The 52,613-nt window shown below is 68.9% G+C and carries 54 protein-coding genes and 2 pseudogenes; 25 read left to right on the forward strand and 31 right to left on the reverse strand.

Annotated elements, in window-relative coordinates:
- Together WA967_RS03925 and hemE are read right to left on the reverse strand one after the other, a co-directional pair.
- On the reverse strand, positions 1-1,321 hold a 1,321-nt coding region (locus WA967_RS03925; RefSeq protein ID WP_424419588.1), incomplete at its 3' end, for a protoporphyrinogen/coproporphyrinogen oxidase.
- A gap of 38 nt (positions 1,322-1,359) precedes the next feature.
- The gene (hemE, locus tag WA967_RS03930) at positions 1,360-2,373 is read right to left on the reverse strand and encodes a uroporphyrinogen decarboxylase (RefSeq protein ID WP_424419589.1); all 1,014 of its coding nucleotides are present in this window, start codon (positions 2,371-2,373) and stop codon (positions 1,360-1,362) included.
- A 102-nt stretch (positions 2,374-2,475) separates the two neighbouring features.
- On the opposite strand from hemE, the gene WA967_RS03935 reads away from it, so the two are divergent.
- The 3 genes from WA967_RS03935 to WA967_RS03945 all read left to right on the forward strand — a co-directional run bounded on the left by WA967_RS03935 (position 2,476) and on the right by WA967_RS03945 (position 5,268).
- Positions 2,476-3,771 carry a glutamyl-tRNA reductase gene (locus tag WA967_RS03935; RefSeq protein ID WP_424419590.1) on the forward strand — a complete coding sequence of 432 codons (1,296 nt, stop codon included), beginning with the start codon at positions 2,476-2,478 and terminating at the stop codon, positions 3,769-3,771.
- A 144-nt stretch (positions 3,772-3,915) separates the two neighbouring features.
- Positions 3,916-4,323, forward strand: a complete 408-nt coding sequence (gene arr, locus WA967_RS03940; RefSeq protein ID WP_424419591.1) for an NAD(+)--rifampin ADP-ribosyltransferase — start codon at positions 3,916-3,918, stop codon at positions 4,321-4,323.
- Positions 4,324-4,479: 156 nt separating this feature from the next.
- Positions 4,480-5,268: a CFI-box-CTERM domain-containing protein gene (locus WA967_RS03945; protein ID WP_424419592.1), complete on the forward strand. Its 789-nt coding sequence runs from the start codon at positions 4,480-4,482 to the stop codon at positions 5,266-5,268.
- A 163-nt stretch (positions 5,269-5,431) separates the two neighbouring features.
- Here the strand turns inward: WA967_RS03945 and WA967_RS03950 are convergent, their stop codons facing one another.
- Both WA967_RS03950 and WA967_RS03955 read right to left on the reverse strand, forming a co-directional pair.
- Positions 5,432-5,815, reverse strand: a complete 384-nt coding sequence (locus WA967_RS03950; protein WP_424419593.1) for a type II toxin-antitoxin system VapC family toxin — start codon at positions 5,813-5,815, stop codon at positions 5,432-5,434.
- Positions 5,812-6,036 (reverse strand): FitA-like ribbon-helix-helix domain-containing protein, encoded by a 225-nt coding sequence (locus WA967_RS03955; protein WP_417555181.1) that lies wholly within the window; start codon positions 6,034-6,036, stop codon positions 5,812-5,814. Before WA967_RS03955 ends, WA967_RS03950 begins: the two co-directional genes overlap by 4 nt.
- Before the next feature lie 85 nt (positions 6,037-6,121).
- Here WA967_RS03955 and WA967_RS03960 point away from each other — a divergent pair.
- From WA967_RS03960 to WA967_RS03970, 3 genes and pseudogenes are all read left to right on the forward strand, one after another.
- A pseudogene (locus WA967_RS03960) lies at positions 6,122-6,217 on the forward strand (HhH-GPD-type base excision DNA repair protein); the annotation flags it as partial.
- Between the two features lie 69 nt (positions 6,218-6,286).
- Complete coding sequence (locus WA967_RS03965; RefSeq protein ID WP_424419594.1) at positions 6,287-7,072, forward strand: class I SAM-dependent DNA methyltransferase; 786 nt, start codon at positions 6,287-6,289, stop codon at positions 7,070-7,072.
- Positions 7,073-7,077: 5 nt separating this feature from the next.
- Positions 7,078-7,173: pseudogene (locus tag WA967_RS03970) on the forward strand (HhH-GPD-type base excision DNA repair protein); the annotation flags it as partial.
- An 81-nt stretch (positions 7,174-7,254) separates the two neighbouring features.
- On the opposite strand, the gene WA967_RS03975 reads toward WA967_RS03970, so the two are convergent.
- On the reverse strand, positions 7,255-7,575 hold the full coding sequence (locus WA967_RS03975; RefSeq protein ID WP_424419595.1) for a hypothetical protein: 321 nt from the start codon (positions 7,573-7,575) through the stop codon (positions 7,255-7,257).
- A 14-nt stretch (positions 7,576-7,589) separates the two neighbouring features.
- Positions 7,590-8,102: a hypothetical protein gene (locus tag WA967_RS03980; protein WP_424419596.1), complete on the reverse strand. Its 513-nt coding sequence runs from the start codon at positions 8,100-8,102 to the stop codon at positions 7,590-7,592.
- A 147-nt stretch (positions 8,103-8,249) separates the two neighbouring features.
- Here WA967_RS03980 and WA967_RS03985 point away from each other — a divergent pair, with 147 nt between their 5' ends.
- The 3 genes from WA967_RS03985 to WA967_RS03995 all read left to right on the forward strand — a co-directional run bounded on the left by WA967_RS03985 (position 8,250) and on the right by WA967_RS03995 (position 9,185).
- Positions 8,250-8,537: a hypothetical protein gene (locus WA967_RS03985; RefSeq protein WP_424419597.1), complete on the forward strand. Its 288-nt coding sequence runs from the start codon at positions 8,250-8,252 to the stop codon at positions 8,535-8,537.
- Between the two features lie 97 nt (positions 8,538-8,634).
- On the forward strand, positions 8,635-8,958 hold the full coding sequence (locus WA967_RS03990) for a DUF1801 domain-containing protein (protein ID WP_424419598.1): 324 nt from the start codon (positions 8,635-8,637) through the stop codon (positions 8,956-8,958).
- A gap of 53 nt (positions 8,959-9,011) precedes the next feature.
- The gene (locus WA967_RS03995; RefSeq protein WP_424419599.1) at positions 9,012-9,185 is read left to right on the forward strand and encodes a hypothetical protein; all 174 of its coding nucleotides are present in this window, start codon (positions 9,012-9,014) and stop codon (positions 9,183-9,185) included.
- A 3-nt stretch (positions 9,186-9,188) separates the two neighbouring features.
- Here WA967_RS03995 and WA967_RS04000 read toward each other — a convergent pair whose 3' ends face one another.
- Together WA967_RS04000 and WA967_RS04005 are read right to left on the reverse strand one after the other, a co-directional pair.
- A complete protein-coding gene (locus WA967_RS04000) occupies positions 9,189-9,869 on the reverse strand; it encodes a hypothetical protein (RefSeq protein ID WP_424419600.1) in 681 nt (226 codons plus the stop codon).
- 34 nt (positions 9,870-9,903) lie between these two features.
- The gene (locus WA967_RS04005; RefSeq protein WP_424419601.1) at positions 9,904-10,380 is read right to left on the reverse strand and encodes an adenylyltransferase/cytidyltransferase family protein; all 477 of its coding nucleotides are present in this window, start codon (positions 10,378-10,380) and stop codon (positions 9,904-9,906) included.
- A gap of 104 nt (positions 10,381-10,484) precedes the next feature.
- Between WA967_RS04005 and WA967_RS04010 the strand changes: the two genes are divergently transcribed.
- The 4 genes from WA967_RS04010 (at position 10,485) to WA967_RS04025 (ending at position 16,434) form a co-directional block, all read left to right on the forward strand.
- A complete protein-coding gene (locus WA967_RS04010; protein ID WP_424419602.1) occupies positions 10,485-11,804 on the forward strand; it encodes a glycoside hydrolase 5 family protein in 1,320 nt (439 codons plus the stop codon).
- Between the two features lie 17 nt (positions 11,805-11,821).
- Complete coding sequence (locus WA967_RS04015) at positions 11,822-14,830, forward strand: alpha-mannosidase (protein WP_424419603.1); 3,009 nt, start codon at positions 11,822-11,824, stop codon at positions 14,828-14,830.
- A 117-nt stretch (positions 14,831-14,947) separates the two neighbouring features.
- Positions 14,948-15,541: a carboxymuconolactone decarboxylase family protein gene (locus WA967_RS04020; protein ID WP_424419604.1), complete on the forward strand. Its 594-nt coding sequence runs from the start codon at positions 14,948-14,950 to the stop codon at positions 15,539-15,541.
- Positions 15,538-16,434 (forward strand): RNA polymerase sigma-70 factor, encoded by an 897-nt coding sequence (locus tag WA967_RS04025; protein ID WP_424419605.1) that lies wholly within the window; start codon positions 15,538-15,540, stop codon positions 16,432-16,434. Before WA967_RS04020 ends, WA967_RS04025 begins: the two co-directional genes overlap by 4 nt.
- 358 nt (positions 16,435-16,792) lie before the next feature.
- Here WA967_RS04025 and WA967_RS04030 read toward each other — a convergent pair whose 3' ends face one another.
- Positions 16,793-18,178 (reverse strand): glycine--tRNA ligase, encoded by a 1,386-nt coding sequence (locus WA967_RS04030; RefSeq protein ID WP_424419606.1) that lies wholly within the window; start codon positions 18,176-18,178, stop codon positions 16,793-16,795.
- A gap of 125 nt (positions 18,179-18,303) precedes the next feature.
- Here WA967_RS04030 and WA967_RS04035 point away from each other — a divergent pair, with 125 nt between their 5' ends.
- Complete coding sequence (locus WA967_RS04035; RefSeq protein ID WP_424419607.1) at positions 18,304-18,708, forward strand: VOC family protein; 405 nt, start codon at positions 18,304-18,306, stop codon at positions 18,706-18,708.
- Position 18,709: 1 nt separating this feature from the next.
- On the opposite strand, the gene WA967_RS04040 is transcribed toward WA967_RS04035, so the two are convergent.
- On the reverse strand, positions 18,710-19,399 hold the full coding sequence (locus tag WA967_RS04040) for a GNAT family N-acetyltransferase (RefSeq protein WP_424419608.1): 690 nt from the start codon (positions 19,397-19,399) through the stop codon (positions 18,710-18,712).
- A gap of 129 nt (positions 19,400-19,528) precedes the next feature.
- On the opposite strand from WA967_RS04040, the gene WA967_RS04045 reads away from it, so the two are divergent.
- Positions 19,529-20,998 (forward strand): peptide MFS transporter, encoded by a 1,470-nt coding sequence (locus WA967_RS04045; protein WP_424419609.1) that lies wholly within the window; start codon positions 19,529-19,531, stop codon positions 20,996-20,998.
- A gap of 75 nt (positions 20,999-21,073) precedes the next feature.
- Here WA967_RS04045 and WA967_RS04050 read toward each other — a convergent pair whose 3' ends face one another.
- The 3 genes from WA967_RS04050 to WA967_RS04060 all read right to left on the reverse strand — a co-directional run bounded on the left by WA967_RS04050 (position 21,074) and on the right by WA967_RS04060 (position 24,649).
- A complete protein-coding gene (locus WA967_RS04050) occupies positions 21,074-21,532 on the reverse strand; it encodes a hypothetical protein (RefSeq protein WP_424419610.1) in 459 nt (152 codons plus the stop codon).
- A gap of 75 nt (positions 21,533-21,607) precedes the next feature.
- Positions 21,608-22,567 (reverse strand): serine hydrolase, encoded by a 960-nt coding sequence (locus tag WA967_RS04055; protein ID WP_424419611.1) that lies wholly within the window; start codon positions 22,565-22,567, stop codon positions 21,608-21,610.
- A 117-nt stretch (positions 22,568-22,684) separates the two neighbouring features.
- The gene (locus tag WA967_RS04060; RefSeq protein WP_424419612.1) at positions 22,685-24,649 is read right to left on the reverse strand and encodes a M13 family metallopeptidase; all 1,965 of its coding nucleotides are present in this window, start codon (positions 24,647-24,649) and stop codon (positions 22,685-22,687) included.
- Positions 24,650-24,828: 179 nt separating this feature from the next.
- Between WA967_RS04060 and WA967_RS04065 the strand changes: the two genes are divergently transcribed.
- Positions 24,829-26,496, forward strand: a complete 1,668-nt coding sequence (locus tag WA967_RS04065; protein ID WP_424419637.1) for a GspE/PulE family protein — start codon at positions 24,829-24,831, stop codon at positions 26,494-26,496.
- Between the two features lie 121 nt (positions 26,497-26,617).
- Here WA967_RS04065 and WA967_RS04070 read toward each other — a convergent pair whose 3' ends face one another.
- The 11 genes from WA967_RS04070 to WA967_RS04120 form a co-directional block, all read right to left on the reverse strand.
- Positions 26,618-27,856 carry a type II secretion system F family protein gene (locus WA967_RS04070; RefSeq protein ID WP_424419613.1) on the reverse strand — a complete coding sequence of 413 codons (1,239 nt, stop codon included), beginning with the start codon at positions 27,854-27,856 and terminating at the stop codon, positions 26,618-26,620.
- Entirely contained in the window at positions 27,856-28,995 is a 1,140-nt protein-coding gene (locus WA967_RS04075; protein ID WP_424419614.1) for a type IV pilus twitching motility protein PilT, read from the reverse strand. The genes WA967_RS04070 and WA967_RS04075 overlap by 1 nt, the downstream gene beginning before the upstream one ends.
- Positions 28,992-29,756 carry a hypothetical protein gene (locus tag WA967_RS04080; protein ID WP_424419615.1) on the reverse strand — a complete coding sequence of 255 codons (765 nt, stop codon included), beginning with the start codon at positions 29,754-29,756 and terminating at the stop codon, positions 28,992-28,994. Before WA967_RS04080 ends, WA967_RS04075 begins: the two co-directional genes overlap by 4 nt.
- The gene (locus tag WA967_RS04085; protein WP_424419616.1) at positions 29,753-30,433 is read right to left on the reverse strand and encodes a hypothetical protein; all 681 of its coding nucleotides are present in this window, start codon (positions 30,431-30,433) and stop codon (positions 29,753-29,755) included. The genes WA967_RS04080 and WA967_RS04085 overlap by 4 nt, the downstream gene beginning before the upstream one ends.
- Positions 30,433-31,515, reverse strand: coding sequence for a type IV pilus biogenesis protein PilM (gene pilM / locus WA967_RS04090; RefSeq protein ID WP_424419617.1), 1,083 nt, complete (start codon positions 31,513-31,515; stop codon positions 30,433-30,435). Before pilM ends, WA967_RS04085 begins: the two co-directional genes overlap by 1 nt.
- A gap of 29 nt (positions 31,516-31,544) precedes the next feature.
- Positions 31,545-32,363, reverse strand: coding sequence for a prepilin peptidase (locus WA967_RS04095; protein WP_424419618.1), 819 nt, complete (start codon positions 32,361-32,363; stop codon positions 31,545-31,547).
- The gene (locus WA967_RS04100) at positions 32,360-33,994 is read right to left on the reverse strand and encodes a hypothetical protein (protein ID WP_424419619.1); all 1,635 of its coding nucleotides are present in this window, start codon (positions 33,992-33,994) and stop codon (positions 32,360-32,362) included. Before WA967_RS04100 ends, WA967_RS04095 begins: the two co-directional genes overlap by 4 nt.
- Complete coding sequence (locus WA967_RS04105) at positions 33,991-34,599, reverse strand: PilW family protein (protein WP_424419620.1); 609 nt, start codon at positions 34,597-34,599, stop codon at positions 33,991-33,993. Before WA967_RS04105 ends, WA967_RS04100 begins: the two co-directional genes overlap by 4 nt.
- Positions 34,596-35,021, reverse strand: coding sequence for a prepilin-type N-terminal cleavage/methylation domain-containing protein (locus WA967_RS04110; protein ID WP_424419621.1), 426 nt, complete (start codon positions 35,019-35,021; stop codon positions 34,596-34,598). The genes WA967_RS04105 and WA967_RS04110 overlap by 4 nt, the downstream gene beginning before the upstream one ends.
- Before the next feature lie 90 nt (positions 35,022-35,111).
- Positions 35,112-35,495, reverse strand: a complete 384-nt coding sequence (locus WA967_RS04115; protein ID WP_424419622.1) for a type II secretion system protein — start codon at positions 35,493-35,495, stop codon at positions 35,112-35,114.
- Positions 35,496-35,674: 179 nt separating this feature from the next.
- The gene (locus WA967_RS04120; RefSeq protein ID WP_424419623.1) at positions 35,675-36,286 is read right to left on the reverse strand and encodes a DUF1992 domain-containing protein; all 612 of its coding nucleotides are present in this window, start codon (positions 36,284-36,286) and stop codon (positions 35,675-35,677) included.
- Positions 36,287-36,468: 182 nt separating this feature from the next.
- Here WA967_RS04120 and WA967_RS04125 point away from each other — a divergent pair, with 182 nt between their 5' ends.
- From WA967_RS04125 to WA967_RS04135, 3 genes are all read left to right on the forward strand, one after another.
- Positions 36,469-37,938, forward strand: coding sequence for a DUF222 domain-containing protein (locus WA967_RS04125; protein ID WP_424419624.1), 1,470 nt, complete (start codon positions 36,469-36,471; stop codon positions 37,936-37,938).
- Positions 37,939-37,982: 44 nt separating this feature from the next.
- On the forward strand, positions 37,983-39,317 hold the full coding sequence (locus WA967_RS04130) for an MATE family efflux transporter (RefSeq protein ID WP_424419625.1): 1,335 nt from the start codon (positions 37,983-37,985) through the stop codon (positions 39,315-39,317).
- 67 nt (positions 39,318-39,384) lie between these two features.
- Positions 39,385-39,780 carry a hypothetical protein gene (locus WA967_RS04135; RefSeq protein ID WP_424419626.1) on the forward strand — a complete coding sequence of 132 codons (396 nt, stop codon included), beginning with the start codon at positions 39,385-39,387 and terminating at the stop codon, positions 39,778-39,780.
- 3 nt (positions 39,781-39,783) lie between these two features.
- Here WA967_RS04135 and WA967_RS04140 read toward each other — a convergent pair whose 3' ends face one another.
- Together WA967_RS04140 and WA967_RS04145 are read right to left on the reverse strand one after the other, a co-directional pair.
- The gene (locus WA967_RS04140; RefSeq protein WP_424419627.1) at positions 39,784-41,499 is read right to left on the reverse strand and encodes an acyl-CoA dehydrogenase; all 1,716 of its coding nucleotides are present in this window, start codon (positions 41,497-41,499) and stop codon (positions 39,784-39,786) included.
- A gap of 97 nt (positions 41,500-41,596) precedes the next feature.
- Positions 41,597-42,214 (reverse strand): TrmH family RNA methyltransferase, encoded by a 618-nt coding sequence (locus WA967_RS04145; protein ID WP_424419628.1) that lies wholly within the window; start codon positions 42,212-42,214, stop codon positions 41,597-41,599.
- A gap of 308 nt (positions 42,215-42,522) precedes the next feature.
- Here WA967_RS04145 and WA967_RS04150 point away from each other — a divergent pair, with 308 nt between their 5' ends.
- From WA967_RS04150 to WA967_RS04165, 4 genes are read left to right on the forward strand one after another with little or no spacing between them, the layout of a single operon-like run.
- Positions 42,523-43,800 (forward strand): Nramp family divalent metal transporter, encoded by a 1,278-nt coding sequence (locus tag WA967_RS04150; RefSeq protein WP_424419629.1) that lies wholly within the window; start codon positions 42,523-42,525, stop codon positions 43,798-43,800.
- Between the two features lie 42 nt (positions 43,801-43,842).
- Complete coding sequence (locus tag WA967_RS04155) at positions 43,843-44,670, forward strand: methyltransferase domain-containing protein (protein ID WP_424419630.1); 828 nt, start codon at positions 43,843-43,845, stop codon at positions 44,668-44,670.
- A gap of 54 nt (positions 44,671-44,724) precedes the next feature.
- Positions 44,725-45,051 (forward strand): hypothetical protein, encoded by a 327-nt coding sequence (locus WA967_RS04160; protein WP_424419631.1) that lies wholly within the window; start codon positions 44,725-44,727, stop codon positions 45,049-45,051.
- Between the two features lie 3 nt (positions 45,052-45,054).
- On the forward strand, positions 45,055-45,687 hold the full coding sequence (locus WA967_RS04165; protein WP_424419632.1) for a metal-dependent transcriptional regulator: 633 nt from the start codon (positions 45,055-45,057) through the stop codon (positions 45,685-45,687).
- Positions 45,688-45,694: 7 nt separating this feature from the next.
- Here WA967_RS04165 and WA967_RS04170 read toward each other — a convergent pair whose 3' ends face one another.
- Complete coding sequence (locus WA967_RS04170) at positions 45,695-47,080, reverse strand: FAD-binding oxidoreductase (RefSeq protein ID WP_424419633.1); 1,386 nt, start codon at positions 47,078-47,080, stop codon at positions 45,695-45,697.
- Positions 47,081-47,181: 101 nt separating this feature from the next.
- Here WA967_RS04170 and WA967_RS04175 point away from each other — a divergent pair, with 101 nt between their 5' ends.
- Positions 47,182-47,346, forward strand: coding sequence for a hypothetical protein (locus tag WA967_RS04175; protein WP_424419634.1), 165 nt, complete (start codon positions 47,182-47,184; stop codon positions 47,344-47,346).
- A 9-nt stretch (positions 47,347-47,355) separates the two neighbouring features.
- Here WA967_RS04175 and WA967_RS04180 read toward each other — a convergent pair whose 3' ends face one another.
- The 4 genes from WA967_RS04180 to WA967_RS04195 form a co-directional block, all read right to left on the reverse strand.
- On the reverse strand, positions 47,356-48,195 hold the full coding sequence (locus tag WA967_RS04180; protein WP_298861646.1) for a carbohydrate ABC transporter permease: 840 nt from the start codon (positions 48,193-48,195) through the stop codon (positions 47,356-47,358).
- 74 nt (positions 48,196-48,269) lie between these two features.
- On the reverse strand, positions 48,270-49,160 hold the full coding sequence (locus WA967_RS04185) for a carbohydrate ABC transporter permease (RefSeq protein WP_424419635.1): 891 nt from the start codon (positions 49,158-49,160) through the stop codon (positions 48,270-48,272).
- A 70-nt stretch (positions 49,161-49,230) separates the two neighbouring features.
- Positions 49,231-50,526 carry an ABC transporter substrate-binding protein gene (locus WA967_RS04190; protein ID WP_424419636.1) on the reverse strand — a complete coding sequence of 432 codons (1,296 nt, stop codon included), beginning with the start codon at positions 50,524-50,526 and terminating at the stop codon, positions 49,231-49,233.
- A gap of 137 nt (positions 50,527-50,663) precedes the next feature.
- A complete protein-coding gene (locus WA967_RS04195; protein WP_424419638.1) occupies positions 50,664-51,692 on the reverse strand; it encodes a LacI family DNA-binding transcriptional regulator in 1,029 nt (342 codons plus the stop codon).
- 401 nt (positions 51,693-52,093) lie between these two features.
- Here WA967_RS04195 and WA967_RS04200 point away from each other — a divergent pair.
- The coding region (locus WA967_RS04200) for a YdeI/OmpD-associated family protein (RefSeq protein ID WP_424419639.1) at positions 52,094-52,613 on the forward strand (520 nt) is incomplete at its 3' end.

Raw genomic sequence — 52,613 nt, forward strand, 5'->3', positions numbered from 1 at the left:
CCGCCGCGCCGATGAGGGAGGTGGGCTGGGACTGCACGAAGCGCGCACGGTGCGCCGCGCGCAGCTGCGCGGGTTCCAGAGGGACGCCCAGCAGAGCGGATGCCTCGGCGAGCGCCAGCCGAGCGGCGGCATCGTCATCGAGGGAGGCCGTCGCCGCAGGCTCCCCCTGCGCGCCGAAGGAGACGCGCACGATGTGATTGCCGTCGGCGGCGCGACGCAACCAGCCCCACTTCGCCGTGGAGTGCGTGAGCGCCTTGGCCGTGTGGCTGCCGGGAACCGTGAGCACGCCGCTGCCGCGCGGGTTCGCGTCGAGCTCGGGGGCGTCCAGCAGCAGCGAGACGATCTCGATCTCGGGTGCGGCCCCGGGGTCGCTCAGCCCGGTGACGTGCGGGGCGAGCAGGGCGCGAGCCGCGGGCTCGGAGGTCGCGACGATGACGGCGGAGGCGGTCACGATGCCAGGATCGCGCGGCTCGTCGGCATCCGGCTCCTCGGTCTGCTCGAGCTCGACCGTCCAGCCCTCGCCGTCGCGGGTCAGTGCGGTCACGCGGGCGTCGGTGCGCACGTCGGCGCCGTAGGTCTCGAGGTTCGCGCGCAGCGCGTCGACGAGCCGGCCCATCCCGCCGTCGATGCCCAGCACGGCCGCTCCCGGAGCCTTGCCCGCGCGCTCGCCCTGCAGGCTCAGCACGGCTCCGCTGAGCGATCCCACACGGGTGAGCGCGGCGTTGAGCCCGGGAGCGGCGGCGTCGACGTCGACGTCCTCGGGGAGCGCGGAGTACACCCCGGCGGTGATCGGGGCGACCAGCCGGTCGCGCACGCGCGCGCCCATGCGAGTGGTGACGAGCCTGCCCAGGCTCTTCTCGTGCCCGATGGTCAGCGGCGGGCGCAGCCGGTCGACGTAGGCGCGCCAGACGCCCCGCCAGCCGATGACGGCGCGCACGTCCTCCTGGAACGGGTTGGCGGGGATGCCCAGCAGCCCGCCCACAGGGAGGGGCGCGTCCGGGGCATCCGGGATGCCGCTGAGCCAGGCGCCGCCGCCCTCGGGAGCGACCACCGCATCCGACAGCCCCAGCTCGTCCACCAGAGCCCGCACATGCCCGCCGCGGGTGGCGAAGCTCTCGGCGCCGGCGTCGATGACGATCCCGTCCAGCTCGGCACGGCGGATGCTGCCGCCCAGCTGCGAGGCCGCCTCGAGCACGGTGACGCGGATGCCGACCTTGGCGCATTCCCGGGCCGCGACGAGCCCTCCGATGCCGCCGCCGATGACGACGACGTGCTGGTCAGCCGCCCGTGCGGCGAGGTCGGCCGGGTGCTCGGAGCTCATGGCTCGATTCTCCCATCCGGCGCCACGGGCGCGCCGGGTCAGAGCTCGCCGTGCGCGAGGCGCACGATGCGGGTGAGCTGGTCGGGGTCGGTCTCGGGCGGCACGCCGTGACCGAGGTTGAGGATGTGGCCCTTGGCACCCGCGCCGCGGGCGATCACATCGCGCACGTGCGCCTCGAGCACCGGCCACGGAGCCTGCAGCAGCGCGGAGTCGATGTTGCCCTGCACGACCGCGTCGGGGCCGAGGAGGCGGATGGCGTCGTCGAGCGGCATCCGCCAGTCCACTCCCACCGCGGATGCCGCGCCGTCCAGTTTCATGTCGGCCAGGAACGGGCCGGTGCCCACGCCGAAGTGGATGGTCGGCACGCCGATGCCGTCCAGCGCGGCCCTCGAGTGCGGGGCGACGTGGTCGCGGTAGTCGGCGGGGCTGAGGGATCCGGCCCAGGAGTCGAACAGCTGCACGACCTGCGCCCCGGCATCCCGCTGGATCTCGAGGAACCGCCGCGAGATGCCCGCCAGCCAGCCCGCCAGCTTCTCCCACGACTCGGGATCGGCGTGCATCATGGCGCGGGCGCGCAGGTGATCCTTGGAGGGCCCGCCCTCGATCAGGTAGGCGGCCAGGGTGAACGGGGCGCCGGCGAAGCCGATCAGCGGGGTCTCGCCGAGCTCGGCCGTGACGATGCGGACGGCCTCGGCGATGGCGGTGCCGTCCACGTTCGCGGGGTCGATGGTGGTGATGCGCGTCACATCCTCCGCGGTGCGCACCGGGCTCCCGAACACCGGGCCGCGGCCGGGCACGATCTCCACGTCGACGCCCGCCAGGCGCAACGGGATGACGATGTCGCTGAAGAACACCGCGGCGTCCACGCCGTGCCGGCGAACGGGCTGCAGGGTGATCTCGGCGGCCAGGTCGGGGGTGAGGCAGGCGTCCAGCATCCGCGTGCCGACCCGCAGCTCGCGGTACTCGGGCAGAGACCGTCCGGCCTGACGCATGAACCAGACGGGGGTGCGCTCGGGCTTCTCACCTGAAAGCGCGCGCAGCAGATCACTCATGCCTCTGATCCTTTCATCGGCGGCTATGCGTTCGATATGCGCGGGGCATAGGTAAGGCATCCCTGGGATGCCTCTCATAGAGACTCGGCGTACCGTGGAGGGGTGCTGTTCTGCGTCACCGCGAGTCACAAGACCGCTTCCTTCGAACTGCTCGAACGTCTCAGCCGCAATCCCCAGACCGTCGCCCCGACCCTCATCGAAGCCGGCGCGCAGGGAGCCGTCGTGCTCGCCACCTGCAACCGCTTCGAGGCCTACGTCGAGGCCGATGGCCTCGGTTCGGATGCCGTGATGGATGCCGTCGAGCAGGCCACCGGCGTCCCCTCCGTCGACCTCGACGGCTCGTATCGCGTGATCGAGGACGGGCGTGTGGCCGAGCACTTGTTCGCCGTGGCATCCGGCCTGGAATCCGTCGTCTCCGGCGAGGGTGAGATCGCCGGCCAGGTGCGCCGGGCGCTGACCGGCGCGCGCAAGCAGGGCACCACCTCCCCCGCCCTCGAGCGCCTGTTCCAGCGTGCCAGCCAGGCGCAGCGCCGAGTGAAGAACGTCACCGCGCTGCAGCGCGCGGGCCGGTCGCTGGTGCGACTGGCGCTGGAGCTGGCAGACAGCCGCATCGCCGACTGGTCCGCCGAGCGCGTGCTGCTGGTGGGCACCGGCGCATATGCCGCCGTCACCCTGGCCACGCTGCGCGAGCGCGGCGCCGCCGACATCCGGGTGTACTCCCCCTCGGGCCGGGCCGAGCTGTTCGCCAAGAAACACGGCATCCGGGCGGTTCTCGCCGATGAGTACGCGTCCGCGGCCCGCGAGTCGTCGCTGCTGATCACCTGCACCTCGGTCACCGAGCCGGTGCTGGGACCGGAGCAGTTGCAGCGCCCGGCGGGAGACGCCGTGTCGACGGGCTCGGCGACCCAGGTCACCTGCCCCGTCTCGCACTCCTCGTCGCAGCTGGTCATCGACCTGGGGATGCCGCGCAACGTCGACCCCGCCGTCGCCCAGCTCGAGGGCGTGGCCCTGCTGGATCTGGAGACCGTCCGCCTGCACGCGCCGCTGGAGGAGCTGCAGGCCACGGAGGCCGCGCGCGCCGTGGTGCGCGAGGCCGCCGAGGACTTCCGCGCCGTGCGCTCGCGTGCCGTCGTGACTCCGGCCGTGGTGGCGCTGCGCACCCACATCTTCACGCTGCTGGAGGCCGAGATCCAGCGCGCGCGCAACCGCGGCGACGACGACGGCCTGGTGGAGCAGGCCATGCGGCACCTCGCCGGCGTGCTGCTGCACACGCCCACCACACGCGCCCACGAGCTGGCCGTGCAGGGCCGCGGCGACGAGTTCCTCACCGCGCTGGAGACGCTGTACGGCCTGACGCCGGAGGCGCCCGCGGCATCCGCAGCATCCGAGATCGCCTGATCCCCGGCATCCGCCTGCTCTTCTGAGCCGAGCGCTTCGCCCGGACTTGTGCGCTTGACGCGGACGGATTCCGGGAATCTCTCCGCGCGAGGCGCACATCTCCGCGTCAGGCGCACGTCGTCTCGCGCCTGCCACACTGTCATGATGAGCGACGCGCTGGACGACGGCCCCTTCTTCCACGGCACGGCAGCCGCGCTGCAGCCCGGCGACCTGCTGACGGCCGGATTCCCGTCGAACTACCGGCCCGAGATCCTGATGAACCACGTGTACTTCACGGCACTGCGCGACGGCGCGGGCCTGGCAGCCGAGATCGCCGCCGTCGATGGCGAGCCTCACGTCTACCTGGTCGAGCCGACCGGCGCGTTCGAGAACGACCCGAACGTGACCGACAAGAAGTTCCCCGGCAACCCGACCCGCTCCTACCGCACCAGCGCACCGCTGCGCGTGATCGAGGAGGTGCACGACTGGACGCGCCTGGAGCCCGAGGTCCTGCAGGGGTGGCGCGACCGCATCGCCGCCATCATCGAGACCCGCGGCGAGATCATCAACTGAGGAAGCCCACTGCACCGGATGCCCCAGCAGCTATGCTGGCGCGAACGCTGAAGCCGCACGCCGCGGTCTGCTCGCGCCGAAGCCGATGCCGAGCGCGGAGAGGATCGACACCACATGGTATGGACACCTGACGGCAAGTTCGAAGAGCTGAGGGACTTGATTCACGCGTTCGTGGCCGAGCTTGATACGCCGATGATGCCTTATGTGAACGAGGGGCTCCTCGGCCGTGTCGAACTCAAGCGGATGTCTGACGAGGACAAGGCCAGCGGGCGCACCGGCATCGGCGTCGGCTGGCGAACCGGCGGAGGAGAATTCGTCGAGTCTGATCGGTTCGAAGCCTCCCGCTCGGCTGAGCTCAGGTGGGAGGCGACCGATCTGAAGCGAAGAGGCCAGTTCTTCGCATCAGCAGAGAAGACGATCGAGTCGTTCCGCATCGACGGACACTACGACCTCGGCAACCTGCGCAATCTCTGGAAGACGGCGCTCGTGGGCGGCGATGCGGCGGGAGCGGTCGCCATCATCCGAAAGGCGATCGACACCTATGAGCGATATCCGATCGCTCGCCAGTTCGAGCAGCTGCCGTACCCGCCTCACGACGACCTGGGCGACGTCCTCGAAGCGATGCAGGCCGAGCAGTCCTGCCGGGACAGGCTTCAGGCGTTCGCCGGGAATCCCGAGTACGTCCTCCCGAGGACGTACTCGTCGATGAAGGCTGAACTCGAAGGCCCTCGCCCGCAGCATCGTCAGCCGTCCTCGCAGTCCGCTGTCGCGAAGAAGTCCGGCGGATGCTATGTGGCGACTGCGGTTTATGGAAGCTACGAAGCGCCTGAGGTCATGGTGCTCCGCAAGTTCCGCGACGAGCGCCTTCAGCCCACGTTCCTCGGACGCGGCTTCATCGCCTTCTACTACGCCGTGAGCCCGAGTCTTGCTCGCCATCTCCCGTAGCACCGGCTTCTGAGCGCTTGGATTCGAGGCCGCCTCGACGGCCTTGTGCAGCATCTGCAGTCGCGGACGTAGCCCAGCGCGCCGCGACGGAATCGAGAGATCTGAACCCGCCCGCGCGACGCCGATGAGATGACTCGACCGGCAAGGAACAGGCGGCAACGGATCACGGGAGCAGCGCGCAATCAGGGGCAGCCGCAGCGAGACGAGCATCGAGGGTCAGCAGTGAGCACTGCGCCGCGCGCGCGAGCACGACGTACATGGCGTCGTAGGAGCTCACATTGTGCCGCAGGGCGTACACGGCAGGCAGCATCGACATCATGGGCACCAGCTCGACGCCGAGAGCGTCGAACTCGCCGAGCGCTCGCAGGGCCTGCTCGTCGGTGATCTGCCGACTGAGCGACCATCCACGGATGACGGAGGCGACCTCAGCCGTGAGGTGCTGTGGCGCCAGCAGCTCATGCCCGCCTATCAGTGCGGCCGCCCTTTGCCCTGCCTCGGTTCCGAACAGGATCTCGGCGACCGCAGATGCATCGACGACGAACGTCATCGACCAGGCCGCTGCTCGGCGAGCACCTGTGCTGCCGGTTCCAGCGTGGCGACACCACGGCTCGCGATCCGCTCCAGCAGCTCGGCTCGACTCGGGCGTGTGGCGATGCGATCGAGTTCACGCAGCAGATAGTCGCTCAGCGAGCGCCCCTCGAGCGCAGCCTTGGCCTTGAGCGCGCGGCTCGTCTCCTCGGAGACGTTGCGAACCTGGATCGTCGTCATGCAATAAGCATACCTCACATGCAGATTACATGCCTATCACGTAGACCTGCTTCTCCCTACGCCTCCGCGATGCCAGACTGTCGGCATGGCCCTTCACGTCACCGGAGACACCGCCGCCGACGACCTGCTCACGAACAACCCACTGGCGCTGCTGGTGCGGATGCTGCTGGGCCAGCAGGTGCGCTAACCATGCGGTGAGCGTGACTCCCCCGAACCGCGTCAGCGCACACTCTGACACAGTCGTGAGAGCATGGGCACCCAGGAGGCCCGAATGACACAGGAGTTGTACTCGGACGCGAGATTGTACGATCTGTTGTTTCCGGCCGACGAAGCGGCAGTCAATTTCTACCGCGCCGAAGCCGACGGCAAGCGAGGGCGCGTGCTCGAACTCGGATGCGGCACGGGGCACAAGCTGATCCCGATCGCGGCCGATGGGAACCCGAGCGTCGGACTCGACCTGTCGCCGGACATGCTGGCCGAGGCGCGCCGGAAGGCCGATGAGCGAGGCGTGTCAGTCGAGTGGCTGCAAGGCGACATGCGTGACTTCGACCTGGGCGGCGAGTTCGACCTCATCTTCATCGCGGCCAACGCCCTGCTGCACCTGCACGACGCCGACGCCATCGTGCAGTGCTTTCGCGCAGTCAGACGGCACCTCGCACCGGGCGGGCGATTCGCATTCGACGTCTTCAATCCGAACGTGCGGCTTCTGGCTGGCGCCGACGGGATGTGGCGTCCGCGCACCTCTTTTACCGATCCCGACCGCGGCGACGTCCAGGTCGACGTCGACGACGCCTACGATGCCGCCGCGCAAGTGACTCGCGGAACGTGGTACTTCTCGACAGACTCGGAACCCGACTTCCAGAAGGTGTCGCTCGAGGTGCGGAGCATCTTCCCCCAGGAGCTGCCATTACTTCTCGAAAACGCCGGACTCCGGCTGGTCGAGCGCTTCGGCGGCTGGGATGGCGCCCCCTTCGCAGCGGACTCGCCAATCCAACTCTGCGTCTGCGCACCGACATCCGGTCGTGAGAGAGGATAGAGCCCATGGCCCTTCACATCACCGGAGACACCGCCGCCGACGATCTGCTCACGAACAATCCGCTCGCACTTCTCACAGGGATGCTGCTCGACCAGCAGGTGTGCTAACCATGCGGTGATGCGGGTCGGCGCGGCCGGTTTTGCGCTAGAGGTCGCCGTGAGCAGCCGCCCGAGCCCACCAGGTCATCGAATCTTGTTCTCCGGGTGCGTTATGCCCCAGTTCCGACGAGTCTTAGATGTCGGCCACCGGTGGACGTCGCCGACGACCTCAAGGATCTCTTCCTCAGATTTGAATCCCGTTGTGAAACCGTAGTAAATCTTGAGCGGCCTCCGCCCATCGCGACGAATTGCCACGACGTGGTCCCTCCCTGGCGTCCACTCAAAGCGATCGATGGAGATTGCCTCGGTCACACGACGCAGAAGGGGAAGATTGGCATCGGGAAGCCCCCGGCCCAGCCACGCCGATCCGATCGAGTACCAAGTCTTGACGTTGTTGTTGGCCATCTGCTCTACTCTTCCTAACCTTGCGCGACTACTCGCGCCTTTCTGAGGATGGCTGCATACTCACTTGCAGCCAAGCCCGGATCATGGTCTTTCTGGTCCATGTCTCGGAGGCCGTACATCCTGCTCCCAGTCATTGGGTCGATAACGTGACTCTGCCATCCCACCGGAAAGCCCGCCGCGCTGCCCTTGCCGGCAAGCCGATTGATCTTTCCGCGAATGCTGCCCGCATCACGAAGGTTGAGCTGCTTGACAATCTCACTGTCGGGAACAAGGCCGGGGGCGGCATCAATCCACATATTCCAGATGGCGCGCTCCGACAGAGTCAGAAGTCGCCACCATCGGGCACCAGCCTGGACGAGATCGTCATTTTCATCTATCACGCTGCCCTCGTTCGACGTAGTCGTCTCTCGAACCGCGGCAATCGAAACCTGACCTTCCGCGCCTTCGCACCAGTCGGCGAACCATCTATAGAACTCGCTCACACGCTCCGCTGGGACGGGCACTGTGATCTGCTGCACGGCGTCCATGTCCACTCCTTTCAAGCGACGAATCTATCGTATATATGGAACAGATGTCAATATGTGATCGATGCCTTGACGGACTCTGCCCACACCCACACCCAGTGCGCACAACAAGGCACCAAGGACAGCTGCAACGAATGGCAGACTTGCACGATGTCCCTTCACATCACCGGAGACACCGCCGCCGACGAACTGCTGACCGAGAACCCGCTCGCGCTGCTGGTCGGGATGCTCCTGGACCAGCAGGTGCCGATGGAGACCGCGTTCGCAGGCCCCCTGAAGATCCAGCAGCGCACCGAGGCGACGGATGCCGCGACCGTCGCCGCCACCGCCCAGGACCGCAGCGTCGCCGACATCGTCTCGCCCGAATCGCTGGCTAAGGTGCGCGAGCACAAGAAGGCGATGAAGGCCGCCGCCAAGGCGGCGAAGGCCGCGGAGTGAGGCCGACCGGCGGCAGCGTCGCCGCCTTCCTCGCCGGAGTCACCCCCGCCAAGCGCCGTCGTGACGCCGAGACCCTGACTGCGCTACTGCACAGGCGGTGTCCGGCCGCGAACCCGAGCTGTGGGGCACGATCGTCGGCTTCGGCAACTGCCACTACCGCTACCCCACCGGCACCGAGGGCGACATGCCGCTGCTGGCGTTCGCGCCGCGCAAGGCGGCTTCGACGCTGTACCTGGAGTCGACGGCCGCGCACGCCCACGATCTCGCCCGTCTCGGTCCGCACACCACCGGCGTCGGATGCCTGTACATCAAGGATCTGGAGGAGATCGACCTCGAGGTGCTGCGCGGCATCCTGACCGCCTCTCTGCGCTGGGCGGAGGACGGCGGCGACGAGCACGCCGTGCTCACCGTCACCGGCTGACGCGGACGCCCTCCGGACGGTTGACCGGCGAATCGGTCGCGCCGTCTCCCGCAGTGTCAAGGGCTTCTTCTTCGTCGTCGGCCGGAGCGCTGTCCGTACTCGAGGAGTTGCGGTCGCTCCCGCAGGTGGGAGCATTGGAGAGCTCCGCGCACCTCGACATCGTGAAGGAGGACTACGCCCGCTCCCTCGGATTCGTCGTGCGATCCGGCCCCGTCGATGGTGAGTGACGCTCACTCCCCCGAGCTGTAGATCATCGTCGAGCCCGACGACGGGCGTGCGGCGAGGACCATCGCCAATACACCGAGGAACCCGACCGCGACGGCCTCGAGGAGCGCGCCCGTACCGTCCAACACGACGAGAGCCTCCTGCCCCAGGCCCTGCTGGCCGAACAGGAACCCTGATCGCAGGACGCGCACTGCGACGACTGCGAGCAGCGCCCACAGCGGCGCCCACTGCCACGGCTGCGGAACGACGCCTCCCCGGCCGATCTGCATGACGCCGACGATCGCGAGGGCCAGCGCGATCACCTCGCCCGTGATGCTCAGCATCGCCGAGAGCACCAGAAGATCGGTCCGCTCCGCAGCATCCGCCCCCATCGAGATCTCCGGCTGAAGCACACTCAACAGCGGTGGTGCCAGCAGCAGCCACACCGCCAGACCTACGACGGCCGATGTCCCCAGCGGACGGCGCCCGGTGACGCTGCCCGAGCGCCCCAGACCAACGGCGAAGACCACCGCGCCCGCGGCGAACAGCACATCCGGCGGCGAGACGAACGGCACTGTCGGGAGGAAGAACGAACCGCGCATCGCGAGACTCAGCAGAGCCGACGCCGCGAGCAGCCCGCCGCCCAGCATCCAGGTCCGTCGACGCTCCCGCGCCGCGTGTGCACTGCCTGCAGCCACCTCGATCATGCCGTCAGGTTATCCCTGCGGCACGCTCTCCGAGTCAGCCGCGCGCGACGCGCTCGGCCTCCTTGGCCGCGACGATCCTGCGCAGACCCGAGCTGGAGAAGCGGTGGTCGCGGCTGTTGAAGTACAGCTCGATGCCGGCCTCCTCGCAGTACGCGCGACCCGTGAAATCGCGGTCGATGTACTCGTCGCCGACGATGCGCACGTCGAGCTTGAAGGAGCGCAGGATGTCCTCGAGGTCCTGCTCGGTGGAGTACGGCACGATCTCGTCGACATACTCGCAGCCGCGCAGCTGGATGTAGCGCTCGACGACCGTCTGGGTCGGAGCGTTCTTCTCGGGGCGGTCCAGCGTCGGGTCCATCTGCAGGCCGCAGATCAAGTAGTCACACTGCCGCTTGGCCTCGGCGAGCATCATGATGTGCCCGGCGTGCAGCAGGTCGAAGGTTGAGAACGTGATGCCCACCCGGGGGCCCGGGTTGTAGTCCTGGTGCTTCTTCACAGTGGTCTCCGTCATCCTGCATCCCTTCGCAGCGCCCCCACAGCGCGATCAGAGGGATTCTACCGGGCGGGGATACACACTCGCCTCCCCGCCTACGCGCCCGCGGGTACGATTCGAGGATGCCGACCACGCTCGACCCCAGTGCACCGGTGCGCTTCGGCGCCAATTACACGCCGTCGAAGGACTGGATGCACTCGTGGCTGTCTCTGAACCTGGACGACGTCCGCCGCGACTTCGCCGGTCTGGCGGAGCTGGGTCTGGATCATGTGCGCATCTTCCCGCTGTGGCCAGTGCTGCAGCCCAACCGCACGCTGATCCGCGAGCAGGCCGTCGCCGATGTGCGCGCCGTGGTGGATGCCGCGGCCGAGTTCGACCTGGACGCCAGCGTGGACGTGATCCAGGGGCACCTGTCGAGTTTCGACTTCATCCCGTCCTGGCTGTACACCTGGCACGACAAGAACATGTTCACGCACCCCGAGGCGCTCAGCGGTCAGGCCGCTCTGGTCGAGCGGCTGGGTGCGGCACTGGCGGGTGCCGACAGCTTCCTGGGCTTCACGACCGGCAATGAGACCAACCAGTTCTCGGCCTCGGTGCACCCGTCACCGTGGCCGCTGACCACCGCCGAGGCCGAGAACTGGATCACGACGCTGCTGGATGCCGCAGAGCGCGGCGCCCCCGATCGGCAGCACGTGCACAGCGAGTACGACGTGGCCTGGTACCTGGACGGCCATGCGTTCACGCCAGCGCTCGCCGCACGGCTGGGGGCGATGACGACCGTGCATTCCTGGATCTTCAACGGCACCGCACAGCGCTACGGAGGGCGCTCCACGGCATCCGATCGTCACGCCGAGTACCTGATCGAGCTCTCTCGCGCGTTCACGACCGATCCCGGACGCGTCACCTGGCTGCAGGAAGTGGGGGCGCCGTCGAACTGTCTTGCGGATGCCGAGACTCCGGACTTCCTGGAGGCGACGGTGCGCAGCGCCGTGCGCACCGAGAACCTGTGGGGCATCACCTGGTGGTGCTCCCACGACGTGAGCAGGGCGCTGGCCGACTTCCCCGAGCTCGAGTACTCGCTGGGGCTGATCGAGAACGGCGGCGCCGCGAAACCCATCGGCCGTCGCTTCGCCGAGATCATCCCCGAGCTGCGCGAGCGCCGTCCCGCTCCGACGCGCACGCTGGGCATCGTCATCGAGGTGGACGAGACGGATCTCCCCCTCAGCCGTGCCGCGATGAGTCCCGGCGGCGCGATCTTCCAGAGCTGGGTGGACGCGTGCGAGGCGGGTGCTGATCCGGCTTTCATCACCTCGACGGATGCCGCGGATGCAGCCATCCTCGCGAACCGGGGCATCACCGAGCTGGTACGCCCCGGCCTGGCCACCGGATCGCGCACCTACGCGTCGAGCAACACCGTCATCGACCCCGCCGCCTCCGCCTGAATCGCAAGGAGCCCGCCGTGCACGAAGAGACCTCCCTCACCGTCGGCCGTGTGAATCGCGTGCTCACCGAGCGCGTGCGCCCGGCCATCCACTCCACCCGGGTGCCGCTGGAGATCGCCTCGAACGCGCTGCCCGGCGAGCCCGTCTCCCCCGCCGAGGGGATCGCGCTGGACTACCAGCCCTTCGAGGCAGGCAGCATGTGGGGGCCGGCCTGGGGCACCACGTGGTTCCGCCTGCGCGGCGAGGTACCCGCGGATTGGGCCGGCAAGAAGGTCGAGGCGCTCATCGACCTGGGCTTCGACATCAACATGCCGGGCTTCCAGTGCGAGGCCCTGGCGTACCGCCCCGACGGCACGCCGCTGAAGAGCATCAACCCCCGCAATCAGTGGCTGGCCATCGACGCGGCGCCGGGCTCCGCCGTGGAGTTCTACCTGGAGGGCGCCTCCAACCCGGTGCTCCTGGACTACCACCCCTTCCTGCCCACGCAGGAGGGCGACATCCGCACCTCCTCCCCCGAGCCGCTGTATCGCGTGCGGCACATGGACCTGGCGGTGTTCGAGGAGTCGGTGTTCGAGCTGGCCCTCGACCTGGAGGTGCTCATCGAGCTGCAGGCGGAGCTGCCCGAGACCGGGCCGCGCCGCATGCGCATCCTGCAGGCCCTCGACGACGCGCTCGACGTGCTGGACCTGCAGCACATCGTCGAGACCGCACCGCTCGCCAGACAGCAGCTCGCCGGCGTGCTGGCCTCGCCCGCGGATGCCAGCGCGCACCGCATCGCCGCCATCGGCCACGCCCACATCGACTCCGCCTGGCTGTGGCCGGTGCGCGAGACCATCCGCAAGGTCGCCCGCACGACCTCGTCGATGACCACGCTCATCGACGAGCAGCCCGATTTCCTGTACGGCATGTCCAGCGCCCAGCAGTACGCCTGGCTCAAGGAGCACCGCCCCGAGGTGTACGCCCGGGTGAAGGATGCCGTGAAGGCCGGCCGCTTCCTGCCGCTGGGCGGCATGTGGGTGGAGTCCGACACGGTCATGCCCACCGGCGAGTCGCTGGTGCGCCAGTTCTCGCACGGCCAGCGCTTCTTCGAGCGCGAGTTCGGCATCCGCTCCAAGGGTGTGTGGCTGCCGGACAGCTTCGGCTACTCCCCCGCCCTGCCGCAGCTGATGCGCCGTGCCGGATTCGAGTGGTTCTTCACCCAGAAGATCTCGTGGAACCAGCGCAACAGGTTCCCGCACCACTCCTTCCTGTGGGAGGGCATCGACGGCTCGCGCATGTTCACGCACTTCCCGCCGATGGACACCTACAACTCGCAGCTGAGCGGATCCGAGGTCGCCAAGGCGTCGCGCCAGTTCCAGGAGAACCGAGTCGCCACCATGTCCATCGCGCCGGTCGGCTGGGGCGACGGCGGCGGCGGCACGACTCGCGAGATGACCGGCAAGGCCGCGCGTATGGCGTCGCTGGAGGGCGCCGCGCAGGTCGAGTGGAAGCATCCGGATGCCTTCTTCGACGACGCTCGCGCGGAACTCACGGATCCTGCCGTCTGGGTCGGCGAACTGTACCTGGAACTGCACCGCGGCACGCTCACCAGCCAGCACGCCACCAAAGCGCTGCACCGCTGGGCCGAGCAGGCGCTGATCGAGGCCGAGCTGTGGGCGACGACCGCCGCCGTGCAGCGGGGCGCCGAGTACCCGTACGAGGAGCTGGACCGGCTGTGGGAGCTCGTGCTGCTGCACGAGTTCCACGACATCCTGCCCGGAACGTCGATCGCGTGGGTGCATCGCGAGGCCGTCGAGGTGCTCACCGGAGTGCTGCTGGATGCCCATGTCGTGCGGGATGCCGCCACGCAGGCCCTCGTCGGCGAGGGCGACCGCGAGCTGGTGCTCACGCCGACGTCGGTCGGCTCGGGACGGGCGCTGGGCGCCGAGTTCACCCATGACGCGGCCGTCGGGGCCGCCGAGAGCCCGGGGGCACTCTCGAAGGGTGCCGACGGATCGCACGTCCTCTCCAACGCCCTCATCACGGTGACGGTCTCGCCGGAGGGACTGATCACCTCGGCCATCGACAATGCCAGTGGGCGCGAGGCCATTGCCGCGGGCAAGCCCGCGAACCTGTTCCAACTCCACCAGGACTTCCCGAACATGTGGGACGCGTGGGACATCGACCGGTACTACCGGAACCGGGTCGACGACCTCATCGAGGTCACCTCGATCACCGCATCCGTCGAGGGATGCGCGCCGACGATCACCGTCGAGCGGGCCTTCTCGGAGTCGACGCTGAAGCAGACCATCTCGCTGGCCCCGGGCTCGCGCACGGTGATGCTGCGCACGGAGATCGACTGGCACGAGACCGAGAAGCTGCTCAAGCTCGCGTTCCCGCTCGACGTCTTCGCCCGCGAGACGCTGGCCGAGACGCAGTTCGGATTCCAACGTCGCGTCACGTACGTGAACACCAGCTGGGAGGCGGCGAAGTTCGAGACCTCGATGCACCGCTTCGTGCTGGCTCAGGAGGACGACGGCTTCGGCGTCGCGCTCGTGAACGACTCCCTCTACGGCTACGACACCACCCGGGAAGTGGATGACGACGACGTGACGACCACCATCCGGCTGTCGCTGCTGCGCGCGCCGCGCTTCCCCGACCCGGAGACCGACCACGGTCACCACGAGATCGTCGTCGGGCTGGTGATCGGAGCGGATGCGGAGCTCGCGACCGCCGAGGGGATCGCGCTGAACGCGCCCGCGCGAGTGGTACGAGGCGCGCACGAGGTCGAGCCGCTGGTGTCGGTGACCGGCAGGGGCATCGTGATCTCGTCGGTGAAGCTGGCCGATGACCGCTCGGGGGATGCGATCGTGCGCGTCTACGAGTCGCTGGGTCGTCGCACGACGGGTTCGCTGAGCGTGGGCTTCGAGCACGCCGGCATCCGCGAGATCTCTCTCATCGAGGATGAGCTGGACGATCCCCGCACCGGTGGCGACCTGTCGCTGCACCCCTTCGAGGTGCGGACGCTGCGCATCGCGCGGGCCTGAGGGCGGGCGCTTCCGCTGCCGGCTGCCGGCTGCCGGCTGCCGGCTGTCACACTTCCGGGCCGGACGGTGTCTTCATGCCCGAAGGCATGACGGACGTGCCGTGAAGGAGAAGTGATCATGGAGAGCACACGCATCCCCGCCATCCCGGTGACCGGTCTGTACGGCGCGGTGGTGAAGACCCTGGCGAAGAGGATGCTCGGCAAGGTGCCGGACTCCCTCGGCGTGATGTGGCACCACCGGCCGGTGATGATGGACATGATGAAGTTCGGCGGCCGCACCGAGAAGTGGCACGAACTGGACCCGAGCCTCGGCACCCTGGCCACCATGGCGTGCGCGGCGACCGTCGGCTGCAGCTTCTGCCTGGACATGCACTACTACATGTCCCGCGACCACGGGCTCGCCGAGGAGAAGGCCCGCGAGGTGCCGATCTGGCGCGATTCCACCCGGTTCAGCCCGCTCGAGCGGCGCGTGATGGAGTACGCCGAGGCGATGAGCCAGACCCCGCCCGCCGTCACCGACGAGCTCTCCGCCCAGCTGCTGTCCGAGCTCGGTGCCCCGGCGTTGCTGGAGCTGGCTGCGAAGGTCGGCTACCTGAACGCCACTGCCCGCATGAACGTCGCCGTCGGCATCCCCTCGGACGGACTGGCGGATGCCTGCGGGCTGGCGCCCCTGGCCACACGGGCGGCGAGCGGCGTAGCGTCGCAGTCATGACCAGTGTCGGCGACGCGTCATCCCAGGACCCCTTCGTCACGCACCGCGGCCTGTTGTTCACGGTCGCGTACGAGATGCTCGGCTCGGCGGCCGATGCCGAGGACGTGCTGCAGGAGTCCTGGCTGCGGTGGGCGGCCGCCGACCGCAGCCAGGTGCGCGATCCGCGCGCCTACCTCGTGCGGATCGTCACCAGGCAATCGCTGAACCTGCTGCGCACCGTCTCGCGACGAAGGGAGGACTACGTCGGCGACTGGCTGCCCGAGCCACTGCTGACCACCCACGACGTGGCCGATGACGCGGTGCTCGCCGAGAGCCTGTCGCTGGCGGTGCTGACCGTGCTCGAGACGCTGGCGCCCACCGAGCGCGCCGTGTTCGTGCTGCACGAGGTCTTCGACATCCCTTTCGACGAGATCGCGGATGCCGTCAGCAAGACGCCGCAGGCCGTGCGGCAGATCGCGCATCGCGCCCGAGACCACGTCGCCGCGCGCCGCCCGAGGGTGGAAGTGGAGGCCGCGGAGCACGACCGCGTGGTGCGTCGTTTCATCGCTACCCTCGCCTCGGGTGACGTGCAGGGGCTGATGGACGTGCTCGCGCCGGATGTGGTGTCGGTGACCGACAGCGGCGGTCTGGTGCGCCACGCGGCACGGCGCCCGCTGCACGGGGCGGAGCGCGTGGTGGCGTTCCTGCGCGGCAGCATCGCGAAGCTCGACGCACCGTACTCCGTCACGCCGATCCTGGTCAACGGCCGGCTCGCCGCGCGCATCGAGGTCGGCGGCGCACTGATGGCGGCCGTGAGCTTCGCCGTCGAGAACGGCCGCATCGCCCGGGTGTTCTCGATGGCCAACCCGCGAAAGCTCGAGGCGCTGGGATCGGAGATCCCGCTGGCCCGGTGACCCGTCGCCGGTGGGCCGTTCGCGCTGAGCCCGGCGAATCTTTGCCTTTCGAGAAGGAAGTGCAGTTCTTTCCCGGGTATCCGCCTCTAAAAGCAATGAATCGTACGCGATGCTGGGTGGAGACCACCCACAAGGAGCTTTCGTGAACGACACCTCTGACCTCATCGACACCGACGCGCTGCTGTTCATCGGCCGCCCCCTCTGGTTCGACAAGCACCCCTCGCAGGCCGAGGGCGAGGACTTCTGAGCCCCACCGCCTGATCCCGCGACCGCGATCACCGCAGCCGCGGACGCGGCCTGCAGCAGCAGAACGCCCCGATCCAGACGGACCGGGGCGTTCTCGCGGATGTGCGGAACGTCAGGCGCCTCGCAGCCGCTCCGCCAGGTAGACCTGCAGGCCCTCGAGCGGCACGCGCTCCTGGGCCATGCTGTCGCGGTCGCGCACCGTCACGGCGTTGTCGTCGAGCGAGTCGAAGTCGACCGTGACGCAGAACGGGGTTCCGATCTCGTCCTGGCGGCGGTAGCGGCGGCCGATGGCGCCGGCGTCGTCGAAGTCGATGGTCCAGTGCCCGCGCAGCGTGTCAGCCACCTCGCGCGCCAGCGGCGAGAGCCGCTCATTGCGCGAGAGCGGCAGCACGGCCACCTTGACCGGGGCCAGGCGCGGGTCGAGCCTGAGTACCGTGCGGGTATCGGTGCCGCCCTTCGCGTTGGGCACCTGCTCCTCGACGTACGCGTCCACCAGGAACGCCATCATCGCCCGGGTCAGACCGAACGACGGCTCGATCACATACGGGGTGTACCGCTCGCCGGATGCCTGGTCGAAGTACGTCAGCGACGAACCGGATGCTTCGGAATGCGAAGACAGGTCGTAGTCGGTGCGGTTCGCGACGCCCATCAGCTCACCCCACTCGTGACCGGCGAAGCCGAAGCGGTACTCCACGTCGATGGTGCCGGCGGAGTAGTGCGCGCGGTCGTCCTCGGGCACGTCGAACTGACGCATGTTCTCCGGGTCGAGCCCCAAGTCGATGAACCAGTCCCAGCACGCCTGCACCCAGTGCTCGAACCACTGCTGCGCCTCGGCCGGCGGCACGAAGAACTCGATCTCCATCTGCTCGAACTCGCGGGTCCGGAAGATGAAGTTGCCGGGGGTGATCTCGTTGCGGAACGCCTTGCCGACCTGCCCGATGCCGAACGGCGGCTTCTTGCGGCTGGCGGTGAGCACGTTCGAGAAGTTCACGAAGATGCCCTGCGCGGTCTCGGGGCGCATGTAGTGCAGACCCGACTCGTCATCGACGACGCCGAGGTAGGTCTTCACCAGGCCCGAGAACGCCTTGGGCTCGGTGTACTGGCCCTTGTTGCCGCAGTTCGGGCACGGGATGTCGGCCAGGCCGTTCTCGGCCTTGCGGCCCTTGCGCGCCTCGAAGTCCTCGATGAGGTTGTCGGCGCGGAAGCGCTTGTGGCAGTTCAGGCACTCCACCAGCGGGTCGGTGAAGGTGGCGACGTGGCCGGATGCCTCCCACACGCGCTTGGGCAGGATGATCGAGGAGTCCAGGCCGACCATGTCACCGCGGCCGCGCACGAACGTCTGCCACCACTGCCGTCGGATGTTCTCCTTCAGCTCGGTGCCGAGGGGGCCGTAGTCCCACGCCGAACGGGAACCGCCATAGATCTCACCCGCTTGGAACACGAACCCGCGGTGGCGGGCGAGGGCGATGACCTTGTCAAGACGGGACTGTTCGGCCACGGTGGCTCCAATGGTCGGATGCTACGGGGAATGGCCCGTGATCACGGGCATGTCAATCCTACCCGTGGGTCCGGTGGGTTCCAGATGTCGGATGCCGGTGGCAGGGTGGGGGCATGGATCAGCGCGTGAGCTTCATCACCCTCGCCGTGGCAGACGTGGCCCGCAGCCGGGCGTTCTACGTGGACGGGCTGGGCTGGCATCCGCTCTTCGAGGCGGACGAGGTGCTGATGCTGCCGGTCGCAGAGCGAGTGATCCTCTCGCTCTGGAGCGTGGCAGGCTTCGCCGCCGAGATCGGCGAAGCACCGGCATCCGGAATCGCGCCGATCACCCTCTCGCACAACCTCGCGACCGAGGCGGAGGTGGATGCCGTGCTCGCCGAGGCCGAGCGGCTCGGCGCACGCGTATCGCAGGCCGCCCGCCGCGAGTGGGGCGGGTACTCCGGCTACTTCGCCGACCCCGACGGCTTCCGCTGGGAGATCGCGGTCAACCCCGGCGACACCGGGGCGTTCGTGCTCCCACCCCGGCGGTGACTCAGGCGGTGAACAGGTAGCCGCGCTCGGTGTCGAAGCCGGCGATGCGCAGGCCCTTGCCGAGCGTCTCCTCGATCTCGGCGCGCAGGCGCAGGCGCCATTGGTGCGCGGCGTCCGGATCCGAGACGCGCATGGACTCGACATCCGTCGGGATCTGCACGGTCGCGAGCACGGCCTCGGATGCCGGTGGCCTGGCGATGTCGGCCAGCGACCACTCCACGTCCAGCCGGTCGCTCTCGTCGCCGGCATCCCCGCCCCCGAAGATGCCGTAGCGGTTGACGGTGTACGACGTCACGCGGGCGCCGAGCACAGTGAGGAAGAAGTGCGCGTTGCGGGCGACCAGCGGATCATACGTCCACGTCACACGGCCGACCTCGCGGGAGAACGCCCACTGGCGCTGGTGCTCCTTGAGCTCTCGTCCCCAGCCGCGACCGCGGTACTCCGGCAGCAGCGCGGTGATGTGCGAGTGCATGGTGCGCTTGCCCGGCTCGCCGAAGAACGCGATCGAGGCCCCGACCATGCGCTCGGAGCCGTCGTCGCCGTCGAACAGGCCCACGACGTAGTTGCCGGACTGCTGCAGCGCGCGCAGCGTACCCGCGTCGATCACGCGCTCGGGTCCGCGGATGCTGTCCAGCAGCCCCTGCGCGTCGATGATGAGTTCTACGGTGTCGAGATCACGGATGGTTCGCACAGTCACAGTCTGCCCCTCGCGGCCCGTGGAACGAAACGCGGGGCGGGTCGGGCATCCGATCAGCGGTTCGGGAATGCCTCGACCGGGTCCGACATCGGCCCCAGAATGCCCGCCGGTTAAGCTGAAGCAATGCCTTCTTCACCCGCAGCGCCCGAGACCACCACTTCGGGCGCCACCTTCTTCGGGCAGCCACGAGCTCTCGCGAATCTGTTCGGCGTCGAGATGTGGGAGCGCTTCAGCTTCTACGGCATGCAGGGCATCCTGCTCATCTACCTGTACTTCAGCGTCAAGGACGGCGGCCTCGGGATGCCGGAGGCGCTGGCCGGTGGCATCGTCGGCGCGTACGGCGGTTCGGTCTACCTGTCCACGATCCTGGGCGCCTGGCTGGCCGACCGGCTGTTCGGCTCGGAGCGCGTGCTGTTCTTCAGCGCGATGGTGATCGTGGCGGGACACGCCTCCCTCGCACTGCTGCCGGGCTTCTGGGGCGTGGGCATCGGCCTGGTGCTCATCGCGCTGGGCTCGGGCGGGCTGAAGGCCAATGCGACCTCGGTGGTCGGCACGCTGTACAGCGAGGAGGACACCCGCCGGGATGCCGGATTCTCGCTGTTCTACCTGGGCATCAACCTCGGCTCGTTCTTCGGGCCGGTGCTGACCGGCCTGCTGCAGGACACCGTCGGCTTCCACTGGGGCTTCGGCCTGGCCGCGGTCGGGATGGTCGCGGGCCTGGTCCAGTACAGCTTCGGACGTCGCGCACTGCCCGCCGCGGCATCCGCTGTGCCGAACCCACTGCCCGCCCGACGCTACCCGCTGGTGATCGGCATCGCAGTCGTCGCAATCGCGCTGATCGTGGTGCTGACGCTGGTCGGCGCGGTCCGCGCCGACAACCTCGCGAGCATCGTCATCATCGGCGCTCTGGTGGCCACGCTGGCGTACTTCTCGATCATCCTGTCCAGCCGCCACGTCGACGCCACCGAGCGCTCGCGGGTGTGGGCGTTCGTACCGCTGTTCATCACGAGCGTGGCGTTCTGGTCGCTGTACCAGCAGCAGTTCACCGTGCTGACGGTGTACAGCGACAAGCGACTGGACCGCATGATCTTCGGCCTGGAGATGCCGCTGGTGTGGGTGCAGTCCATCAACCCGGTGTTCATCATCGTGCTCTCCGGGGTGTTCGCCGCACTCTGGACCAAGCTCGGCCGGCGCCAGCCCACCACCCCGGTGAAGTTCGCGCTGGGCACGATGGTCATGGGCGGTGCGTTCCTGCTGTTCCTGCCGTTCGCGAATGGAGGCGAGAACTCCACGCCGCTGCTGGCGATCGTCGGCATCCTGCTGGTGTTCACCATCGCCGAGCTGCTGCTCTCGCCGATCGGCCTGTCGGCGGCGACCAAGCTCGCACCCTCGCACTTCAGGGCGCAGATGGTGGCCCTGTTCTTCCTGTCGATCTCGCTGGGCACGGCGATCTCGGGCTGGCTCGTGCAGTTCTACGACCCGGCGAACGAGGTGCCGTACTTCTCGGTCCTCGGCGGCATCGCGATCGTCGTCGGCCTGGGGCTGGCGCTGTCGGCGAAGCCCGTGCTGAAGCTCATGAAGGGCGTCAGCTGAGTCGGATGCCGTGACGCTCGTGCCGAGGATACGGGTCCGTCACCGCCCCTGTTCAGCGTCACCGCCCCTGTTCAGTCACGCCACTGAGCAGGGGCGCGGACGACCATCAGGGGCGGCGATTCCGTGAGGCACGTGGTCAGCCGAGCGTTCGGCCGTCCGGTCGCCGGGGCGCGCGGGCCGCAGCCGGGCGGGCGCCGGCCACGGCAGCGTGAAGCGCTCGGCCGGCGTGCGCTGCATGTCGCCGAAGTCGTCGACTTTCACCACGACGCGGCCCGTGGTTCCGGCATCCGACGGCGTCACCTCGACGAAGCGCACGCGGAGGGGTGCGGATGCCTCGCCCTCCAGCATCCAGACATCCGCGAGCCACGCCAGCCCGGCCTCCTCGAGGGCGACCTCCGCATCGAGCCAGTCCACAGGAGCGGATGCCGTGCGCCCGAGCATATCGATCGCGACCCAGTCCTCGCCCTCGGGTCGGATCCAGCCCACGAGCTCTCCGTCGTCACGGCGGTGCGGAGTCCAGTCAGCGGGGATCATCCCTCGACGGTGGCCGACCGCCCCCGGTTCGCGCTGCAGTTCCCGTCGCGCGACAGCCTTCGTCCGCACCACCGATCAGTGCGTGTACTCCATGAGGTCGGTGCCGAGGATGCGGAAGGCCTCGTGCGCGCGCAGCCGGTGGCTGATCGACAGATCGTCGAAGCACACGGTCAGGGCGTAGGCGACGCCGGCACGGGGACCCGCGAGCACGCCGGCCTCGGCGCGCACGCCGCGATCGCGGCCGGTCTTGTTGATGAACAGGAGCCCGTGGGAGTCGTGCTCGTGCGCGAACGGATCCAGCCCCGTGGCGGCTCCCACCAGGCTGAGATCGTGGTTCAGGCTCAGCCACTCGGCCACCTGCACGCTGACGGCGGCATCCACCACGGTCGAATTCACCAGCGCGGCGAACAGCCGGGAGAACTCGCGGGTGGTGCCGACCGCCACGTGCGGGGCGTCGTCCGGTCCGCGCTTGTCGCGGAAGTGATCCAGCACGGCGCTGCGCGGCATCCCGAGGCTGACCATGCGCGCACGTACCTGATCGTGGCCGACGGCGTCGAGCAGGGCGTTGGCGGCATTCGGGTCGCCGGTGGCGGCGGCCAGCACGGCCAGGTCGATCAGCGGCAGCGCCGGCGCGCGCAGGCTGCGCCACAGACCCGAGCCGGAGACGAACCCGTCGGCGTTCCGGTCGACGATGCGCAGCGGATCGAGCGCGCCCGATTCCAGCGCCGCTGCGGTCTCCACCAGCACCGGCACGAACCCGAGCCCGGCGATGGGCAGCGGTACGTGGTCGTCGCCGGACAGCACCGAGCGACCGGTGTCCAGATCGGCGACGTGCACCGACACCTGCGCACCCGAGGTCGCGAGCTCCTCCAGGGCGCGCAGTGACGACGCGAACGACCGGCGTCCGATGGCGGCGCGGCGCGGAGCGCGGCGGCCACCCCGCTGGGAGCGGCGTGGTGCGGTGGCGGTGCCGTCGACGGGCGCGACCGACGCACTCTCGGACGGGTCTGGGCCCGCAGCGGAGGGGGAGCTCACGCAGGATTCCTCACGGCAGAAGTATGCATCGGCGACCGGATGCGCGGCGGGGGGAGCTGGGGGCATCCGACTGACTCGGCTATCGTAACCCCCTGCTCGCGACCGGTGGGAGCCTGCTCACCAGATCGTGACGCGCTGCTCCTTCGGCAGGTGCAGTGCGTCGCCCTCGTCCACGCCGAACGCGTCGTAGAACGCGTCGATATTGCTGACGATCTGGTTGCAGCGGAACTCGTTGGGCGAGTGCGGATCGATGGTCAGCAGGCGGATGGTCTCGGCCTCGCGGCTCTTCTGCTGCCACACCTGCGCCCAGCTCAGCAGCAGGCGCTGGATGCCGGTGAATCCGTCGATCTCGGGGGCGTCGGCACCGCCGAGCGACAGCTCGTACGCCTTCAGCGCGATGCCCAGGCCGCCCAGGTCGCCGATGTTCTCGCCGATGGTCAGCGCGCCGTTGACATGGTTCTCGGCGGGCAGACCCACCGGCACCAGCGCGTCGTACTGCGCGATGAGCGCCTTGGTGCGCTCCTCGAACGCCTCGCGATCGGCATCCGTCCACCAGTCCTGCAACCGGCCGTCGCCGTCGTAGCGGCTGCCCTGGTCGTCGAAGCCGTGGCCGACCTCGTGGCCGATCACGGCGCCGATGCCGCCGTAGTTGGCGGCCGCGTCGCGGTTCGGGTCGAAGAACGGGTACTGCAGAATGGCTGCGGGGAACACGATCTCGTTCATGAGCGGGTTGTAGTACGCGTTCACGGTCTGCGGCGACATGAACCATTCGTCGCGGTCGATTGGCTTGCCCACCTTCGACAGCTGGCGGTCGTGCTCGAAGACCGTGGCGTTGCGGGCGCTGCCCACCAGGTCGGAGGCATCGATCTCGACGCCCTCGTAGTCACGCCACACGTCGGGGTGGCCGATCTTGGGCCGGAAGGTGTCGAGCTTGGCCAGCGCCTTCTGTCGGGTCTCGGGGCTCATCCACTCCAGCGTCGAGATGCTCTGCCGGTACGCCTCGATGAGGTTGCCGACCAGCTCGTCCATGGCGGCCTTGGCGGCCGGGGGGAAGTGCCGTTCGACGTAGATCTTCCCGACCGCGTCGCCGAGGGATCCCTCCACCAGCGATACGCCGCGCTTCCAGCGGTCGCGGATTGACGGCGTGCCGGTGAGCTCGGTTCCGTAGAAGGAGAAGTTCTCGGCGATGATGTCGTCGGTCAGGTAGCCGGCCAGGCCGTGCACGACCTTGGCGCGCAGCCAGGCCTTCCAGTCGTCGAGCCGCTCCTCGACCAGCAGGGCGCCCAGGCCCTCGAAGAAGCTGGGCTGGTAGACGACGAGCTCGTCGAAGGCGGCGTGGTTGGCCGTGGACACGGCCTTGCGCCACGGTGTGAGGTCGACGCCGACCAGCTGCTGGAACTCGTCCCAGGTCTTGAGGTTGTATGTCTTCACGGCGTCGCGCGAGGCGACGTTATCCCAGTGATGGGCGGCGATCTCGTGCTCCAGGCCGAAGGCCCGGTCGGCGGTGCCCCCGGCATCCGCGTCGCCCGCAAGCGTCAGGATGCGCTCGAGGTGAGCCCGGTAGGCGGTGCGGGTGGCCTCGAAGCCCTCCTGGCGGTAGTAGCTCTCGTCGGGCAGCGACAGGCCCGCCTGCACCGCGAACGGCACGTAGCGCTCGGGGTTGCCCGGGTCGGGCTCGACGAACACGCCGATCAGTGCCGCGACGCCCTCGCGGTCGAAGTTCCCGACGGTGGCGAGGAAGGAGCGGATGCCGTCGATGGCGTCGACCTTCGCCAGCTGCTCCTGCAGCGGGGCGAGGCCGAGCGCGGCGATGCGCTCGGTGTCCATGAAGGCGGTGAACAGGTCCCCGACCTTGCGGTTCAGGATGCCGGCCTCGGCATCCTGCGACTCCTCGATGATCGCACGTACGTCCTTCTCGGCCTGCTCGGCCAGCAGGTGGAACGAGCCCCAGCGCGCCTTGTCGGCGGGGATCTCGGCGGCCTCGAGCCACGCGCCGTTGACGTGGCGGTAGAGGTCGTCCTGGGGACGGATGTCGGAGCTGAACTCGCTGATGGCAAGACCCGAGGGCAGAACGTCAGTCATGGCTGCAAGCCTAAGTGCGTGCGGCGACATTCGCTCCCGGGCCGGCGCAGAACGACCGTACCGAGATCATCACGCCCATTCCCCTTGCGCGCGACGACGCATAGGATGTCCCGAAGGCGTTCATCAAGATGGGGAATCTGCGGGGGCGGGTAGAGCGCGAAGGGGAAAGGATGTCTGCCGTGCGCGGACTGGGAGAGTATCTCGTACTGGCGGGTGCGGCCCGCGCGGAGGAGATCGCCGCCACCATCGACGAGGTCGGCGACGGCGAGGCGCTCGCACGGCGGCTGGTGCAGGACCGCCGCGTCACCGAGCAGCAGGTCGCCGAGGCCGTGGCACTGGCGACCGGCCACCGGTTCACCGACCTGACCGAGTACGAGTTCGATCCCGAGGTCATCGCGCTGGTGCCCGAGGCGCTGTGCCGGCGCTACCGCCTGCTGCCGCTGCGCATCCGCAGGAACCGTCTGACCGTCGGCATGATCAACCCGACCGACATCATCGCGCTCGACGACGTCGCCAGCGTGACCGACCTGCGCATCGTTCCCGTGGTCGTGGCGGAGGATGCCCTCAGCCGCGCCTTCGAGCGGTATCTGCGCTCGGACAGCGAGCTCACCGACCTCTCCGAGCAGATCGGCGAGACCTCGGGCGCATCGCACGTCACCTTCACAGAGCAGCTCGACGACGGCGATGCCGATGCCCCGATCGTCCGCTTCGTCAACCTGCTGATCACGCAGGCCATCAACGACCGTGCCAGCGACATCCACATCGAGCCCGGCGAGCAGCGGCTCACGGTGCGGTTCCGCATCGACGGAGTGCTGCACGAGATGCAGCGCGCCGACCGCAGCATCCAGGACGGCGTCATCTCGCGCCTGAAGATCATGTCGTCGATCGACATCGCCGAGAAGCGCATCCCGCAGGACGGCCGCATCTCGGTCATGCACGACGGGCGGGCCGTGGACCTGCGCGTGGCCACGCTGCCGACGGTGTGGGGCGAGAAGATCGTCATGCGCATCCTCGACAACGGCGGCCAGAACACCAGCATGAACGATCTGCTGTTCTCGGCCGCCAATGAGAAGGCCTTCAAGGACGCCATCACCCGCCCGCACGGCATGGTGCTCGTGACCGGCCCCACGGGCTCGGGGAAGTCGACCACGCTGTACACCGCGCTGCGCGAGGTGGCCAACCCGCGCGTGAACGTGATCACCGTCGAGGATCCGGTGGAGTACCGGATGCCGGACATCAACCAGGTGCAGGTGAACCCGCGCGCCGGTCTCACCTTCGCCGCCGCGCTGCGGTCGATCCTGCGCGCCGACCCCGACGTGGTGCTGGTCGGCGAGATCCGCGACCGCGAGACCGCCCTGATCTCTGTGGAGGCGGCGCTCACCGGCCACCTGGTGATGTCGACGCTGCACACCAACGATGCGCCCAGTGCCCTCACCCGCCTGACGGAGATGGGCACGGAGCCGTTCCTGGTGGCCACCGCGCTGACCGCCGTGGTCGCCCAGCGCCTGGCCCGCCGGCTGTGCACCCGCTGTCAGGCTCCGCTGGACACCGACGAGGCGTCGCTGGTCGCGCTCGGCATGCCCGTCCACCTCGCGCAGGGCGCCCGCGTGCAGCGGGCTGTGGGATGCTCGGCGTGCTCGAACACCGGCTACCGCGGCCGCGTGGCCGTGCACGAGGTCATGAACGTGACCGAGGAGGTCGAGCACGCGCTGGTGTCGCACGCCACGGGCGGCGAGATCCGCGAGATCGCCTTGTCTCAGGGCATGGTGCCGCTGCGTGAGGACGGCTGGGCCAAGGTCGCGCAGGGCATCACGACCATCGAGGAGATCCTCCGCGTCACGGTGTGATGCGGGACGGCGCTTCACTTCGACTCGCTGACGCTCGCTCAGTAAAAGCGACAGGCTCAGCGACCCACGTGGGCGGGTCCCTGAGCCTGTCGAAGGGTCGGGTGGGCGAAGGGTCGGAGGGTCAGCCCTGCTTGGCCATGTCCCCGTACAGCGTGAAGATCGGCATGTACAGCGAGATCACCATGCCGCCGATGATCACGCCGAGGCCGACGATGAGCACCGGCTCGATGAGCGACGACAGCTGCTCGGTGGCGGTCTCGACCTCGTCCTCGTAGAACTCCGCGATGCTGGCGAGCATCTCGGCCAGCGTTCCGGACTCCTCGCCGACCGCGACCATCTGCGCCACCATGGGCGGGAAGACCTCGGCCTTGGCCAGCGGCGCGGCGAACGAGCGCCCCGCGCGGATCGAGTCCTGGATCTCGCGCACGGTCTCCTCGATGCGCCAGTTGTTCGACGCCTGCCCGACGATGGCCAGCGCCTGGATGATCGGCACCCCGGCATCCAGCATCATCGACAGGTTCCGCGAGAACCGCGCGACGGCCATCTTGGTGATCAGCGGCCCGAAGATGGGCAGCTTGAGCTTGAACGGATCGACGACCTTGCGGTAGGCATCCGTGTACCTGTTGCGGCTCCACCACACCAGCCCGACGATCACCAGCACGACCAGGATCGGCGCGATCCAGAGCATGTTCTCCGACAGTGTCACCAGGATCTGCGTGGGCAGCGGCAGGGCGTTGCCGAGCCCGGCGAACATGTTCTTGAACACCGGCACGACGAACGTGATCATGGCGAACACGCCGAGCACGGCGATGATCAGCACGACCATCGGGTAGGTGGTCGCCGATTTGATCTTGTTCTGCAGGTCGGACTGCTTCTGGTAGTTCTCGGCCACGGAGTCCAGCGCCTTGCCGAGGAATCCGCCGGTCTCGCCGATCTGCACCAGCGACACCATCAGCGGCGGGAAGACATCCGGATGCCGGCCCAGCGCCGCCGAGAACGAGGACCCGCTCTCCACGTCGGACTGCACCACGATCAGCACGCTCTGCAGCTGCTTGTCGTCGGCCTGCTCCGCCAGCACCGTGAGAGTCCGCAGCAGCGGCAGGCCCGCGTTGACCAGCGCGGCCATCTGCCGCGAGAACACCGCCAGCGTCGAGGCGGGGATGCCCTTGCGCAGCTTGGGGAGATTGATCTCCATGTTCAGGCCGGACTTCGACACCAGCCCGACGTGCAGCGGTGTGAGCCCCTGCGCGCGCAGCTTGGCCACCACGACGGAGTCGCTGGGGGCATCCATCGTGCCCTTGACGGTCTTGGTGGTGGCCGGGTCGACGGCCTGGTACTCGTACTCCTGGACGAGAGCCATCAGGAGCCCCAATCGTTGAGCTGTGACCCGCCGGCGTAGTTGGACCACGACTCCGCGTCCACGCCCACCGAGCTCACGTGCACGTTCTCCAGCGAGCGGGGGTCGGATGCGAAGGTGCGTGCCACGGCGGGGGCGATGGCGCCCGAGCTGATCAGCCGCCGCAGATCCTGGTCGAGGGTGTGCATTCCCACCGACGACCCGGCCTGCATGGCCGAGTACAGCTGCGAGACCTGACCCTCGCGGATGAGGTTGGCCACGGCGGGGACGTTCATCAGCACCTCGGTGGCGATGACGCGGCCCTGCGACTGCGCGCGGGGCAGCAGCGTCTGGCTGATGATGCCCTGCAGCGTGTCGCCCAGCTGCGTGCGGATCTGCCCCTGCTGATCGGACGGGAACGCGTCGACCAGTCGGTTGATCGACTTCGCGGCGCCCTGCGTGTGCAGGGTGGACAGCACCAGGTGGCCGGTCTCGGCGGCGGACAGCGCCGTGGAGATCGACTCCCGGTCGCGGAGCTCGCCGACCAGGATCACGTCGGGGTCCTGGCGCAGCACGCGGCGCAGCGCCTCGGTGAAGGATGCCGTATCGCTGCCGACCTCGCGCTGGTGGATGAGCGCCCGCTTGGACTCGTGGTGGAACTCGATCGGGTCCTCGATGGTCACGACGTGCACCGGGCGGGTGCTGTTGATGACGTCGACCATCGCGGTGAGGGTGGTGGACTTGCCCGAGCCCGTGGGGCCGGTGACCAGCACCAGGCCGCGCGGACGCAGGGCCAGGTCGCGGGCGACGGCGGGCGCGCCGAGCTGCTCGATGGTGAACACGCCGCCTGGCACGAAGCGCAGCGCCATGGCGACCTCGCCCTGCTGCCGGAAGACGTTCACGCGGAAGCGGCCGATGCCGGGGGTGGCATGGGCCAGGTCGACCTCGTGCCTGGTCTCGAACTCCTCGCGCTGCGGTGCGTTCATCAGCGCCTGCGCAGCGGCCTCCGCCCAGTCGCGGCTGAGCGAGTCCACATAGCCGGGGATGGTCACCAGGTCGCCATCCACCCGCATGAGCGGCACGGATCGAGCCGTCAGGTGCACGTCGGAGGCGCCTGCGCGCGCGGCTGTTCCGAGCAGGTCGCCGAGCTGTTCCAGGATCACTGTGCACTCCCGTCCGTGCGCAGGAACGTGATGGCCTCGACCTTGATGTCGAAGCCGTCCGATCCCGCCGTCACCGTCGCCTTGTCGATCGCGACCAGCCGCTGGGCGTCGCGGAGCCCGTCGAGGAACTGCTGCACGGCATCCATCGTCGGCGCGCTGACCGCGATCGAGACCCGCACCTGCTGCCGTCCGGAGGCGGCGTCCGCGGGCTTCGCCGCGGTGTCTCCGGATGCCGGTGACGCGGCCGTCCCGTTGGCGTCGGCGCTGGTCGCTGCCGCGTTCGCGTCGGCCGCCGAGGCGGTGGTCTTGGCATCGGACACCGGTCCGGTGCCGTCGGATACCGGAGCATCCGCCGCCGGAGTCGGCGTCGCCGCCGGCTTCTCGATGACCAGACCGGAACGCGGCGGCGCCGGCCGCGGCTCGAACGCGGTCAGCTCGCCGCGCGTGATGCTGGTGATCGTGGCGCCCGACGCCGTCGCGGCCGCGTCGACGATGTCGAACGCCTGGTCCAGCAGCGGCTTCTCCGGGATCTGCGCCCGCAGTGCGGAGACTGAGGCCTCGGTCTGCGCCAGGTTCTTCTTCGCGGCGTTCAGCGAATCGATCTGCTGCGAGTAGGTCGCGTTGGTGGATGCCGCCTGCGTGGTCTGCTCGAGCGCGGTGAGGCCGCCCGTCAGGAGCGGCACAGCGCCGAGCAGGACGCCGAGGACGACGACGCCGACGGTCACGAGAGCCCCGATGAGGGTGATCAGCTGCTTGTTCATTTCGCGGCCTTCCCTGCCGGGGCGAAGCTGTTCGAGTACACCGTCTGATCGAAGGTGATGTCGATCGTGTACAGGTAGCCGCTGCCGCTGTCCGTCGCGATCGCGTTGGCGTCGGCGCCGGAGATCCCCTCCACCTGGCGCAGCGCGCGGGCGTAGGGCGCCATGTCGCGCGGTGTGGGACTGGAGACCGTGATGGTGCCGGTCAGGCCCACGGCCTCCTTCGCCGCGGCCTTGGCCTTCTCGGCATCCGCCTGCTGGGAGGCGGCATCCGGAACGGCGCCGACGGTCAGGTCGAAGCCCACCAGCGTGACGTCCGCGGGGAGCGCGCCCCGGGCCTTGGCGAAGATCCCCGACCAGGCCAGGTCGGACCCCATCGCCTCGGCCCGGTACGCGATCAGGTCGCGCTCGGTCTGCAGCGACCGGCTGACGTCGGAGAGGCCCGCGATCTGGCCCGTGAGCGTGGTGGTGCGTGCCTGCTCTGCGGCCAGCTGCTGCTGGGCGAACTGGTTCCACGCGTAGGCGGCGCCGATGAGGATGGCGGTCAGCACGAGGGCGCCGAGCACGACACGCGCCCACGTCCCGGTGAGGCGCTCGCGTTCGCGGCGCTCGAGCTCGGAGCGGGGCAGCAGGTTCACCCGGGGTGCGGCGCCGACCTGCGGCGCGACTGCGCGTGCCATCATCGTGCTCCTCCCAGTGCGAGTCCCAGTGTCGAGACCATGTTCAGCGCCGACTCGCCTGCCGGCTCCGCGCCGCGCAGGTCGGCGACGTCTCCGAGGCCGATCTGACGGATGGGCACGGAGATGTCCTCGGCGAGGCCGGAGGTGATGCCTCGCACGGCCGAGCCCGCGCCGCACAGCAGCACCTGCTGCACGGATGCCGCATTCGGACGGTTCAGGTAGAAGCGCAGCGTGGTGCTGATCCGGCCGACCAGCTCCGTCACGGGGCGGCGGCCGAGGTCGCCGCGCAGCTGCGCGCGGCGCGACATGGCGGCGGCTGCTGCGGCATCCGACTGCGCGTTCAGCGCGCTGGCCGCCGCGCGGGCGGGGTCGAGGGTGGCCGTCGACGCGGGCTCGTGCGGGGCGGCCGGGGCTTCGCCCGACTCCACGACCAGCGCCTTCCGGCGCAGCACGGCGGTGGTGTCGAGGTCGACGGGCGTGATGCGAACGAACTCGGGGACGCCGTCCTGCAGGATCACGATCTGGGTGGTGTGGTCTCCGATGTGCACCACGGCGGCGGTGCCCTGCGGAACCAGCCTGGAGGCCGCACGCGCCAGGCCGAACGAGGCCAGGTCGACGTTCGTGATGCGCACCTTGGCGCGATCGAACGCAGCAATCATCCCCTCGACGGTTTCGGATACGGCCGCCACGAGCAGTCCGTTCAGCCGATCGCCCTCCTGCGAGGTGGGGTAGTAGTCCAGCACGGCCTGGCTGACGGGCACCGGCAGCAGATCCTGAACCTGGTACGGCAGCGCCTGGCGCAGCATGTCGGGCGCCATCGCCGGGGCGGAGTACTCGCGCACCAGCACGCGCCGGCTGGCGACGCCGAGAGTCGCGCTCTTGGCCTTGATGCCTGCAGTGCTCCACAGCTGGCGGATCGCGATGGCCACCGCGCCCTGATCGACCACCTCGGAATCGCGCGCGGAGTCCGGCAGCAGCGGGACCTCGCCGTACGCGAGCACGTGCGGGTTGCGGTCGAGGGTCACCTCGACAGCGCGCACACTCTCCTCGGTGATCTCCACACCGACATGACTCTTCGCCATCGTGCTTCTCCCTCTCGCCCCTCAGCCCCTCAGCCCAGGAATCCTGCGTACCACTCACCGACGCGCTCTCCGATGAGTATGCCCACCCATGCTCCCGCAAGCATCCACGGTCCGAAAGGGATGCCGCTCGATCGTTTGGCACGGCCGGCGATGATGAGCGCGATTCCGAACACCGCGCCGAGCGCGAACGCGGCGAATGCGCCCACCACCAGGGCACCCCAGCCGAACCAGCCGAGCACCGTGCCGACCAGGCCGGCGAGCTTGACGTCGCCGCCGCCCATGCCGCGCGGGCTGATCCACCGCACCACGTCGTACAGCAGGAACAGCACGGCGCCGCCGATGAGCGCGCGGAGCAGAGGCCACCAGTCGAGGCCGGGGCCGATCAGCGTCGTCAGCAGCATCAGCACCACCACCGCGGCCCATCCGGGCAGCACGATGGCGTTCGGCAGGCGCTTGACGTCGAGGTCGATCAGGGTGAGCACCACACTCAGCGCGGCGAACACCTCCAGGATTGCGAGGACGCCCCAGAACCGCGGCGTGGCCGCTGGCACCGTCAGGGCGACCCCGACGGCGACGGCGGCGAACAGCATCCCCGTGCCGAGTTCGATGATCGGGTAGCGGATGCTGATCGGCATCCGGCAGTCGGCGCAGCGGCCACGCAGTGCCAGCCACCCGACGACGGGCACGTTGCGCCACCACGCGATGGGCGCGTCGCACCCCGGGCAGCGGCTCTCGTGCGTGAGCGGGATGCCGGCGGGCACGCGGTAGGCGACGACGTTCAGGAACGACCCGATCGCGAGGCCGAAGACCCCCGCCCACACGGTGATGAAGGTGGCGAGTGGGGTCACGGAACGTCCCGCTGGGATACGAGCGCACCGAGCGTGGCGGTACCGCCACCACCATCACCCGGGAACGGGTCAACCCCGTGTCCGAAGTCGTAGCCGGGGATGTTGCGGGGTGCGAAAGCGACCTGCACGCCGCCACCGAACTGCAGAGCGCCCGCATACACCTGACCGCGGAAAGTGGCGGGGCTGCTATTGAATTTCATCTGACACGGTGTGTAGATGTAGATCGCGATCAGCGGATCCACGGTGGAGTCGTTCAGCTGTTCGGATCCCTGCGCGGGCGAGACGCACTGCGGCCCCGCTACGGCCGGGCTGCTGTCGGGCGTGATCAGGTAGATCGTGTGCGGCTGGCCGTCTGCACTGGAGAACTTCGTTCCTGACAGGTACCACCGGTTCGCGATCACCGCGATGTCACGATTGACCTTGACCAGCTTGTTCGCCCCTCCGGCATTCGTGTCGAAGTTGCCCGCGCAGGCCCTGATGTCGAAGATCATCCGGCTGCTGAGCGTGCTCGCAAGCGAAGTCACATCAGCAGAGTTGCCCGACCACTTGTTGCACGCCGTACCGGTTACGGTCGTGAGCCGGTAGCCCTCGTCCACCCACGCCTGCGGCGGCGTCGTGCTGTTGATCGGCGTGAAGCTGACATCCTGCCAGTTCGGGATCGCCGGAAGCGGTGTGGCTGTCAAGCCGGACTTCTGCGCGATTGTGCCCTTCACAATCGTCGTCGCTGGAGTGCCCCACGTGCCATAGCTGCCGCGGTAGGTGAAGTCGCCTGCGATCGATCCGCTGCCGAGGGTGCTCTTTCCTGCGCCAGCAGCGCTGGCGCTGCCGTAGACAGTGCCCGAGTTCAGCGTGAAAGTGCCGCCGACCTTTACATCGCCGCCCTTTCCTCCCGCTTCACCGATGGTTCCGGTGATGGTGTGGTTGACATCCTTCGGCGCGATCAGGCTGCCCTTGATCGTGCCGCCGTTGACGACGGCCTGCCCGCCGATGTACGCGTTGCCCTCGACCACGCAACCACTGTCCAGCTGCAGATCACCGGTCTTCGTGTAGATGTCGCCCGGGAACACGGAGCCCGTACCGCAGGCGATCTTTCCTGTCGAGGCGTACACGCCTGCCGATCCGACGAAATCGTCAATGCCCACTTCGCTGTGAGCCGCGTCGAACACATACGAGTTCAGACGAGAGCCCATGCTGTACGTGTAGAACAGGCCCGGGCCGCCGGCAGTCGGTGGCGCAATGCCGTCCAATGCATAGACGGCGCTGACGGTCGTGCTCGAGCCCGTTGCGGTTCCTTTCACCGTGTAGGTCACTTGGCCCGTCGATGGGGCATCGCAAGCAACCGTGACGGTGTACGAGGGCGACGTCCCAGGCGCCACGGCGGCGCAGGGATCGGCCCCCGCACTGCTCGCCTGCGCGATGGCCGCTGCGAGGCCAGCATCCGCTGCGGCACGTGACTGCGCGGTGCTGCGACTCGACACGAGGATACTCGCGGTATTGGTCACCATCGCCGCAATCACGACAGCCCCCACCATGAGCACCATCATGACGATCATCACCACCACAAGCGTGGCGCCGCGCTCATCGTGCGCATGCCGTCGAGAGGCGTCGCGAAGTCGTGTGTGAAGGGTCACCAGCATGCTCTACCTCCGGGAATGACCGCCTGCGCGGTGACGCTGCCGTCCACCTGCACCGGCTTGGAGTCCTTGCTGCGCTCGTTGCTCTCGGCCGCGAACGAATAGGTGAGGCCGGTCACCGACGTGACGGTGAAAGTCGGCGCCGGATCGCCCTTCGGGACAACGGCAGAGGCGAGAGTGGCCCACTGCGCGCCATCGGTGTGCGACAGGTCGATCGCTGAGCCCGACGTGCTGTACCGCAACTGGTAGTGGTCGCGGTCTGCGTCGTCGGATGAGGCTGCGGTGTCGAGCACCCACACCCATGCGCGGCACTGAGAGTCAGCCGCATCTCCGATGGCGACGACCGCGGTCACCGCGTTGCTCGCACCAGCAGGCTGATGGACGGCCGAGGCATTGCGGATCGACTGCTGCAGAGATGCGGTGACGAGATTGGCGTTTGCCGTCGCGGCGTCGCGGTCGGCCGTCGCCGCCTGGGACAGCCAGCCATTGATGAAGATCGCGGAGACGATGGTGAGGAACACGGCCGCGAGGACCATGTAGATGATCAGCTCGATGAGGGTGATCCCGCGTTCGTCATCGCGCAGAGAAGTCGCGGCGTTCATCCGTGCACCATCACCATCGTCTTGGCCGAGACCAGTGCTCGCGACTCCTTGCCGCGGAACACCTCGACGGTCACGGTCTTCAGCGTGCCGGATCCGGCCGTGCAGTCCACATCGCCGAGCTTGGCCGCGAACTTCGCCGTGCGCGCGGGCGCGGTGAATTCGGCTTCGAGCTCCTGCATGCGCGCAATGAGCGCATCGCAGGTGTTCGCGCGATCGGCGTCGTTCGGAAAATCGGCTCGTATTCGCGCGAGCTCGGCGGTCGCCACGTTGTTGGCCGCGACGAGGTCGCGGTTGACGACGCTCGCGGTGGTGGCCTGGATGATCAATGGGAGGACGCCGAGAGCCAGCACTGCCAGAAGCAGCATGGCCACGACGATCTCGATCAGACCCACACCGTCGTCATCTCGGGTTTCAGACGACATCTGTGGTCCTCAGTAGGGGTTTCTGTTCCTTTGCGGAATGTGCTGAGCGGAGGCCCGAGGGTGCGGGCCTCCGCTCATTTCAGGCAACGCTTAGCAACCGGGGCCTGAAGTCTGCGACTGGTCAGCCGCATCGGTGATCAATGTGTTTGTGGCGGTAGCGCACACTGAGTCGACGCTTGCCCCCTTGGCGGGCGGTGCACTAATCGTGATGTCCTTATCACCCGTCTTGTACGCAGTTGGAGTCTCATCATTGGCGAGTTGCGCAGACCACTGCGTCGCGGCCGCCGCCGCAACCGACTTAGTCGCATTGATACGGGCAGTGTTCTGGATGTTCGAGAAGATCGGAATCGCGATAGCGACGAGGATGCCCAGGATGACGACGACAATGATGAGCTCGATCAGGGAGAAGCCGGACTCGCCGTTCTCCTCGCGCTCGAGCTTCTTGGCCTCGATGAGGCGACGGATGGTACGCATGTCAGAGTCTGACTCTCCGGGATGACGAAACGGGTACCCTGTTTGCGGGCAGCACCGTCAATTGGGGGAATCCGACGACGTCCCCTGCCCCAGAGTCTGGAGTCGCCGTCACCCCTCAGCTGAAGCGATTCCAGATTCACAGCATGACGGTAAGGGTTTTCATAAGCAACTCCCAATTATCACGTTATCGTCACAGATTCCGCCAACGACACGGGCCCGCATCGTCGCCGCCGGAACAATCCGTGCCGACGGCACCTGCGGGCATCCGGCGCCGCTGACTCTGCAGCATCCGCCTCCGCCGCCTGCACTGCCTCCCGTCGCTGCCGCCACCGGACCACTTCGGCCTCGACGTCGCGAGCCTGGGTGATCACCGGCGGGCCGCCCAACAGCTGCCGGCGTGCGTCGAGCACGCGACGGTTGAAGTCCTCCACGACGCCGCGCACGTCCTCCTCGCGGCCGAGCTGATCGAGGTCGTCGTCGAGCTTCTCGTCTTCCACACGCAGCATGAGCGCGGGCGGGCCGAGCCCGGTGAGGCTCTCGGTCTCGATCTTGCGGCGGATCCACCAGTCGGGATCGTGATGCGTGCCGAGGCCTTCGATGGGCTTGCCCGCCCCGGGCAGGTTGTCGAACTCGCCGCGGCGGATCGCCAGCTGGATCACGGTCTCGACGAACTGCGCTTGGTTCTGCGCGTTCAGCACCATCGGCGTTTCGGCGGGCGGTTCGGACCCGGTGCTCTCACCGGCATCGCGCTTCGCGCGGTAGCGGGCCGCCTTGCTCGTCGCATCGGACATCGGATCACCTCCGGTGCGTTCCAGGGTAGTCGACGGGTTGTCGGAAGCGGCGGGTAGCGTCCGGGGCGGGGTATGAGTGACACCGACTGATACGAAGCTTTCTTCGATTTTTGGTAGTCTATCATTCACTTCCTTTCGAACAAATACTTGACAAAGGCGACGATCGACCCTACGCTGGAGACATGTCAGCTCCCCTGTCGAAACTGCACGAGGCCGTGTCGGCCATCGATGCGGTGTGGGTGGATGCCGACGATGACGCGCGGCTGGCACGGCAGGAGCTCATTGCGCTGAACACGGCGATCGGGTCGGCGCGGCGCGCACTGGATGCACTGCAGGCGCGGGTCGCCGCCGGGATCGCGCACGAGTCGCGTCCGGAGCTGGGCGCCGAGTCGCTGGCGAAGCAGGCCGGGTTCCGGAGTCCGGCGGCGCTGATAGCCGCGACGACCGGCGTCTCGACTGGGGACGCGGCACGTCTGGTGAAGGTCGGGGAGGCAGTCGCTCCCCGAACGGATCTGGCTGGGGAGCGGATGCTGCCTCGTTACCCCGCCGTGGAGCGCGCGCTTTCTGCCGGAGCTCTGGGAGCTGCCGGGGCCTCAGTGATCGTGGAGTTCCTCGAACGTGCCCGCGTCGGGCGAGACCTGAGCGTCGTGGCGGATGTCGAGGCGCGACTGGTGGAACGGGCGATCGGACTGTCGGTGGATGACGTGCGCCGGCTGGTCAAGCGCGCGGAGGTCCTCCTGGAGGAGGACAGGCTGGAGGCGCGCGAAGAGGAGCGCCGGGCAGCGCGCTCGCTGTCGATGTTCGAGCGGGATGGGATGCTGCACCTGAACCTGGTGACCGACGTGGAGTCCGGTGCCCCGATCCGCACGGCGATCGACGGGTACGTCACTGCGCAGTTTCAGGCTCGCGAGACCGCTGCAACCGAACGCACCCGAGCTGAACAATCTGAAGCCGGGCTCGTCGAAGCAGACCACATTGGACCCAACGGAGATCCGGATGCACTGGATGCCGACCGGCGGACGGTGGCGATGATGCGCGCCGACGCGCTCACGCTGTTCTGCGGGCACATGCTCGGCTGCGAGACGAAGGACGTCCCGGTCGCCGGCGCCACGGTCGTGGTGCGGGTCGACCTCGCAGACCTCGAGGCCGGCGTCGGTCACGGCATGATCGACGGTCTCGACCAGCCCGTCTCGATCACCTCGATCCGCCGGATGGCCGCCTCGGGCGGCGTCATCCCCTGCGTGCTGAACGGCACCGGAGAGATCTTGGACTGGGGGCGGGAGCGGCGGCTGTTCACTCCGGCGCAGAAGCTCGCCCTCGTGGAGCGCGGCGGCGGATGCGCGAGATGCGGGCTCCCGCCGCACATGACCAGGGCGCATCACCTGAGATGGTGGAAGCGGGACTCCGGGCCGACCGACCTGTCCAACGGCATCCTGCTCTGCGAATCCTGCCACCATCGCATCCACGACAACGGCTGGGAGATCCGCATCGACACCCCACCCGACACCGGGACACGGCGTCGGCGAGGCTCCGAGCGACCCGGGTGCGCGGTGAACGTGAGATCCAGAGTCTGGTTCATCCCACCCGCCCACATCGATCCTGCCCGCACCCCGCAGCTCGGCGGCAAGGCCCGCTATGACATCGCGGCCTGACCCCGTGCTCACCCGGTGTCTCCCACGCCCAATAGGCTCATGAGGTGACATCACCGGCATCCGCTCCCCCGTCGCTGAACCGCGAGATCCTGCATCTCGCGGTGCCCGCGCTGGGTGCGCTGATCGCCGAGCCGCTGTTCCTGATCCTGGATGCCGCGATGGTCGGCCACCTCGGCACGACACCGCTCGCAGGCCTGGGCATCGCGAGCGCCGTGCTGCAGACCATCGTCGGGCTGATGATCTTCCTGGCGTACTCCACGACCCCCGCCGTCGCCCGGCGCTTCGGCGCGGGGCAGCCGGGTGATGCCGTGTCGGTGGGCATCGACGGGATGTGGCTGGCGCTGGGACTCGGCACCGTGCTGGCCGTGCTGGGCTCCGTGGCCAGCCCCTGGCTGGTGAGCCTGTTCGGCGCGACCGACGCCGTCGATGAGCAGGCCCGCACCTACCTCACCATCTCCATGTGGGGCCTGCCCGCCATGCTCATCGTCTACGCGGCGACGGGCCTGCTGCGCGGCATGCAGGACACTGTGACTCCGCTGTGGATCGCGGGCCTCGGCTTCGGCGCGAACGCCCTGCTGAACTGGATCTTCATCTACGGGTTCGGCTGGGGCATCGCCGGCTCCGCGTTCGGCACCGTCGCCGCGCAATGGGGCATGGTCGCCGCCTATGTGATGGTCATCCGCCGGCTGGCCGTGCGCCACGGAGCATCCATGTGGGCGCAGCGCGAGGGCCTGCGCGGCACAGCACGCTCGGGAGGTTGGCTGTTCCTGCGCACGGTCAGCCTGCGCATCGCCCTGCTGGCCACGGTCGCCGTCGCCACCGGAATCGGCACGCAGGAGCTCGCGGGCTGGCAGATCGCGTTCACCATCTTCTCCACCGCCGCCTTCGCGCTGGACGCCCTGGCCATCGCCGCGCAGGCGCTGATCGGCAAGAGCCTCGGCTCCGGCGACACCGCCGCCGTGCACCGCGTGCTGCGGCGCACCACCGCGTGGGGGATCTGGTTCGGCATCCTCGTTGGCGGGCTGATCGCCGCCGCCTCGGGCGTGCTCGGGATCGTCTTCACGGGAGATGCCGCAGTGTCGGCCCTCGTGCAGCCGGCGCTGTTGGTGCTGGCCGTCGCACAGCCCGTCGCCGGGGTCGTCTTCGTGCTGGACGGAGTGCTGATGGGCGCGAACGACGCCCGCTACCTGGCCATCGCCGGCGCACTGAACCTCGTGCCGTTCCTGCCCGCACTGTGGATCATCTCCGCCACCGGCGTGGACGGCGCGCTGGGCCTGCTGTGGCTGGCCGTCGCGTTCTTCGGCGTCTACCTGCTGGCACGGCTCGGCACCCTCGGCTGGCGGGTGCGGACCGACGCGTGGACGATGGTGGGAGCGTGAGCTTCCGACCCCGCCCGCAGACCTGCCTCAGGCCACCGATAAGCTGACGCTGAGCGGAGGAGATCGAGTGAGAGCCAGGGGGAGACGACGCGGGCGCCGCACTTCTGGCATCGAGCGCATCATCGGGCCGCTGGTCATCGCGGCGGCCTGCTTCGGCGTCTGGATGTACAACGGTCAGCCCGACGTACTCGCGTGGTTCACCTCCCGACCGGCCGCCCCTGCAACGGCGGGTCAGGCATCCGCCACTCCGAGCAACGTCGCGAGAACCTGGTCCTGCGTCTGGGACCCCACACGGGACGACGATTGGCACAACGACGTCGAGTGCTTCGATGGGACGACCCGATTCCGGCCGAACCTGCTCACCGACATCGCGAAGGTGGACGAGTCGCAGATGCGCGCCGCGGGCCAGGAGTACGAGGCCTATCTCAACGCCGGCGGGATACCCCAGATCCCGACGCCCTGACTCTCAGGCGACCTCGCCGGCGGCGACGGTCTCGGCGAGCATGTGCACGCGCGGCAGGTGATGGGCGCCGTAGAAGTCGGCGGAGACCAGACGGGCGGCATCCGCATCGTCCTGAACGGAGTGCTTCAGCACCGCGGCCACGGCCAGTCCGTGCATCCAGCCGCCGGCCAGCGTGCCCAGCAGCATGAGGTACGGCACGCTCACGCCGTAGGCGTCGCGAGTCTGGCCGAAGCCGAGGACGGATGCCGTCGCCGCCCGCGCCGAGGCGACGGCGCGCTCCAGGCGATCGGCCGTGCGGGTGGCGACCTCGTTCTCGAGGCCGCGAAGCTCGGCGACGGTCTCCGAGATCGACGCGAAGAGCTGCTCGGCCGTGGCGCCGCCGTCGCGGATCACCTTGCGGCCGACGAGGTCGTTGGACTGGATGGCCGTGGTGCCCTCGTAGATGGGCATGATGCGGGCGTCGCGGTAGTGCTGCGCGATGCCGGTCTCCTCGATGAAGCCCATGCCTCCGTGCACCTGGATGGCGTCGCTGGTGAGAGCCACGGCATCCTCCGTCGTCCAGCCCTTGAGGATCGGCACGAAGAACTCGGCCATCTTCCCGGTGCCATCAGTCTCTGCGCGGTCGAACAGGTCGCCCAGGTACACGCCCAGGGCGCGCATCGCGAACAGTCTGCTCTGCATCGACAGCAGCAGGCGGCGCACGTCGGGGTGCTCGGCGATCGGCGTGCCGGCGGGCCGATCCAGCACGCCGCCCTGCAGGCGCTGGTTCGCGTAGGCGACGGCCTGCTGGTATGCGCGGTCCGAGATGCCGGTGGCCTGGAACCCCATGCCGGCACGGGCGGAGTTCATCATCACGAACATGCCCGCGAGTCCGCCGCCGACCTCGCCGACGAGGAAGCCGGTCGCGTCCTCGTAGCTCATCACGCAGGTGGGGCTCCCGTGGATGCCGAGCTTGTGCTCGAGCGCCATCGGGCCCACGGCGTTGCGCTCGCCGGGTGCACCGGACGCATCGGGCAGGAACTTCGGCACGACGAACAGCGACAGGCCCTTGGCGCCGGCGGGAGCATCGGGCGTGCGCGCCAGCACCAGGTGCACGATGTTCGGCGCGAGGTCGTGGTCGCCCCAGGTGATGAAGATCTTCTGGCCGCTCACGCCCCAGCTGCCGTCGGAGCGGGGCGTGGCCAGGGTGCGGATCGCACCCAGATCGGTGCCGGCATCCGGCTCTGTGAGGTTCATCGTGCCGGTCCACTCCCCCGAGACCAGCTTGGTCAGATAGGTGGCACGCAGCTCGTCGGATGCCACGGCATCCAGCGCGTGGATCTGACCGGCCGTCAGCAGCCAGCACAGCGCGAAGGCCGCGTTGGAGGCGTTCCAGATCTCGCCGAGGCCCGCGCGGATGCTGCCGGGAAGGCCGTCGCCGCCGGCGGATTCGGGCGCCTCGGCGGTGACCCAGCCTGCCTCGACGAACGCCTGGTACGCCTCGGCGAATCCGGCAGGCAGGTGCACCTGGCCGTCCTCCAGGCGGGCGCCCTCGCGGTCGCCGATAGTCTCGAGCGGGGCGAGGACGGATGCTGCGAACTCGCCGGCGCCGGCGATGATCTCGGTGGCGTCCTCGGCGCTGAACGCCCCGGCGGTGCCGCGCGCGACCAGGTCGAGGCCGAACGCCTCGCCGAACAGGAAGCGGTAGTCGCCTGTCGGGGGGATGTAGTCGGATGCCATGGTTCGCTCCTTCTGACGACGCTGAGACTGAGAGTCAGTGTACGCGAGACTGCGTCTCATGGGAATGGCTCGCGACTGACGCGCGCGATCAGAGTGCTCAGGCGTGTCGCCGGCACCACTCGTACATGATCACGGCTGCTGCCGCGCTGGCATTGATGGAGCGCGTCGAGCCGTACTGCGTGATCTCCACCTGGCCGGATGCGGCGGCCACCGCCTCGGGCGAGAGCCCGGGCCCCTCCTGCCCGAACAGCAGCACGCACCGCTCCGGAAGCTCCGCCTGCTGCACGGGGACCGCACCGCCGATGTTGTCGACCGCGATGATCGGGAGGCCCTCCGCCCGAGCCCACGCCGCGAAGTCGGCGACATCCGGGTGATGCACGACGTGCTGATACCGGTCGGTCACCATCGCACCGCGCTTGTTCCAACGCCGGCGGCCGATGATGTGCACGGTGTCGGCGAGGAAGGCGTTGGCGCTGCGCACGATCGAGCCGATGTTCATGTCGTGCTGCCAGTTCTCGATGGCCACGTGGAACGGATGCCGCACCAGGTCCAGGTCGGCGACGATGGCATCCATCCGCCAGTACCGATACCGGTCGATCACGTTGCGCGTGTCGCCGTGCTCCAGCAGCTCCGGGTCGTACCACCCCTCGACGGGCCACTCCCCCTGCCAGGGACCGACCCCGTGCGTCGTGCGCTCCGGGGTCTCGTCATCCACACCTCCAGGTTATCCGGCCCCGACCGCCCCAGCCGCACGGCACCTCGGCTCCCCGCATCAGATCCAGCCCCAGACGTCAGGTGCCCGGCATCCGAACTCCGGCCGAGAACCGGAAGCCGGCCCGGAACCGGAAGGATTCATGCCGATTCTCGGCCATCTTCCGGTTCTGGGCGGACGGATGCTGGGCGGGCGGGCCGGGGCGGGCGGACGCGGGGCGCGCACACGCCGGCCAGGTAGATGCCGGACGGATGCCACAAGGCGGCATCCAGTGGTAATTTTTAGGCGTGCCGAAAAATTTGATGGGACGGATGCGAGCGATAAGTCTGCTCGGGCCCGCCCTGGTCGCCGGCGTGGCGTACCTCGACCCGGGCAACGTCGCCAGCAACATGACCGCAGGCGCCCGCTACGGGTACCTTCTGGTGTGGGTGGTGCTCAGCGGCAACGCGATGGCCTGGCTCATCCAGTACCTCTCCGCCAAGCTCGGGCTGGTCACCGGTCGCAGCCTGCCCGAGCTGCTGGGCGCACACATCCGACGCCCGTGGGCGCGGCGCGCATACTGGCTGCAGGCCGAGCTGGTGGCCATGGCCACCGACATCGCCGAGGTGCTGGGCGGTGCCGTCGCGCTGCAGCTGCTGTTCGGCGTCCCGCTGCTGTGGGGTGGCGTGATCACCGGAGCCGTGTCGATCGCTCTGCTGGCCGTGCACTCGCGACGCGGCGCACGGCACTTCGAGTTCGTCATCATCGGCCTGATGGTGCTGATCGTGGTCGGCTTCGTCGCCGGCCTGCTCGTCGCCCCACCTGATCCTGCAGGCATCGCGGGCGGCATCCTGCCGCGGTTCACCGACAGCTGGTCAGTGCTGCTGGCGGCATCCATCCTGGGCGCGACGATCATGCCGCACGCGATCTACGCGCACAGCGCGCTGGTGCGGGACAGGTTCATGCTCGGCCCGTCGCTCCCCCCGCGCCGCCCCAGCCGCCGTGTCGCGTCGCCGGGCACCTCGGGGGCGCGTGGGCCCGGCTCGGGAACCCACACACTGCGCACCCTGCTGACCGCCACCCGGTGGGACGTGACCGTCGCGATGCTCATCGCCGGCACCGTGAATCTCGCCATCCTGCTGCTGGCCGCCGCGAACCTCACCGGCGTCACCGGCACCGACTCGCTGGAGGGCGCGCACGCCGCCATCACCGCAAGCCTGGGCGGTGTGATCGGCACCCTGTTCGCGGTGGGGCTGCTGGCCTCGGGCCTGGCCTCGACGTCAGTAGGCGCCTACGCCGGCGCGGAGATCATGCACGGCCTGCTGTCCGTGCGCATCCCGCTGCTCGCCAGGCGACTGGTCACGCTTCTGCCGGCGCTGGCCATCCTCGGCGCGGGCGTCGACCCGACCCTGGCGCTGGTGCTCAGCCAGGTGGTGCTGTCCTTCGGCATCCCGTTCGCGCTGATCCCGCTTGTCACCCTCACCGCGCAGCGCCGCACGCTCGGCGAGCACGTCAATCGCCCCATGACGACCGCGCTGGGCATCCTGTTCTCCGTTCTGATCATCGCGCTCAACGCCGCCCTGCTGTGGCTGGTTCTCGCCACCGGCTGAGACGAGCCCCGACCCTGATCAGGTGAGGCTAACCTTATCCTCATGACAATCCATGACGAGCGCCACCTGCCTGATGCTGCGGAGGCCCCGCGCCTGGGCGGCGACGTCCCTCTCGCCCGCATGCCCGCGCACTGGATGCTGGGACGCCTCGGCAAGAAGGTGATGCGCCCGGGTGGGCTGCAGCTCTCGCTGCGCATGATCGACGCGCTCGGAATCGGGCCCGACGACGATGTCGTCGACTTCTGGCCGGGTCTCGGCATCACCACCGAGAGGATGCTCGCCCGCGACCCTCGCAGCTACGTCGCGATCGAGCGCGGGGCGGCTGAAGCCGCGCGCGTGCGTGCCGTGATGCGACACGGTGACGACTGCCTCGTCGCTCCCGCGCACCGCACCGGACTGCCGGATGCCTCGGCGTCGGTGGCGTACGCCGAGGCGTTGCTCACCCTCGAGCCCGCGGCCCGCAAGGTCGCCACGGTGGCCGAAGCCGCCCGGCTGCTCCGCCGCGGCGGACGCTACGGCATCCACGAGCTGCTGCTGACGCCGGACGGCCTGCGCGAGTCCGCCAAGGACGACATCGAGCGCACCCTCACCCGCGTGCTGCATGTGGGGGCGCGCCCGCTCACCGAGAGCGAATGGCAGAGGCTGCTGGGTGACGGCGGATTCGAGACCGACCGCATCGAGACCGGCGATCTGCTGCTGCTGGATGTTCCGACCTTCGTCGCCGACGAGGGCTGGGGAGGAACGCTCGCCTTCCTCGGACGCTCTCTCGCGCATCCCTCGGTACTGCCTCGCATCACCGAGATCTGGAACGTGTTCCGTCGCTACCGCGACAGCCTGGGTGCCATCACGGTCACGGCCCGCCGGCGCTGAGCGGGCGGACAGCGCGACGATCATCACGAGGGGAGCGAAGGTAGGCTCGTAGGCATGCCCTCCGCCCCTGCCGAGAAGCGTCGCGACGACCCCGCAGCCCGCCGGTCGATGACGCTCACCACCTGGTTCGCCGTGGTGGCGGCGGTCCTGGGCGTGGTGCTGATCATCTGGCCGAAGCTGTTGCCCGCCGGAGGTCCGTGGGTGCAGCTGGCACTGGGCGTCCTGACCCTGTTCTTCGCGTTCCGCGCCCGGGCGATCGGCACCCGCAGCGTCGAGGGCTACGACGGCCGGGTCTCGCTGGCCGCCGCCATGGCGGGCTTCGTGATCATGTTCTTCGCCGGCAACGCCGCGTTCTCGGTGCTGTCGGCACTGGGGGCCTGATCCGTGGCCTCACCCGCTTTCGACGACTACCTGAAGACGATCTACGCGCACACCGAGTGGCAGGATTCGCCCATCACCCCGTCCCAACTGGCGGCGGCGCTGGGCATCGCGCCGTCGAGTGTGACCGAGATGGTCAAGAAGCTCAGCGCCGCGGGGTTCGTCTCGCACCAGCCCTACGGTGCGGTGCGGCTGACGGATGCCGGACTCGAGCGTGCGCTGGGGATGGTGCGCCGGCACCGCCTGATCGAGACCTGGCTGGTGCAGGAGTTCGGCTACGCCTGGCACGAGGTGCACGACGAGGCCGAAGTGCTCGAGCACACCATCAGCGACCGGCTTCTGGAGGGCATCGACGCCCGCCTCGGCCACCCGCGCTTCGACCCCCACGGAGACGCCATCCCCGATGCCGAGGGCGACGTCGAGCGCGTGCCGTTCGTGCTGCTGGCCGACGCGCAGCCCGGCCACACCGGACGCGTGCTGCGGGTCAGCGACCGGGACCCCGAGCTGCTGCAGGCGCTGGAGGACGCCGGCATCGCCGTGGGTGTCGAGCTCACGGCATCCGCCGACGGCATCCTGCGGGACGGCGCCCCGATCCTGCTCCCTCAGGGCGCCGCCGACGCCGTGTGGCTGACCGCCTAGAACCGTCTCAGGCGGCCGCCGCAGCCTCCGGCAGCGGATGCGCGGCGACCCAGATGCGCGCCGGGTCGTAGATCGCCCGCACCCGCCGCAACCGCTCGACCGTCCCGCCCGAGTAGGCGGCGCTGGTGTCGACGGCGTGGTCGAGGAAGTTCAGGTAAGGCGCCCCGCGCTCCCACCCGCGCACCGCCTCGGCGATCGCCCCCACGCGCACGGATGCCGGCGCCATCAGCTCCGGCGCCGGCACCAGATCCACGACGAACAGCGCGTACTCGCCGTCCAGGCTCGGCACGGCCGCATCCTGCGACTCGGCGACCGCCCCGCCCAGGTGCCGCAGCTCGACCGACAGCGGTGCGTCGCCGGCGTTCTGTCCGGCGACCGAGAGCAGCGCCGCCAGCGCGGCATCGTCGAGATCGCCGAGCATGACGTGGTCGCCCACTGCCGGAGAGGGCACCGGCGGGTCCATGTGCACGTGCGCGAGGCCCGCCGCCGGCATCCGCCCGAAGGTGTCCATCTCCGGCTCGAGCGCCCGAAGCCGCGACAGCAGGTCGGCCACCCGCCGGTCGTCGGCGAGGATGGCGCCGTCGATCACCACCACCGTGCGGCCGCGCAGGAACGGCGGCAGATCCGGCAGCGCGGGGAAGCGCATCAGCCGCAGGCTGGTGGTCGCGCAGCGGTCCAGATCGCGAGTCCAGTCCCGCCAGGCCTGGAGCACAGCGGATGCCGCGGAGACGTCCCACAGCAGGAATCCGGCGTGCACGTCGGCGATCGGCAGCAGCTCGATCTCCATGGCGACGACCGCCCCGAAGCTGCCCCCACCGCCGCGCAGCGCCCAGAACAGGTCGGGATGGTCCTCGACCGTCGCCCGTACGATCTCGCCGGTGGCGGTGATCATCTCCAGCGCCTTCACATGGTGCGCGGCCAGCCCGTGCTCGCGGGCGTAGAACGACAGTCCGCCGCCCAGCAGGTACCCCGACACCGACACGTCGGGCGAGCTGCCGTGCCGTGCGGCCAGTCCGTGCACCGCAGCGGCATCGATCACGTCGCGCCACTGCGTGCCGCCCAGCACGCGCGCGATGCGATGCTCCGCGTCGATCTGCACGCCGGTCAGCCGGTGCAGCCGCAGCAGCACGGCATCCTCCAGCCCTCGCTCGGCCAGCGGCATGGCGCCGTGGCCGCTGGCCTGCGGCGCGATGCGATTCCCGGCTGCGGTCACCGCCGCGACGATGCGCGCCGCCTCCGCGATCGTGGTGGGTTCGGCGACGGCCAGCGGATGCTGCACCGCGGCGAGGTTCCACGGCGTGCAGGCCTCGTCGTAACCGGGATCATCGGGCAGCAGGAGGCCGTCAATGGCGCGCAGAAGGGCAGCATCGACGGGAGGAGGAAGAAGGGTCATGGCTCGAGCGTGCTCCGGCATCCGCCCGCGCGCATCCCGGAGAGCACTGAGGTTTCCGGCATCCGGCTCCGCCTAAGCTGGAATCCCTCGAAAGGATCCCGATGACTCAACAGGACATGCTGTTCCTCGTGATGGTCGTCATCGGCCTGGCGGCACTCACGCTCATCACGCTGCAGCTGCTCAAGCCGCGCAAGCGCGACGACAAGGGCGAATGGTACGAGGGCCCCTGGGACGACGACGATCGTCCCAGAGGCCCTCGGCGCTGACGCGCCCGATCAGGACTTGACGGAACCGCTCATCAGGCCGCCGACGAAGTACTTGCCCAGCAGGATGTACACGATCAGCGTCGGGATCGACGCGATCAGCGCACCCGCCATCGAGGCGCCGTAGTTGGACAGCTGCGCGCCCTGCGACAGATTCACCAGCGACAGGGACACGGGGCCCTGGTTGGCGTCCGAGAGGAACAGCGCGAACAGGTAGTCGTTCCAGGCCGAGGTGAACTGCCAGATGATCGTCACCACGAAGCCGGGCAGCGACAGCGGCAGAATGATCCGCCAGTACGAGCCCAGCATGCCGGCGCCGTCCACGCGGGATGCCTCCATGAGCTCCTCGGGCACGCCCTCGTAGTAGTTGCGGAAGATCAGCGTGCAGATCGGCAGACCGTAGATGATGTGCACGAACAGCAGCGTGACGATGTTGCTGGGCAGACCCAGGTCGGTCTTCAGCTGCACCAGCGGCACCATGATCGCCTGATACGGGATGAACATGCCGAACAGGATCAGCGTGAACACCACGTTGGCATACGGGAACTTCCACCGCGAGAGCACGAAGCCGTTCATCGATCCGAGCATGGCCGAGACCAGCGCAGCGGGGATGGCCAGCAGGAACGTGCGGCCGATGGGCGCCGCCAGAGTCTCCCACGCGGTCGCCCAGTTGCCGAAGCCGGTCTGGCCGTCGGCATCCGCCTGCCACGGCCAGCGCGACGGCCACGCCCACGACGTGACCGCGCTGACATCGGACGGCGGCTTGAGGCTGGTGACGACCAGCACGTACACGGGCATCAGCACGACCACCACGAACAGCAGCAGGAGCACGTACTTGGTCGTGCGTCCCATGCGCGTGCGGGTGCGGCTGGCGGTGGGGATGCGGCCGGCGGTTGTCGCGCGGCGCTCGATTCCGGTTGCGACGCTCACTTGCGCGCCCTCCTCTCGGCGCGGGCCGTGGAGATCAGGTACGGCACGATGAAGATGCACACCAGCAGCAGCAGGACGGTCGCGATCGCGGATGCTTTGCCGTACTCACCGCCGGTCAGGGCGGTCCACATGTAGGTGGCGGGAACCTCGGTGATGTACACCGGACCGGTGACGGCCATGATCAGGTCGAAGACCTTCAGCGACATGTGCGCGACGATCACCAGCGCCGACAGCGCCACGGGGTGCAGCTGGGGGAAGATGACGTGCCGGTAGAGCTTCCACTCGCTGGCGCCGTCCATGCGGGCGGCCTCGCGAAGCTCCTCGGGGATGCCGCGGAAGCCCGCCAGGAACAGCGCCATCACGTAGCCGGCGAGCTGCCAGATGGCGGGCATCGCCATGGCGGCCATGCCCCACAGCGGCTGGTTGTACCAGTCGTTCTGCAGGCTGCCGAGTCCGATGGACTCCAGCAGGCGGTTCAGACCCGATGCCCGGTCGCCCTGCGCGGAGCTGAGCAGCCAGCGCCAGACCACGCCGGATGCCACGAACGAGACCGCCATGGGGAACAGGTAGATGGAGCGGAACACGCCCTCAGCGGTGACGCCCTTGTCCAGCATCCAGGCCCAGAGGAACCCGAACAGCATGGTGCCGACCATGAAGAACACGGTGAAGACGCCGAGGTTGGCCAGCGAGTGCAGGAACCGCGGCTCGGTCAACAGGTCGGTGAACTGCTGCAGGCCGACGAACTCGGATGCCGACAGCGCGGAGTCCTTGGTCATGGCCGTGTAGAAGTTCTGGATGATCATCACGTAGACGAAGATGCCCAGCAGCACGATCGTCGGCGAGATCAGCAGAAGCGGCGGCCCCCAGTTGCGGATGCCCTTGCGCATCGGCGCCCTCCTTCAGACGAGGATGCGAGCGGGGCGGCGCTGATGCACCGCCCCGCTCGGAGGTTGGATGTTACTTGCCCAGACCCTTGGTCTGCGCCTGGACGAGAGCGTCCTGCAGCGTCTTCGCGTCCTTGGTGGACACGAACTGCCCGATCGCCGACGTGATGTCGTTCAGCCACGAGACCTTGACGGCCGCGCCGTGCGCCAGCGAGCTGACGACGGTGTCCTTGGCGAACGAGGCCATCGCGCCCTGCTGGTACTCCGGGTAGTCCGAGGCGTTGGCGTCGGTGCGCGCGGGAATCGAGCCCTTGGCGAGGTTGAACGCCTTCTGGCCGTCGGCCGAGCTGATCGTCTTCAGCCAGTTCTTCGCGCCCTCGGCGTGCGGAGCGCCCACCGGGAGAGTGAAGGAGTCGGCGAGGAAGTCGAACGTTCCGTCGGTGCCGGGGGTCGGCCAGGTGGTGTAGTCCGTGCCGTAGGTCTTGCTCTTGGCGTCGAACTCGGCCAGCGCCCAGTCGCCCATCACGTTGTAAGCGGCCGTGCCGTCGATGACCATGTCGGTCGCGACGGGCCAGTCCTGACCGGTGCCGTCGGTGTTGGCGTAGGAGAGCAGCTCGGTGTAGTCCTTGATGGCCTTGGTCACCTTGGAGTCGTCGAACTTGGTCTTGCCGTTCCACAGTCCGGTGTAGCCGTCGGCCCCGAGGTCGGACAGCAGCACGTTCTCGAACAGCTGCACCTGGGTCCAGTCGGTGGCGACGGACAGCGGCGTCTGCACGCCGGCATCCTTCAGCTTCTTCATGTCGGCCAGCCACGCGTCGATGTCGGCGGGCGCGGTCTTCGGATCGATGCCGGCCTTCTCGAGCACCGAGGTGTTGACCCACACGACGTTGGCGCGGTGGATGTTGCTGGGCACCGAGTAGATCTTGCCGTCGACGGTCAGACGGTCCAGCAGCGTCTTCGGGAAGACGTCGTTGAGGCCGTTGTCCTTGTAGAAGGAGCTGAGGTCCTCGATCTTGTCGGCCTCGATGTAGTCGGTGAGCTCGGCACCGGCGTGCGCCTGGAACGAGTCCGGCGGGTTGTTGGCCTTCAGGCGGGATGCCAGTGCGTTCTTGGCGTTCGAGCCGGCGCCGCCCGCGACGGCCGCGTTGACGAACTTGGTCTTCGGGAACTGCTCGCCGAACACCTTGACGAGCGCGTCGAGACCCGTCTTCTCGGAGCCGGACGCCCACCAGGTGAACACCTCGACCTGGCTGGCGCTGTCGCCGCCCTTGTTGCCGCTGTCGCCGCTGTCGCTCGGGCTGCTCGAGCAGCCCGCGAGCGCGAGCGCCGCGACACTGAGACCCGCTACTGCTGCGAGTGCTTTGCGCATGTGATCCTCCATCGGATGAAGACGGCCTGCAGAGAGCCGGCCCGTCCTCCATGGAATATGAAAACGTTGCCAAACGCAACCGGGGGGCGGTCACAACAAGATAACGCCCCTCTGCAGGGCGCATTCGCGGCGTGCGGTCAGGCCGGGGGCGGCGCCTCGCCGGAGCCGCGCTCGACCATCCTCGTGCCCAGCACGATGCGGCGCTCCGGGCCCGTCATCCCTGCGATGCGGTCGAAGAGCAGGCCCGCGGCGGCCTCGCCGATGGCCCACGGATCCTGGGCGATGGTCGTCACCGGCGGCACCATCAGCTCGGCCAGGTCGAAGTCGTCGAAGCCCACCAGTGCCGGATGCGCGTCCAGCAGGCGCAGCGCCTTCAGCACCGACTTGGTCGTGCGGCTGTTGGTCGTGAACAGCGCGGTCGGCGGATCGGGGAGCGAGAACAGCTCGCGCAGCGCCTCGACGCACGCATCCACGTCATCGCCGACCGCGACCACGAACTCGGGGCGGACCGGGAGACCTGCATCCCGGATCCCCTGCCGGTATCCCGCCTGCCTGCGCTCGGACGTGTACAGGCCGGAGATGTGCGCGAAGCAGGCGATGCTGCGGTGACCGGCCCGCACCAGGTGCGCGACGGCGTCGGCCGCGCCGCGCTCGTTGTCCACGACGACCAGGTCGGCGGGCAGCCCCTGCGGCGGCCTGTCGACGAACACGATCTCGGTACCGGCCGCGCGCTCCGCGGCCAGGAACGACACGTCGACCTCCTCGTGCGCGACGACGATGAGGCCGTCCAGGCGACGGCTGATCATGCGCCGCAGCACCCGCTCGCCCTCCTCGGGGTCGTCGCCGCCCGAGGCGACCAGCACCAGCAGATCCCGCTCCTGCGCCTTCTGCTCGATGGCCGCGACGAGCTCCGCGTAGAACGGGTCGGAGATGCGGGTGACGACGACGGCGATCGTGGCCGTGGACCCGGTGCGCAGCGTGCGGGCGAAGTCGTTGCGGCTGTAGCCCAGCTCGGCGATGGCGCGCTCGACGGCCTTGCACTTGGACTTGCTGACCCCGGGCTTTCCTGCCACGACCCTGGACACGGTGGACAGCCCGACACCGGCGCGGGCGGCGACATCCTTCATGGTCGGGCGTCCCGCGGCGTCGGATCCCCCGCCTGTCATCTTCGCCACACAGAGAACAATCGCATGAAAACGTTGCCACGTCCATGTTTACGTCACCCTGGCGCAGCCCGGGCATCCGACGATGCACTTCGGGGGCCGTGGCTGGGGCCGGGCCGAGGCCGGGACTGGGGCCGGGATGGGGCCGGGCCGGCATCCGGCGTCCGGCGTCCGGCGTCCGGCGTCCGGCAACCGTCAACCGGCACACACTCTGGGGGGCCGGGATGGGGCCGGGATGGGACCCGGGCCGGCATCCGGCACACACTCTGGGGGCCGACACGCCAGATGTCGGCCATTCTCGCGGGATCCGGTCGACATGTGGCGTGTCGGCCCCCATTCTGCAACGCGATGGGTCATCCCTAAGCTGAGCCGCATGGTCGGAGGCGACGGAGAACGGGGTGGCGATGGGCGTGCTGGATGACGGTGAGCGAGTCACGGCGGCGGATGCCGAGACCTGGCGCGCGTGGCTGGCGGACAACCACCAGTCGGCGCCGGGAGTGTGGCTGCTGAACGTGCGCGGGTCGGCTGCCGACGGCATCGACTACGAGGACGCCGTGCGGCACGCCCTGTGCTTCGGCTGGATCGACGGTCCGGTGCGCACCTTCGCGCCGGGGTCCGTCGGCCAGTGGTTCTCGCCCCGCCGCAGGGGCAGCGGCTGGGCGGCGACCAACAAGGCGCGCTTGGCGGAGCTCGAGGCCGCGGGGCTGCTGACACCCGCCGGCATCCGCGTGATCGAGGCGGCCAAGGCCGACGGATCGTGGACAGTGCTCGACGGCCCCGAGGCCGGTATCGAGCCGGACGACTTCGCGGCGGCGCTGGATGCCGTACCCGCGGCCCGCGAGAACTGGGACGCCTTCCCGAAGTCGGCGCGCAAGCTGGGCCTCACGCTCATCGCGACGGCCAAGCGGCCGGAGACACGGGCGG

The sequence above is a fragment of the Microbacterium sp. genome, assembly GCF_049650565.1.
GTDB lineage: Bacteria > Actinomycetota > Actinomycetes > Actinomycetales > Microbacteriaceae > Microbacterium.

What these genes read in the sequence shown, in the direction of transcription:
- hemE (WP_424419589.1), bottom strand. Translation starts at nt 2,373, where the DNA reads ATGAGTGATCTGCTGCGCGCGCTTTCAGGTGAGAAGCCCGAGCGCACC.
- arr (WP_424419591.1), top strand. Translation starts at nt 3,916, where the DNA reads ATGAGCGACGCGCTGGACGACGGCCCCTTCTTCCACGGCACGGCAGCC.
- WA967_RS03950 (WP_424419593.1), bottom strand. Translation starts at nt 5,815, where the DNA reads ATGACGTTCGTCGTCGATGCATCTGCGGTCGCCGAGATCCTGTTCGGA.
- WA967_RS03955 (WP_417555181.1), bottom strand. Translation starts at nt 6,036, where the DNA reads ATGACGACGATCCAGGTTCGCAACGTCTCCGAGGAGACGAGCCGCGCG.
- WA967_RS03965 (WP_424419594.1), top strand. Translation starts at nt 6,287, where the DNA reads ATGGGCACCCAGGAGGCCCGAATGACACAGGAGTTGTACTCGGACGCG.
- WA967_RS03975 (WP_424419595.1), bottom strand. Translation starts at nt 7,575, where the DNA reads ATGGCCAACAACAACGTCAAGACTTGGTACTCGATCGGATCGGCGTGG.
- WA967_RS03980 (WP_424419596.1), bottom strand. Translation starts at nt 8,102, where the DNA reads ATGGACGCCGTGCAGCAGATCACAGTGCCCGTCCCAGCGGAGCGTGTG.
- WA967_RS03985 (WP_424419597.1), top strand. Translation starts at nt 8,250, where the DNA reads ATGTCCCTTCACATCACCGGAGACACCGCCGCCGACGAACTGCTGACC.
- WA967_RS04000 (WP_424419600.1), bottom strand. Translation starts at nt 9,869, where the DNA reads ATGATCGAGGTGGCTGCAGGCAGTGCACACGCGGCGCGGGAGCGTCGA.
- WA967_RS04005 (WP_424419601.1), bottom strand. Translation starts at nt 10,380, where the DNA reads ATGACGGAGACCACTGTGAAGAAGCACCAGGACTACAACCCGGGCCCC.
- WA967_RS04010 (WP_424419602.1), top strand. Translation starts at nt 10,485, where the DNA reads ATGCCGACCACGCTCGACCCCAGTGCACCGGTGCGCTTCGGCGCCAAT.
- WA967_RS04020 (WP_424419604.1), top strand. Translation starts at nt 14,948, where the DNA reads ATGGAGAGCACACGCATCCCCGCCATCCCGGTGACCGGTCTGTACGGC.
- WA967_RS04025 (WP_424419605.1), top strand. Translation starts at nt 15,538, where the DNA reads ATGACCAGTGTCGGCGACGCGTCATCCCAGGACCCCTTCGTCACGCAC.
- WA967_RS04045 (WP_424419609.1), top strand. Translation starts at nt 19,529, where the DNA reads ATGCCTTCTTCACCCGCAGCGCCCGAGACCACCACTTCGGGCGCCACC.
- WA967_RS04050 (WP_424419610.1), bottom strand. Translation starts at nt 21,532, where the DNA reads ATGATCCCCGCTGACTGGACTCCGCACCGCCGTGACGACGGAGAGCTC.
- WA967_RS04060 (WP_424419612.1), bottom strand. Translation starts at nt 24,649, where the DNA reads ATGACTGACGTTCTGCCCTCGGGTCTTGCCATCAGCGAGTTCAGCTCC.
- WA967_RS04070 (WP_424419613.1), bottom strand. Translation starts at nt 27,856, where the DNA reads ATGGCTCTCGTCCAGGAGTACGAGTACCAGGCCGTCGACCCGGCCACC.
- WA967_RS04080 (WP_424419615.1), bottom strand. Translation starts at nt 29,756, where the DNA reads ATGAACAAGCAGCTGATCACCCTCATCGGGGCTCTCGTGACCGTCGGC.
- WA967_RS04085 (WP_424419616.1), bottom strand. Translation starts at nt 30,433, where the DNA reads ATGGCACGCGCAGTCGCGCCGCAGGTCGGCGCCGCACCCCGGGTGAAC.
- pilM (WP_424419617.1), bottom strand. Translation starts at nt 31,515, where the DNA reads ATGGCGAAGAGTCATGTCGGTGTGGAGATCACCGAGGAGAGTGTGCGC.
- WA967_RS04105 (WP_424419620.1), bottom strand. Translation starts at nt 34,599, where the DNA reads ATGAACGCCGCGACTTCTCTGCGCGATGACGAACGCGGGATCACCCTC.
- WA967_RS04110 (WP_424419621.1), bottom strand. Translation starts at nt 35,021, where the DNA reads ATGTCGTCTGAAACCCGAGATGACGACGGTGTGGGTCTGATCGAGATC.
- WA967_RS04115 (WP_424419622.1), bottom strand. Translation starts at nt 35,495, where the DNA reads ATGCGTACCATCCGTCGCCTCATCGAGGCCAAGAAGCTCGAGCGCGAG.
- WA967_RS04120 (WP_424419623.1), bottom strand. Translation starts at nt 36,286, where the DNA reads ATGTCCGATGCGACGAGCAAGGCGGCCCGCTACCGCGCGAAGCGCGAT.
- WA967_RS04125 (WP_424419624.1), top strand. Translation starts at nt 36,469, where the DNA reads ATGTCAGCTCCCCTGTCGAAACTGCACGAGGCCGTGTCGGCCATCGAT.
- WA967_RS04140 (WP_424419627.1), bottom strand. Translation starts at nt 41,499, where the DNA reads ATGGCATCCGACTACATCCCCCCGACAGGCGACTACCGCTTCCTGTTC.
- WA967_RS04150 (WP_424419629.1), top strand. Translation starts at nt 42,523, where the DNA reads ATGCGAGCGATAAGTCTGCTCGGGCCCGCCCTGGTCGCCGGCGTGGCG.
- WA967_RS04155 (WP_424419630.1), top strand. Translation starts at nt 43,843, where the DNA reads ATGACAATCCATGACGAGCGCCACCTGCCTGATGCTGCGGAGGCCCCG.
- WA967_RS04160 (WP_424419631.1), top strand. Translation starts at nt 44,725, where the DNA reads ATGCCCTCCGCCCCTGCCGAGAAGCGTCGCGACGACCCCGCAGCCCGC.
- WA967_RS04170 (WP_424419633.1), bottom strand. Translation starts at nt 47,080, where the DNA reads ATGACCCTTCTTCCTCCTCCCGTCGATGCTGCCCTTCTGCGCGCCATT.
- WA967_RS04175 (WP_424419634.1), top strand. Translation starts at nt 47,182, where the DNA reads ATGACTCAACAGGACATGCTGTTCCTCGTGATGGTCGTCATCGGCCTG.
- WA967_RS04180 (WP_298861646.1), bottom strand. Translation starts at nt 48,195, where the DNA reads ATGGGACGCACGACCAAGTACGTGCTCCTGCTGCTGTTCGTGGTGGTC.
- WA967_RS04185 (WP_424419635.1), bottom strand. Translation starts at nt 49,160, where the DNA reads ATGCGCAAGGGCATCCGCAACTGGGGGCCGCCGCTTCTGCTGATCTCG.
- WA967_RS04190 (WP_424419636.1), bottom strand. Translation starts at nt 50,526, where the DNA reads ATGCGCAAAGCACTCGCAGCAGTAGCGGGTCTCAGTGTCGCGGCGCTC.
- WA967_RS04195 (WP_424419638.1), bottom strand. Translation starts at nt 51,692, where the DNA reads ATGACAGGCGGGGGATCCGACGCCGCGGGACGCCCGACCATGAAGGAT.